At 72.2% G+C, this 56,486-nt stretch carries 47 protein-coding genes and 1 pseudogene (2 of these 48 running past the window's edge); 23 read left to right on the top strand and 25 right to left on the bottom strand.

What is annotated here, in order from left to right; genetic code table 11:
* A protein-coding gene (locus ABZ098_RS41430; protein ID WP_356599585.1) for an MFS transporter crosses the window boundary here: on the bottom strand, positions 1-475 show its 5' portion. Its footprint begins 734 nt before the window's first position; 475 of the gene's 1,209 nt are visible here — the first part of the coding sequence; its start codon is at positions 473-475; its stop codon lies beyond the left edge, outside the window.
* A gap of 120 nt (positions 476-595) precedes the next feature.
* Between ABZ098_RS41430 and ABZ098_RS41425 the strand changes: the two genes are divergently transcribed.
* Complete coding sequence (locus tag ABZ098_RS41425) at positions 596-1,915, top strand: aminotransferase class I/II-fold pyridoxal phosphate-dependent enzyme (protein WP_356599583.1); 1,320 nt, start codon at positions 596-598, stop codon at positions 1,913-1,915.
* Positions 1,916-1,924: 9 nt separating this feature from the next.
* Here ABZ098_RS41425 and ABZ098_RS41420 read toward each other — a convergent pair whose 3' ends face one another.
* Positions 1,925-3,892, bottom strand: a complete 1,968-nt coding sequence (locus ABZ098_RS41420) for an acetoacetate--CoA ligase (RefSeq protein WP_356599582.1) — start codon at positions 3,890-3,892, stop codon at positions 1,925-1,927.
* Positions 3,893-4,104: 212 nt separating this feature from the next.
* Between ABZ098_RS41420 and ABZ098_RS41415 the strand changes: the two genes are divergently transcribed.
* Positions 4,105-6,471: a TIM-barrel domain-containing protein gene (locus ABZ098_RS41415; RefSeq protein WP_356599580.1), complete on the top strand. Its 2,367-nt coding sequence runs from the start codon at positions 4,105-4,107 to the stop codon at positions 6,469-6,471.
* A 3-nt stretch (positions 6,472-6,474) separates the two neighbouring features.
* Here ABZ098_RS41415 and ABZ098_RS41410 read toward each other — a convergent pair whose 3' ends face one another.
* Positions 6,475-7,011: an NUDIX domain-containing protein gene (locus ABZ098_RS41410; RefSeq protein WP_356599578.1), complete on the bottom strand. Its 537-nt coding sequence runs from the start codon at positions 7,009-7,011 to the stop codon at positions 6,475-6,477.
* A gap of 135 nt (positions 7,012-7,146) precedes the next feature.
* Between ABZ098_RS41410 and ABZ098_RS41405 the strand changes: the two genes are divergently transcribed.
* The 4 genes from ABZ098_RS41405 (at position 7,147) to glpK (ending at position 11,517) form a co-directional block, all read left to right on the top strand.
* The gene (locus ABZ098_RS41405) at positions 7,147-7,572 is read left to right on the top strand and encodes a zinc ribbon domain-containing protein (protein WP_356599605.1); all 426 of its coding nucleotides are present in this window, start codon (positions 7,147-7,149) and stop codon (positions 7,570-7,572) included.
* Positions 7,569-8,759 carry a lipid-transfer protein gene (locus ABZ098_RS41400; RefSeq protein WP_356599576.1) on the top strand — a complete coding sequence of 397 codons (1,191 nt, stop codon included), beginning with the start codon at positions 7,569-7,571 and terminating at the stop codon, positions 8,757-8,759. The genes ABZ098_RS41405 and ABZ098_RS41400 overlap by 4 nt, the downstream gene beginning before the upstream one ends.
* A gap of 405 nt (positions 8,760-9,164) precedes the next feature.
* A complete protein-coding gene (locus ABZ098_RS41395) occupies positions 9,165-9,890 on the top strand; it encodes an MIP/aquaporin family protein (protein ID WP_356599574.1) in 726 nt (241 codons plus the stop codon).
* A 115-nt stretch (positions 9,891-10,005) separates the two neighbouring features.
* Entirely contained in the window at positions 10,006-11,517 is a 1,512-nt protein-coding gene (gene glpK / locus ABZ098_RS41390; protein ID WP_356599572.1) for a glycerol kinase GlpK, read from the top strand.
* 71 nt (positions 11,518-11,588) lie between these two features.
* Here glpK and ABZ098_RS41385 read toward each other — a convergent pair whose 3' ends face one another.
* The 4 genes from ABZ098_RS41385 to ABZ098_RS41370 all read right to left on the bottom strand — a co-directional run bounded on the left by ABZ098_RS41385 (position 11,589) and on the right by ABZ098_RS41370 (position 16,460).
* Entirely contained in the window at positions 11,589-12,194 is a 606-nt protein-coding gene (locus ABZ098_RS41385) for an ATP/GTP-binding protein (RefSeq protein ID WP_356599570.1), read from the bottom strand.
* Between the two features lie 439 nt (positions 12,195-12,633).
* Positions 12,634-13,029 carry a DUF742 domain-containing protein gene (locus ABZ098_RS41380; protein ID WP_356599568.1) on the bottom strand — a complete coding sequence of 132 codons (396 nt, stop codon included), beginning with the start codon at positions 13,027-13,029 and terminating at the stop codon, positions 12,634-12,636.
* Positions 13,030-13,038: 9 nt separating this feature from the next.
* Positions 13,039-13,461 (bottom strand): roadblock/LC7 domain-containing protein, encoded by a 423-nt coding sequence (locus ABZ098_RS41375; protein WP_123987845.1) that lies wholly within the window; start codon positions 13,459-13,461, stop codon positions 13,039-13,041.
* On the bottom strand, positions 13,458-16,460 hold the full coding sequence (locus ABZ098_RS41370; RefSeq protein ID WP_356599566.1) for a nitrate- and nitrite sensing domain-containing protein: 3,003 nt from the start codon (positions 16,458-16,460) through the stop codon (positions 13,458-13,460). Before ABZ098_RS41370 ends, ABZ098_RS41375 begins: the two co-directional genes overlap by 4 nt.
* Before the next feature lie 431 nt (positions 16,461-16,891).
* Here ABZ098_RS41370 and ABZ098_RS41365 point away from each other — a divergent pair, with 431 nt between their 5' ends.
* Entirely contained in the window at positions 16,892-17,431 is a 540-nt protein-coding gene (locus ABZ098_RS41365) for a hypothetical protein (RefSeq protein WP_356599603.1), read from the top strand.
* A gap of 133 nt (positions 17,432-17,564) precedes the next feature.
* Here the strand turns inward: ABZ098_RS41365 and ABZ098_RS41360 are convergent, their stop codons facing one another.
* The 4 genes from ABZ098_RS41360 to ABZ098_RS41345 all read right to left on the bottom strand — a co-directional run bounded on the left by ABZ098_RS41360 (position 17,565) and on the right by ABZ098_RS41345 (position 25,714).
* Entirely contained in the window at positions 17,565-22,289 is a 4,725-nt protein-coding gene (locus ABZ098_RS41360) for a hypothetical protein (protein ID WP_356599564.1), read from the bottom strand.
* Between the two features lie 37 nt (positions 22,290-22,326).
* Entirely contained in the window at positions 22,327-23,205 is an 879-nt protein-coding gene (locus ABZ098_RS41355; RefSeq protein WP_356599562.1) for a hypothetical protein, read from the bottom strand.
* Between the two features lie 151 nt (positions 23,206-23,356).
* Positions 23,357-24,886, bottom strand: a complete 1,530-nt coding sequence (locus ABZ098_RS41350; protein ID WP_356599560.1) for a hypothetical protein — start codon at positions 24,884-24,886, stop codon at positions 23,357-23,359.
* Between the two features lie 132 nt (positions 24,887-25,018).
* Complete coding sequence (locus tag ABZ098_RS41345; RefSeq protein ID WP_356599558.1) at positions 25,019-25,714, bottom strand: GntR family transcriptional regulator; 696 nt, start codon at positions 25,712-25,714, stop codon at positions 25,019-25,021.
* Between the two features lie 130 nt (positions 25,715-25,844).
* Between ABZ098_RS41345 and ABZ098_RS41340 the strand changes: the two genes are divergently transcribed.
* From ABZ098_RS41340 to ABZ098_RS41320, 5 genes are all read left to right on the top strand, one after another.
* Positions 25,845-27,140, top strand: a complete 1,296-nt coding sequence (locus ABZ098_RS41340; protein WP_356599556.1) for an MFS transporter — start codon at positions 25,845-25,847, stop codon at positions 27,138-27,140.
* On the top strand, positions 27,137-27,958 hold the full coding sequence (locus ABZ098_RS41335; protein ID WP_356599555.1) for a putative hydro-lyase: 822 nt from the start codon (positions 27,137-27,139) through the stop codon (positions 27,956-27,958). Before ABZ098_RS41340 ends, ABZ098_RS41335 begins: the two co-directional genes overlap by 4 nt.
* Before the next feature lie 71 nt (positions 27,959-28,029).
* Positions 28,030-28,788 carry a 5-oxoprolinase subunit PxpA gene (locus tag ABZ098_RS41330; protein ID WP_356599553.1) on the top strand — a complete coding sequence of 253 codons (759 nt, stop codon included), beginning with the start codon at positions 28,030-28,032 and terminating at the stop codon, positions 28,786-28,788.
* The gene (pxpB, locus tag ABZ098_RS41325) at positions 28,785-29,396 is read left to right on the top strand and encodes a 5-oxoprolinase subunit PxpB (RefSeq protein WP_356599551.1); all 612 of its coding nucleotides are present in this window, start codon (positions 28,785-28,787) and stop codon (positions 29,394-29,396) included. The genes ABZ098_RS41330 and pxpB overlap by 4 nt, the downstream gene beginning before the upstream one ends.
* Positions 29,393-30,262: a biotin-dependent carboxyltransferase family protein gene (locus ABZ098_RS41320; RefSeq protein WP_356599549.1), complete on the top strand. Its 870-nt coding sequence runs from the start codon at positions 29,393-29,395 to the stop codon at positions 30,260-30,262. The genes pxpB and ABZ098_RS41320 overlap by 4 nt, the downstream gene beginning before the upstream one ends.
* 92 nt (positions 30,263-30,354) lie before the next feature.
* On the opposite strand, the pseudogene ABZ098_RS41315 reads toward ABZ098_RS41320, so the two are convergent.
* The 5 genes and pseudogenes from ABZ098_RS41315 to ABZ098_RS41295 form a co-directional block, all read right to left on the bottom strand.
* A pseudogene (locus ABZ098_RS41315) lies at positions 30,355-30,911 on the bottom strand (hypothetical protein).
* 25 nt (positions 30,912-30,936) lie between these two features.
* A complete protein-coding gene (locus ABZ098_RS41310) occupies positions 30,937-32,100 on the bottom strand; it encodes a glycosyltransferase (protein ID WP_356599547.1) in 1,164 nt (387 codons plus the stop codon).
* Entirely contained in the window at positions 32,097-33,230 is a 1,134-nt protein-coding gene (locus ABZ098_RS41305; RefSeq protein WP_356599545.1) for a glycosyltransferase family 1 protein, read from the bottom strand. Before ABZ098_RS41305 ends, ABZ098_RS41310 begins: the two co-directional genes overlap by 4 nt.
* A gap of 188 nt (positions 33,231-33,418) precedes the next feature.
* Positions 33,419-34,837 carry a HEAT repeat domain-containing protein gene (locus tag ABZ098_RS41300; RefSeq protein WP_356599543.1) on the bottom strand — a complete coding sequence of 473 codons (1,419 nt, stop codon included), beginning with the start codon at positions 34,835-34,837 and terminating at the stop codon, positions 33,419-33,421.
* A 302-nt stretch (positions 34,838-35,139) separates the two neighbouring features.
* Positions 35,140-35,532 (bottom strand): ankyrin repeat domain-containing protein, encoded by a 393-nt coding sequence (locus tag ABZ098_RS41295; protein WP_356599541.1) that lies wholly within the window; start codon positions 35,530-35,532, stop codon positions 35,140-35,142.
* 217 nt (positions 35,533-35,749) lie between these two features.
* Here ABZ098_RS41295 and ABZ098_RS41290 point away from each other — a divergent pair, with 217 nt between their 5' ends.
* Together ABZ098_RS41290 and ABZ098_RS41285 are read left to right on the top strand one after the other, a co-directional pair.
* Positions 35,750-35,944, top strand: coding sequence for a hypothetical protein (locus ABZ098_RS41290; RefSeq protein ID WP_007380617.1), 195 nt, complete (start codon positions 35,750-35,752; stop codon positions 35,942-35,944).
* 40 nt (positions 35,945-35,984) lie between these two features.
* Positions 35,985-37,619: a hypothetical protein gene (locus ABZ098_RS41285; RefSeq protein ID WP_356599539.1), complete on the top strand. Its 1,635-nt coding sequence runs from the start codon at positions 35,985-35,987 to the stop codon at positions 37,617-37,619.
* A gap of 67 nt (positions 37,620-37,686) precedes the next feature.
* Here ABZ098_RS41285 and ABZ098_RS41280 read toward each other — a convergent pair whose 3' ends face one another.
* Positions 37,687-39,186 carry a PLP-dependent aminotransferase family protein gene (locus ABZ098_RS41280; protein WP_356599537.1) on the bottom strand — a complete coding sequence of 500 codons (1,500 nt, stop codon included), beginning with the start codon at positions 39,184-39,186 and terminating at the stop codon, positions 37,687-37,689.
* Positions 39,187-39,250: 64 nt separating this feature from the next.
* On the opposite strand from ABZ098_RS41280, the gene ABZ098_RS41275 reads away from it, so the two are divergent.
* The 4 genes from ABZ098_RS41275 (at position 39,251) to ABZ098_RS41260 (ending at position 42,767) form a co-directional block, all read left to right on the top strand.
* Positions 39,251-39,940 carry a hypothetical protein gene (locus ABZ098_RS41275; protein ID WP_356599535.1) on the top strand — a complete coding sequence of 230 codons (690 nt, stop codon included), beginning with the start codon at positions 39,251-39,253 and terminating at the stop codon, positions 39,938-39,940.
* Entirely contained in the window at positions 39,937-40,704 is a 768-nt protein-coding gene (locus ABZ098_RS41270) for a glycerophosphodiester phosphodiesterase (protein WP_356599533.1), read from the top strand. The genes ABZ098_RS41275 and ABZ098_RS41270 overlap by 4 nt, the downstream gene beginning before the upstream one ends.
* 64 nt (positions 40,705-40,768) lie before the next feature.
* The gene (locus tag ABZ098_RS41265) at positions 40,769-42,124 is read left to right on the top strand and encodes an MFS transporter (RefSeq protein ID WP_356599531.1); all 1,356 of its coding nucleotides are present in this window, start codon (positions 40,769-40,771) and stop codon (positions 42,122-42,124) included.
* Positions 42,125-42,392: 268 nt separating this feature from the next.
* Complete coding sequence (locus ABZ098_RS41260; protein ID WP_003977404.1) at positions 42,393-42,767, top strand: RNA polymerase-binding protein RbpA; 375 nt, start codon at positions 42,393-42,395, stop codon at positions 42,765-42,767.
* Between the two features lie 89 nt (positions 42,768-42,856).
* On the opposite strand, the gene fxsA is transcribed toward ABZ098_RS41260, so the two are convergent.
* From fxsA to ABZ098_RS41240, 4 genes are all read right to left on the bottom strand, one after another.
* Positions 42,857-43,423, bottom strand: a complete 567-nt coding sequence (fxsA, locus tag ABZ098_RS41255; protein ID WP_356599529.1) for an FxsA family membrane protein — start codon at positions 43,421-43,423, stop codon at positions 42,857-42,859.
* Between the two features lie 72 nt (positions 43,424-43,495).
* Positions 43,496-44,290 carry a polyprenol monophosphomannose synthase gene (locus ABZ098_RS41250; RefSeq protein ID WP_356599527.1) on the bottom strand — a complete coding sequence of 265 codons (795 nt, stop codon included), beginning with the start codon at positions 44,288-44,290 and terminating at the stop codon, positions 43,496-43,498.
* A gap of 549 nt (positions 44,291-44,839) precedes the next feature.
* Positions 44,840-46,435: an amidohydrolase gene (locus ABZ098_RS41245; RefSeq protein ID WP_356599525.1), complete on the bottom strand. Its 1,596-nt coding sequence runs from the start codon at positions 46,433-46,435 to the stop codon at positions 44,840-44,842.
* A 111-nt stretch (positions 46,436-46,546) separates the two neighbouring features.
* The gene (locus ABZ098_RS41240) at positions 46,547-46,987 is read right to left on the bottom strand and encodes an Lrp/AsnC family transcriptional regulator (RefSeq protein WP_006136660.1); all 441 of its coding nucleotides are present in this window, start codon (positions 46,985-46,987) and stop codon (positions 46,547-46,549) included.
* Positions 46,988-47,255: 268 nt separating this feature from the next.
* Between ABZ098_RS41240 and ABZ098_RS41235 the strand changes: the two genes are divergently transcribed.
* Together ABZ098_RS41235 and ABZ098_RS41230 are read left to right on the top strand one after the other, a co-directional pair.
* Positions 47,256-47,687, top strand: a complete 432-nt coding sequence (locus tag ABZ098_RS41235; protein ID WP_356599523.1) for a hypothetical protein — start codon at positions 47,256-47,258, stop codon at positions 47,685-47,687.
* A 408-nt stretch (positions 47,688-48,095) separates the two neighbouring features.
* Entirely contained in the window at positions 48,096-48,332 is a 237-nt protein-coding gene (locus tag ABZ098_RS41230) for a hypothetical protein (RefSeq protein WP_356599521.1), read from the top strand.
* Here the strand turns inward: ABZ098_RS41230 and ABZ098_RS41225 are convergent.
* A complete protein-coding gene (locus ABZ098_RS41225; RefSeq protein ID WP_356599519.1) occupies positions 48,295-49,467 on the bottom strand; it encodes an acyl-CoA dehydrogenase in 1,173 nt (390 codons plus the stop codon). The two genes, ABZ098_RS41230 and ABZ098_RS41225, sit on opposite strands and share 38 nt — an antisense overlap.
* A gap of 342 nt (positions 49,468-49,809) precedes the next feature.
* On the opposite strand from ABZ098_RS41225, the gene ABZ098_RS41220 reads away from it, so the two are divergent.
* The gene (locus tag ABZ098_RS41220; RefSeq protein WP_356599517.1) at positions 49,810-51,042 is read left to right on the top strand and encodes a glycoside hydrolase family 18 protein; all 1,233 of its coding nucleotides are present in this window, start codon (positions 49,810-49,812) and stop codon (positions 51,040-51,042) included.
* Between the two features lie 70 nt (positions 51,043-51,112).
* Here the strand turns inward: ABZ098_RS41220 and ABZ098_RS41215 are convergent, their stop codons facing one another.
* From ABZ098_RS41215 to ABZ098_RS41205, 3 genes are all read right to left on the bottom strand, one after another.
* The gene (locus ABZ098_RS41215) at positions 51,113-51,775 is read right to left on the bottom strand and encodes a TetR/AcrR family transcriptional regulator (RefSeq protein ID WP_356599515.1); all 663 of its coding nucleotides are present in this window, start codon (positions 51,773-51,775) and stop codon (positions 51,113-51,115) included.
* A gap of 66 nt (positions 51,776-51,841) precedes the next feature.
* The gene (locus ABZ098_RS41210; protein WP_107092806.1) at positions 51,842-51,982 is read right to left on the bottom strand and encodes an SCO1431 family membrane protein; all 141 of its coding nucleotides are present in this window, start codon (positions 51,980-51,982) and stop codon (positions 51,842-51,844) included.
* 140 nt (positions 51,983-52,122) lie between these two features.
* Positions 52,123-53,481 (bottom strand): peptidase C39 family protein, encoded by a 1,359-nt coding sequence (locus ABZ098_RS41205; RefSeq protein ID WP_356599513.1) that lies wholly within the window; start codon positions 53,479-53,481, stop codon positions 52,123-52,125.
* Positions 53,482-53,714: 233 nt separating this feature from the next.
* On the opposite strand from ABZ098_RS41205, the gene ABZ098_RS41200 reads away from it, so the two are divergent.
* Positions 53,715-54,335: a hypothetical protein gene (locus ABZ098_RS41200; protein WP_356599601.1), complete on the top strand. Its 621-nt coding sequence runs from the start codon at positions 53,715-53,717 to the stop codon at positions 54,333-54,335.
* Positions 54,336-54,768: 433 nt separating this feature from the next.
* Positions 54,769-56,486, top strand: the 5' portion of a protein-coding gene (locus ABZ098_RS41195; RefSeq protein ID WP_356599511.1) for an AAA family ATPase. The gene runs 148 nt beyond the window's last position; only the first 1,718 of its 1,866 coding nucleotides appear in the window; its start codon is at positions 54,769-54,771; its stop codon lies off the right edge, out of view.

Genomic DNA, 56,486 nt, shown 5'->3' with positions numbered 1-56,486 from the left:
CGCCTGCGAGGAGCCACTGGTAGGCGGTGGTGGTGCCGAGCGTCAGGGCCGCCGCGGCGGCGAGGCCTCCGAGCGCCCAGCCCGCGTTGGCGACGGTCCGGTGGAAGGCCTGGTAGCGGACGCGGTCGGGGCCGGCGACCCGGGTGGCGTAGAGCTTGGTGAGGATGCTCGCGGCGCGGTCGCCGAGACCGCCCACCGCCGAGAAGGCGATGAGCAGGGCGTAGTCGTGCGTGGTGAGCAGTGCGCAGGAGGCGACAGCGCGTACGAGCTGGACGATCAGCAGGACCCGGGTGATCGGGAACCGGTCGGCGAGCTTGCCTCCGACCGGTGCGCCGGCGATGCCGATGGCGCCGGCCGCAGCGGCGAGGGTGCCGACCTGGGCGAGGGAGAGCTCGGAGACGTAGGTGAAGTAGAGGACGGAGACGGACGCCCACAGTCCGCTGCCGATGCGGTCCACGAGCGCGATGGCGAGCATTCTGCGCCCGTCGCGGCCTCCGGGAACACTTTTCGACCATGCTGCCGTGCGCCGTATCGGATGCACTGCTCCCCCTTGCCTTCTTGCTTTTCATTTATGTACTGATACATACTTCGCAACGTGGCAACACAATATGGCATCAGTGGTACGACAGCCAAGGGGATTGCGGCGTCCGTCGAACGGGCCGTGGCCGAGGGGTCGTTGGCGCCGGGAGCCGCGCTGCCCCCGGTGCGGCGGCTCGCGGACGATCTCGGCGTGAGCCCGGGGACGGTCGCCACGGCGTACAAGGAGCTGCGGCAGCGGGGGATCGTGGCCACCCGGGGACGCGGCGGGACCGTCGTGGCACCGGCTCCCGCGGTGGCGTCGCGTCGGCCGCCCAAGGTGCCCGAGGGGCTGCGGGACTTGGCGGGCGGTCACCCCGATCCGCGGCTGCTCCCTGGTCTGGTGCCGCCCTCGCGGCTGTCCCCCGGCGCCCGTTCGCACCGATCGACGCCTCGGCTGGCGCGGCTCGAGGACGCCGTACGCGCGTGGCTGGGGCCCGACGGCGTGCCCGTGGAGCATGTGACCTTCGCGCACGGAGCGCTGGATCTGGTCGGGCGGCTGCTCTCCGTCGAGCTACGGCCCGGTGACGCCGTGGCGATGGAGGATCCCGGCTATCACCATCTGCTGGATCTGGTCACGGCGTTGGGGCTGCGCATGGTCCCGGTCGCCGTGGATGATCAAGGGGTGTCGCCGGAGGCGTTGCGTGAGGCGCTGCGGTCGGGCGCGCGGGCGCTCGTGTGCAGTCCACGGGCGCAGAATCCGTACGGAGGTCGCTTCTCGGCCAGGCGCCGGGACGCGCTGGTGGACGTGCTGCGGGATCACCCCGAGGTGCTGGTCGTGGAGAACGATCACGCTTCCGCCGTGGCCGACGCTCCGCTGCGGACGCTGTCCGGCGGTGGGCTGTCGCGCTGGGTGCATGTGCGGACGGTGAGCAAGTTCCTGGGGACGGACCTGCGGTGGGCGGCAGCCGCCTGTGATCCGGTCACCCTGGGCCGGCATGACGGGCGGCTGCTGCTGACGTCCGGCTGGGTCAGTCATCTGCTGCAGGAGACGGTGCACGGGCTGCTCGTCGACGAGAGCACGCGCGCGTTGGTCGCTCGTGCCCAGGAGACCTACGCGTCGCGCCGGGAGGCTCTGGTGCGGGAGCTCGGCGAGCGGGGCATCGAGGCGCACGGGGCGAGCGGGATGAACGTGTGGGTGCCCGTCCGGGACGAGTCGGCGGTGGTGAACGGGCTGCGGTCCTACGGCTGGTGGGTTGCCGCCGGGGCCCGGTTCCGGTTGTCGGCCGGTCCGGGTGTGCGGATCACGGCCGCCGAGCTGGAGTCGGCCGACGCGGCGCGGCTGGCCTCGGACTTCGCCGGTGTGCTCGGCGAGTCCGAGGCCACCTACGGTGGTTGACCGGCTCCGTCAGGCGCGTTTGCGGGCCAGGTCCTCGTAGAAGTGGAGCAGGTCGAGGTTGTCGATGGAGCCCGGGTTGACCGCCTTCTCCAGCGGGGTGCCCTGGAGCAGGCGCTTGACGGGGACCTCGATGCGCTTGCCGGTGAGGGTGTGCGGGATGCCGGGGACCTCGATGACCTCGTCGGGGATGTGGCGGGGTGAGAGGTTCTCGCGGATGGTCTGCTTGACGCGGTCGAGGAGTGCCTGGTCGAGGACGGCTCCCGGGGCCAGGTGCACGAAGAGGGGCATCCAGTAGCCGCCGTCGGGCTGCTCGATACCGATGACCAGGGACTCCTTGATCTCGGGGAGCCGCTCCACGGCCTCGTAGATGTCGGCCGAACCCATGCGGACGCCCTGGCGGTTGAGCGTCGAGTCGGACCGGCCGTGGATGACCACCGAGCCGCGCGAGGTGAGGGTGATCCAGTCGCCGTGCCGCCACACTCCGGGATAGGTGTCGAAGTAACTGCCGTGGTAGCGGCTTCCGTCGGGGTCGTTCCAGAAGTGGATCGGCATCGACGGCATGGGGTTGGTGACGACGAGCTCGCCGACCTCGTCGATCAGGGGCTTGCCGCTCGGGTCCCAGGACTGCAGGTCGGTGCCCAGGCACGGCGCCTGGAGCTCGCCGATGTAGACCGGCAGGGTCGGTACGGCGCCCGCGAAGCACGAGCACACGTCCGTGCCGCCGCTCACGGAGGCGATCCAGAGGTCCTCGCGGACCTCTTCGTGCAGCCAGCGGAAGCCGTCGGGGGGCAGCGGGGAGCCGGTGGTGGCCACGCACCGCACCGTGGAGAGGTCGAAGTCGCGTCCCGGGTGCACGTCGGCCTTGCGGCAGGCCATGACGTACGCCGCCGAGGTGCCGTAGAGGGTGGCGCCCGTGCGTTCGGCGACCCGCCACTGGGCGCCCGTGTCGGGGTAGCCGGGGCTGCCGTCGTACAGGACGACGGTCGTGCCCGTGAGGAGACCGGAGACGAGGAAGTTCCACATCATCCAGCCCGTGGAGGTGTACCAGAAGAAACGGTCCTCGGGGCCCAGGTCGCAGTGCAGGCCGAGCTGCTTGAGGTGCTCGACGAGGATGCCGCCCTGGGACTGGACGATCGCCTTGGGCAAGCCCGTCGTGCCCGAGGAGTACAGGACCCACAGGGGGTGGGAGAAGGGCACCTGCTCGAAGACCGGTTCCGTGTCCGCGCGCGTGAGGGCGTCCCACTCCAGGGCGCCCTCGGGGGCCTCGGTGCCGAGGAGCGGGATGTGGACGACGGCCCTCAGGGAGGGCAGTTCGCGGCGGAGTTCGGTGACCGTCTCGCGGCGGTCGTGCTCCTTGCCGCCGTAGCGGTAGCCGTCGACGGTGAACAGGACGACCGGTTCGACCTGCTGGAAGCGGTCCAGGACGCTGCGGGCGCCGAAGTCGGGGGCGCAGGACGTCCAGACGGCGCCCACCGCGGCCGTGGCGAGGAGGGCGACGACGGCCTGCGGGACGTTCGGGAGGTAGCCGCTGATGCGGTCTCCGGGCCGGACGCCGAGGGCGCGCAGCTCGGCGGCCAGGGAGCCCACCTGGCGGCGCAGCTCGGACCAGGTCACCGGGGTCGGTTCGTGGGTTTCGTCGACGTACAGGAGGGCGGGTTCGTCCGGGCGGGTTGCGGCCGCGCGCAGGGCGTGCTCGGCGTAGTTGAGGGTGGCGCCGGGGAACCACTCGGCGCCGGGCATCGAGCGGTCGCCGAGCACGCGCGCGTAGGGCGTCGAGAACCGTACGTCGAACCATTGGGTGACGGCTTCCCAGAACGGCTCCAGCGCGTCCACGGACCAGCGGTGGAGTGCCGCGTAGCCCCCGTCGGCCGGGGCGCCGTGGTGTTCGGCCGCCCATGCCTGGAACCTGGTGACCTGGGACCTGGCGATGCGCTGCGGATCTGGCTGCCAGAGCGGCTGGGGATTCTCGGTCGACATGGGGGCTCCCGGACTGTGCGCGTCGTGTGCGTCTCCCGCGCACGGGCAAGGGGTGTGCGCGTGACGCGGCTGACAGGGACGATGCCATGTGATCAACTTCTACGCCAGGGTGCGCCCCACATAGTCCGTGTCGTGAAGATGTGGCCCCGGCACGGGTGAACGGCAGTTGAACGGCACGCGCGGGTGGGGCAGTGAGTGGCAGGGTGAGCAGCATGAACGGTCGTGACCTGGTGCGTTCCATAAAGGCTGTGGGTTCGGCGGGGGCGCCCCAAGGGTTGCGTACCGTGCGCTCGGCGTGGCGCAGGAGGCGTACCGACGCGGTCGGGCTGCCGGTGCGGGGGGCCGAGCGGGCGCGGGTGCCGGGGCCGGTCCAGGACGTGGAGCCGGGCCCGGGCGGGGGTGTCGTCCGGTTCAGCCGCTCCGAGCTGCGGATCGTCGTCGCGGTGAGCGGGGCGGTCTTCTGGGGGTGGGACGGGGCCGGGCCGGAGCCGTCGTACGCGCTCGCGGGCCGCTGTCCGGAGCCGGATCCCCGGGCGGTGCTGGAGCCGGACAAGGACGGCGGCTGGCGGGTCGTGGCCGAGCGGGCGACGGTCGTGGTGTCACGGCACGGAGCGGTCGAGGTGCGTACGCCCGGCGGGGTGAGCCTGCGCCGGGATCTGCCGCCCCGCTGGTGGGAGCCGGTGGGAGGGGGCGAGGCGCGCTGGGTGCAGCGGTCGGAGGTGGCCGCCGACGCCCGGTTCTTCGGGCTGGGCGGACGGGCCTCGGGGCCTCGGCTGCGGGACGGGACGTACCGGCTGTGGAACACCGACCCGGGCCGGGCGTTCGGGCCGGGGGACGATCCGCTGTACGTCACGATGCCGGTGCAGCTGGTGGTGGCCGACGCCGCCACCCATCTCGTGTTCCACGACACCTCGTGGGACGGCACCGTGACCTTGCGGGAGGGCGAGGAGGGCGCCGGCTCCGGGCACGACCTGGCGGGGATGTCCGAGCTGCGGATGACCGGCGGCCCGCTGCGCTGTTGGGTGATGGTGGGCACTCCCGCGCGCGTGCTGCTCGCCTGGGCCTCGCTGACCGGGGCGCCCGCGCTGCCGCCGTCCTGGGCGCTCGGCCATCATCACGCCCGCTGGGGCTTCGGCAGTGAGCAGGAGGTGCGGCGGATCGTCGCCGGGTACCAGGAGCGCGGGCTGCCGCTCGACGCCGTCCACCTGGACATCGACCACTACGACGAACACCAGGTGTTCACGGTCGACCAGGAGCGTTTTCCCAAGCTGCCGCAACTGGCCGGGGAACTGCTGCGGGACGGCATCCGGCTGGTGTCGATAGTCAACCCGGCGGTCAAGGCCGCGCCCGGCAACGCCGTCCATGACAGCGGGACGGCCGAGGACGCCTTCGTGCGGGACGCGTCCGGTCAGGTCGTGGAGGGGGTCGTGTGGCCCGGCGAGGCGGTCTATCCGGACTTCACGCACGCGCGTGTGCGTGCCTGGTGGGGCCGTCTCTACCAGGAGCGGCTCGCGGCGGGGTTCAGCGGGTTCTGGCACGACATGAACGAGCCCACGTCCTTCAACGCGTTCGGTGAGTCCACCCTGCCGCGGTCGGCCAGACATTCCCTGGAGGGCCGCGGCGGCGACCACCGGGAGGCGCACAACGTCTACGCGCTGTGCATGGCCCAGGCGGGCCACGAGGGTCTGCGCGAGCTGGTGCCGGACGAGCGGCCCTTCCTGTTCTCGCGCTCCGGGTGGGTCGGCATGCAGCGGTACGGGGGCACCTGGTCCGGTGACGTGGCCACCGGCTGGCCGGGCCTGCGGGCTTCCCTCTCGCTCGTGATGGGGCTCGGGCTGTGCGGGGTGCCGTACTCGGGGCCCGACGTGGGCGGTTACGACGGGCACCCCTCGCCCGAGTTGTATCTGCGCTGGTTCCAGCTCGGCGCCTATCTGCCGTTGTTCCGTACCCACGCGAGTCCGCGGGCGGGGCGCCGGGAGCCGTGGGAGTTCGGAGCCGAGGTGCTGGAGCACGCGCGCGTGGCGCTCGTGGAACGCCGGCGGCTGCTGCCGTACTTCATGACGCTGGCGCAGTTGGCCCGGCGTACCGGAGCGCCTTATGTACGGCCCTTGTGGTGGTCCGCGCCCGAGGACCGCGCCCTGCGGGACTGCGAGGACGCCTTCCTGCTCGGTGACGGCCTGCTCGTGGCTCCGGTGCTCGATCCGGGCGGCGACCGGCGTGCGGTGCAGTTGCCGCGGGGGCGCTGGTACGACACGACCACGGAACAGGTGTACGAGGGACCGGGACAGGTTCTCGTCGACGCTCCCCTGTCGCGGATCCCGGTGCTGGCACGCGCGGGTGCCGTCATCCCGGTGCGTGGGGACGACGGCGGGACCGTACTGGAGGTGTGGGCGCCCGCCCGGGGACGGAGCGGGGGCGGACTGGTCGTCCAGGACGCGGGCGACGGTTGGGACGAACCGGAGATCGAACGGTACGTCGCCCGCTGGGAGGGGCGGAAGGTGGTCGTTCAGCGGGAGGGCGAGGACGGTCTGAGCGAACCGTCCCACCCCGTGCGGCTGCGCGGGCTGGGAGCCCGCTGAGGCTCAGAGGTAGCGGCCCTCGAACCAGGCCCGTACGGCCAGTGTGTGCAGCGGGAAGGCGAGCTCCTCCGGCCTGCGCAGCAGATGCCAGCCCTCCGTCTCGTCCGTGGCCGCGGACTGCGGGAGGCCGTCGGCGGGACGCTCCGGCAGCGCCCCGAACAGCAGCAGGTGGCCATCGGGCGAGCTCAGCGCGTCGACGAGTCGTACGTCGCGGCTCGCCGCGTCGATGCCGGTCTCTTCCTTGAGTTCGCGGACCAGGGCGTGCCGCCAGTCCTCGCGGTCGTCGATGTAGCCGCCGGGCAGCGCGATGCCTCCGCGCGCGGGAGCCACGGTCCGGGTGATGACGACCAGGGCGGTGCCCTGTGTGTCGTACACCGGCTGGAGTGCGACGGCGACCGGCAGGGGATTGCGGTACGCCACGGTGTTGCATACGGGACAGGTGCGGGGCCAGCCCGCGACACCCTCTCCGTAGGGCGCTCCGCAGCTCGAACAGTGCGAGCCGGGTGCGGAGTTGGGGGTGGAGTGCTGAGTTTCGGACACGCCGCGGACTGTATCCGATCATCAGGTGGTCCGGTTCCGTCGGGCCCTCTGCCTCTTTGCGGCCGCCCGTGCGACACTTCTGACGTTCCGTCAGATTCAGTCCGGGGAGGGGTCTTGCCGCGCACGCGTACGCCTGTGGTCGCCGGATGGTTCGCCGGTGACGGAGACGACTTCACCCTTCTCGGGACGCGCTGCTCCGCCTGCGCCACGGTGTTCTTCCCGCGCGAGGACGGCCATTGCCGCAACCCCGGATGCGCCGGTGGCGATCTGGCGGAGATCCCCCTTTCGCGGCGCGGTCGCGTCTGGTCGTACACGGACAGCCGCTACCGGCCGCCGTCACCGTATGTGACCGATCCGGAACTTCCGTGGGAGCCGTACACGTTGATCGCTGTGGAGCTGGCCGCCGAGCGGATCGTGGTGCTCGGACAGGCGGTTCCCGGGGTCACCGTCGCCGATCTGGTCGTGGGCGCGGAGGTGGAGGTCGTCCCCGGGGTGCTCCACGAGGACGGGGAGACGGTCTGGACGACGTGGCGGTGGCGGCCGACGGGGGTGACGGCATGACGGGAGAGGTGGCGGTGCTCGGCGCGGGCATGCACCCGTGGGGCAAGTGGGGGCGCGGTTTCGTCGAGTACGGCGTGGCGGCGGCTCGCGCGGCGCTGGCCGACGCCGGCCTGGAATGGCGGGAGATCGGGTCGATCGTCGGCGCGGACACCGTGCGGGGCGGTTATCCGGGTTACGTGGCGGGGGCGACCTTCGCCAAGGCGCTGGGCTGGCAGGGCGCCCGGGTCGCCAGCGTGTACGCGGCGTGCGCGTCCGGGGCGCAGGCGGTGGCCGCCGCGCGGGCGCAGATCCTGGCGGGCCTGGCCGACGTGGTGCTCGTGGTGGGTGCCGACGCCGCTCCCAAGGGGTTCTTCCGGCCCGCGGGCGGCGACCGGCCCGACGATCCGGACTGGCTGCGGTTCCGGGTCCTCGGCGCGACCAACCCGACGTACTTCGGGCTGTACGCGCGCCGGCGGATGGCCGTGCACGGGGACACGGTGGAGGACTTCGCGCAGGTCAAGGTGAAGAACTCGACCATGGGCGCGCTGAATCCGTACGCGCGCTACCGGAAGCGGGTCAGCGCGGAAGAGGTCGCGGCCTCCGCCGTGGTGGCCGATCCGCTGCGGCTGCTCGACGTCTGCGCCACCTCGGACGGCGGGGCGGCGCTGGTGCTCTCCAGCCTGGAGTTCGCACGCCGCAGGGGCGTGACCGAGCCCGTGCGGATCAGGGCGGTGTCGACGGTGACGCCGACGTATCCGAACACGGTGCTGGACCTGCCGGACATCGCGACGGACTCCGCGGCCGCCGTGGAGCCCGTCGACGGGACGTTTCGTGCCTCGATCGCGGCCGCGGCCTACGAGGAGGCGGGCGTCGGGCCGGAGGACTTCTCCCTCGCCGAGGTCTACGACCTGTCCACCGCCCTGGAGTTGCAGTGGTACGAGGACCTCGGTCTGTGCGGAGAGGGCGAGGGCGCGAAGTTGCTGCGCGAGGGGACGACGGCGCCGGGTGGGCGCATACCCGTCAACATGAGCGGCGGACTCGCCTCCTTCGGCGAGGCGGTGCCGGCCCAGGCGATCGCCCAGGTGTGTGAGCTCACCTGGCAGTTGCGGGGCGACGCGGGTGACCGGCAGGTCGAGCACGCGCGCGTGGGGATCACCGCGAACCAGGGGCTGTTCGGGCACGGGTCGTCGGTGATCGCCGTGCGGTGAGCGGAGGGGAAAGGGGTTCTCCGTACGGTCCGTACCAAAGCGGTCCGGACCCCACGCCCCCCAACCAAAGCGGTTCGGCCCTCGCGCCCCTCGACCGAAGCGCTTCGGGTGCTCGTCCCAACCGTTGTCGTCGGCGACCTTGACGCTCCCCGGGGCCCGGTGAACACTTCCGGTGTCGGTCGACATCGCCGTACATTCTCGGCGTTCCAGGCACCACGCCGCGCGGGCCCCCACGAGCCAAGGCCCATACCCCCACGGGCGATTCGGCTGCGACGGCACGCTCGTCGCGGACGCCGGGCGGGGCGCGGGATCCTCCCTGCCCTCGGCAGTTCGCCAAGGGAACCGCAACCCTGCACGGAGGAGGACCGGGGCGGGACCGTCCCGGGCCAGGGCCTAGGAGCCGCCATGAGCAACGGAGACGTATTCCTCGGCGAGGTCATCGGTACGGCGATTCTGATCCTCTTCGGCGCCGGCGTGGTCGCCGCCGTCGTACTCAACCACTCCAAGGCGAAGGACGCCGGCTGGGTCGTCATCGCGTTCGGCTGGGGCTTCGGCGTGCTGGCGGGCGCGTACACCGCCGCGCCGCTGTCGGGCGGGCACCTCAACCCCGCCGTCACCCTCGGGATCGCCGTCGACACCGGGGACTGGGACCAGGTGCCGGTCTACATCGCCGGACAGATGGTCGGTGCCATGCTCGGGGCCGTCCTGTGCTGGCTCGTCTACTACGCGCAGTTCCGGGCCAACGCCGAGGAGGAGCTCGCCCAGCCCACGCTCGGGATCTTCTCCACCGGGCCCGCGATCCGCAATCCCGTGGCGAACCTGGTCACGGAGATCATCGCGACCGTCGGCCTGGTCCTGCCGATCCTGGCCTTCGGGCTCACCAAGGGGCTCGGCGAGTCCGGGACCGCGGTCCTCGTCGTCGCCTTCCTGGTGGTCGGCATCGGTCTGTCCCTCGGCGGGCCCACCGGGTACGCCATCAACCCGGCCCGCGACCTGGGACCGCGCATCGTCCACGCCCTGCTGCCGATCCCCAACAAGGGCACCTCGGACTGGGGTTACGCGTGGATCCCGGTGGTGGGGCCCCTGATCGGCGGGGCACTGTCCGGGGTGATCTTCAACGCAGCCTTCTGAGACACCGGCTCTCTGACACACCGGCCCTCTGAGACAACGCCCCTCTGGGACAAGGGCCCTCTGAAACACCGGCCTTCTGAACACGCCTTGTGCAGGAACCGACGAAGGGGACGTCATGACGGACAAGTTCGTCGCCGCCATCGACCAGGGCACCACCTCCAGCCGCTGCATCATCTTCAACCAGGACGGCGCGATCGTGGCCGTCGACCAGCGCGAGCACCGCCAGATCTTCCCCAAGCCGGGCTGGGTGGAGCACGACGCCACCGAGATCTGGTCCAAGGTGCAGGCCGTGGTCGCCGGGGCGATCGCCAAGGCGGGGCTGCGCGCCGACCAGCTCAGCGCGCTCGGCATCACCAACCAGCGCGAGACGACGGTCCTGTGGGACCGCGCCACGGGCAAGCCCGTGCACAACGCGATCGTGTGGCAGGACACCCGCACCGCGGCCCTGACCCACCAGCTCGGTGGCTCGGACGGGCAGGACCGTTTCCGCGAGCAGACCGGGCTGCCGCTGGCCACCTACTTCTCGGGGCCGAAGGCGGCCTGGCTGCTGGACAACGTGCCGGGCCTTCGCGCGCGTGCCGAGAACGGCGAGATCGCGTTCGGCACCATCGACTCCTGGCTGATCTGGAACCTCACCGGCGGCACGGACGGCGGCCGGCACGTCACGGACGTGACCAACGCCGGCCGGACCATGCTGATGAACCTGGAGACGCTCCAGTGGGACCAGTCCATCCTGTCCGCGATGAACGTGCCCGAAGCCGTCCTGCCCGAGATCAGGTCGTCCGCCGAGGTCTACGGCACCGCGGTCGGCCAACTCGCGGGCGTGCCCGTGGCGTCGGCGCTGGGCGACCAGCAGGCCGCGGTGTTCGGGCAGGCCTGCTACGACGTGGGCACCGCGAAGAACACGTACGGCACGGGCTCCTTCCTGCTGCTCAACACGGGCAACCGGCCGGTCCCGTCGAAGAACGGGCTGCTCACGACCATGGGCTACAAGATCGGCGGTGAGGCGCCGGTCTACTGCCTGGAGGGCTCCATCGCGATCACGGGCGCGCTCGTCCAGTGGTTCCGCGACCAGCTCGGCATCATCCGTAACGCCGACGAGATCGAGCCCCTCGCGGCCAGTGTCGAGGACAACGGCGGCGCGTACATCGTGCCCGCCTTCTCCGGCCTGTTCGCGCCCTATTGGCGTTCGGACGCGCGGGGAGTCGTCACGGGCCTGACGCGATACGTCACCAAGGCGCACCTGGCCCGGGCCGTGCTGGAGGCGACGAGCTGGCAGACGCGCGAGGTCGTGGACGCCATGTACCAGGACTCCGGGGTGCGGATCACCACCCTGAAGGTGGACGGCGGCATGACCAAGAACAACCTGCTCATGCAGCACCAGGCGGATGTGCTGGACGTGCCTGTGGTCCGGCCGAAGGTCTCCGAGACCACGTGCCTCGGCGCCGCCTACGCGGCCGGACTCGCCACGGGCGTGTGGAACGACCTCGACGAGCTGAAGTCCCACTGGCAGAAGGACGTCGAGTGGACGCCGGACATGGAGGCGTCCGTGCGGGACCGCCAGTACCGCAACTGGCGCAAGGCGGTGGAGAAGAGCTTCGGCTGGGAGGAGGACGGCGAGAACTAGGCACGCGCGCGTAGTGCCGTCCAGCCGCGGCCCGTACCCCTGTCGGCGGGGGTACGGGTCGCTTCCCCGCCTCAGGTGGTGACGGTCTGCCGTCGGCGCGCCGAGTACGCCATCGCGTGCTGGACGACCCCTACGAGCACGTCCTTGACCGACTGCTTGTCCCGGGCGTCGCACAGCACGACCGGTACGTCCTCGTCGAGGTCGAGGGCCTGCCGTACGTCCTCCTCCGGGTAACGGATCGCGCCCTCGAAGCAGTTGACACCGACGAGGAACGGTATGGAGCGCCGCTCGAAGTAGTCGACGGCGGCGAAGCAGTCCTCCAGGCGACGCGTGTCGGCGAGCACGACGGCTCCGAGGGCGCCCTCGGAGAGCTCGTCCCACATGAACCAGAACCGTTCCTGTCCGGGTGTGCCGAACAGGTAGAGCACCAGGTCCTCACGGAGGGTGATGCGTCCGAAGTCCATGGCGACGGTGGTGGTCCGCTTGCCCTCGACACCGCTGATGTCGTCGACCGGGCGCCCTGCCTCGGTGAGCAGTTCCTCGGTGCGCAGCGGCCTGATCTCGCTGACCGCGCCCACGAACGTGGTCTTGCCCACGCCGAAGCCGCCGGCCACGAGGATCTTGAGCGTGACGGGCTCGACCGGGGGCTTGCCGCGCTCAGAACGCCCGAAGATCATTGGTCTCTTCTCCTGCTTGCTGGGGGTGTGGGGTCGCGGCGGTGCACGGCGCGTCGCGGCAGCCGCCGTGGCGACGAGGAGGATTGTGGGGGCCGTCCGGACGTCGCGCGACGATGTCCGTGGAGGCGCCGCCTCGGTCGACCCGGAACTGCCGGCCAGTCGTCACGTCCGTCTCTCCGATCGCACTGCTCGGGAACCGTGTCCGCGGGCCGGTGGTCGGCCGTCCGCGGAGGGTCGTCGACGATCAGTCAGATCATATGGCAGCGGTCTTCCGGCACCCGCCACGGACCGGCAGGACCGCCCGGCGTGGGCACGCGATCCGGCCTCGGTGCTCCCCGAGGTCAGGCAGGCGCGAGGGCCGGACCGGCCGCCCCCGGATGCCGAGCGCGAGCGCCTCGCGACACCGGCAGAGCGGCCCCCGGCCGGCCGGGACCGCCGGTCACAGGGCCCGGAGGCCGTTGATCACGTCACGCAGGATGCTCTCGTCCGGAAGCTCGGCGGGCGGCACCGGCCGGTTCACATGGACCCATTCCGAGGCGACGAGGTCGCCCACCAAGACCCGTACGACCCCGATGGGCAGGTCGAGTTCGGAGGACAGCTCGGCGACCGACTGCGGGCTGTCCCGGCACATGTCGACGATGTCCACGTGCTCGGGGGACAGCGAGTGGTCCCCTTCCGGATCGTCCGAGTGCGGTTCGGCCACGACGACCGCGATCAGGTCGAGACGGTGCTGACCGGCACTCGTGGTGCGGCCACGCGTCATGGCGTACGGACGGACCACCGGTCCGGCCTCGTCGTCGAACCAGTGGCTTCTTCCCTGACCGTCTGTGCTCATGCCATCTCACTACCCGCCCTGAGGCAGATCGGTGCGCGGCGCGGCACCGAGATGCGCACCGACCCGCTTGACCAGGAGCGTCATCTCGTACGCGACGAGACCCACGTCCGAGTCCGCGTCCGAGAGGACGGCGAGGCAGCTTCCGTCACCCGCGGCCGTCACGAACAGGAACGCGTCGTCCAGTTCCACGACCGTCTGCCGGACGTTGCCCGCCTCGAAGTGCCGGCCCACGCCCTTGGCCAGGCTGTGGAACCCGGACGCCACGGCGGCGAGATGCTCACTGTCCTCACGGGTCAGGTCCTGGGACACGCCGGTCGGGAGGCCGTCGCTGGAGAGCACCAGGGCCTTGCGGATGCTCGCGACACGCTCCACCAGGTCGTCGAGGAGCCAGTTGAGCTCGCCGGACTTGTCGGTCGCCTTCGGTGCGGTCATCGACCGTCCCCCTTAGTCGTTCGTTGTGGTGCTGTGCCGCCGGACGTGTTGTCGCCCTCGGCGTTCTCCTCACGGCCGCGCTGCCAGCCCCGTTGGAGCGAGGCCATTCGGCTGCGTACCTCGTCGGCGTCCCGCTCGGCGGGCTCCGCCTGGTTCTGGGGGCGCCGCTCCGGGGCCTGCTTGAGCTGCGGGGCCAGGTTGGCCTGGCGCACGCGGCGGGGCAGCGGAGCGGAGCCGGAGGCGGCGTCCTGGGTCCCGCGGGCGCCGAGGGGCGGCCTGCCCGAGCCGGATGCTCCGGGGGCGCCACCGCCGGACTCGCCCCGACCGGGCCGTACGGCACCGCCGGGAGCGGGGTCGTTCACGGTGTCCGCGGTCGGGACCGCGGCGCCGCGTGCGGACGTGCCCGAAGCGGGGCCGCCGGTGGCGGTGGTGGCCGGGTCGTCCGCGGCCGGGCCGCTCGACGCGATCTCGGCACGGCGGGTGCGCCGGGGCAGGGCGGGAGCCTCGGGGACCGAGCCGAGTTCACGGCTCGAGAACGCCGAGGACGCCGGTTTCTCCGTCAGTTCGTCGAGGCGGTCGGTCACGCCGGTGCCCCGGCGGAGGGCCGCGGCACGGCGTCGGCTCGGCAGCGTCGGAGGTTCGGAGCGGGCTGGCCCCGCCGAGAGGGTGGCCTGCCGGGACGCGCCCGGGCCGGCCGCCGGTGTCCGGTCCGTCCCCTCGCGTCCCGTCCGCTCGTCGGTGACCGGGCGTCCGTGGGAGCTGACCAGCTTGGGGGTGCGGCGGCGGGACAGCGACACCGGGGCGCCCGGAGCGTCGTCGTCGATGTCCGCCCTGCCGGTTCCGGGGCCTTCGTCGTCGACCTGGGCCAGGGAGCGGCGCGGTCGGAACAGTCCGCCGCGCTCGCTGTCCTCGGATTCCAGCACGCCCGGGAGGTCGTTCAGGGTGTCCAGGTCGACGGGGGCTTCCAGTTCGACCGGGCCGTCCAGGATCGCGGGCGGCAACTGGGCCGGTCCCCGGGTGAGCGAGACCCGCTGGGCCTCCTCCAGTTCGGCCTCCTTCGAGGGCCGGGGGCGGTCGAGGCGGAAGCCGATGCCGTTGGTGTCGGGGACGTCGTCGGTCAGCAGCGCGTCGGGGATGAAGACGACCGCCGTCGTGCCGCCGTACGGCGAGGGCTGCAGCGAGACCCTGACGTTCTGCCGCTGGGCGAGCCGGCTGACCACGAAGAGCCCCAGCCGGTCGGTGTCGGACAGCTCGAACTCCGGTGTCTCGGCGAGCCGGAGGTTGGCGTCCAGCAGCGCGTCGGCGGCCATGCCGAGTCCGCGGTCGTGGATCTCCAGGGTGAACCCGTTGGCGACGCGCTCGCCCAAAACCTGGACGGCGGTGTGCGGCGGGGAGAACACCGTGGCGTTCTCCAGGAGTTCGGCCACGAGATGCGTGAGGTCGGCGACGGCGGGGCCGGTCACGGCCACCCTGGGCAGCCTGCGGACCTCGATGCGCTCGTAGTCCTCGACCTCGGCGACGGCGGCGCGGACGACGTCCATGAGCTGGACGGGTTTGCGCCACTGCCGGGAGGGGGCCGCGCCGGAGAGGATCACCAGGCCCTCGGCGTGCCGGCGCATACGGGTCGTCAGGTGGTCGAGGCGGAACAGGTCGGCGAGCTCGTCGGTGTCCTCGGTGCGGCGCTCCATGGTGTCGAGCAGGGTGAGCTGCTTGTGCAGCAGGACCTGGCTGCGCCGGGCGAGGTTGACGAAGACCTCGGAGACCCCGGCGCGCAACTCGGCCTGCTTGACGGCGGCTTCGACGGCGGCGCGCTGGAGGGTGTTGAGGGCCTGGCCGACCTCGCCCATCTCGTTCTTGTCGTACTCCAGGCGGGGGACCTCGGTCTCGATGTCGACCTGTTCGCCCACGGAGAGGCGGCGCATCACGCTGGGCAGCCGTACGCCGGAGGCCTCATGGGCCTCCAGGCGCAGTTGCCTCAGGTCGCGGATGAGGCCGCGGCCGACGCGCACGGACAGCACGAGCGAGAAGAGCAGGGCGATCAGGCCTAGGACGCCGACGGCGGCCGCCTTGATGATGACGCCCATCGCGTCCGGCCGGACGCGGTCCTGGAGGCGGTCGCCCGCCTGGTCGTCGAGCTTGGCGAGTTCGTCGAGCACGTTGCCCGCGGCGGCGTCCCAGCTCTTGGCGCTGACGCCGCCGTCCGTGCCGGGCTCAGCGCGGGACACCGACTGCTCGGCGGAGCGCAGCGGAGCGGTGCCGGCGTTCTTCCAGAAACGCTCGTAGCGCTCGCGCTCCGCGGCCGGCAGCACTCCCAGGCTGACGTCGTACATGAGGTTCCGCTGGGCGACCAGGTCGGAGACATCACGGATCTCGTCGCGGGTGAGCTTGCCCACCACGAGGGCGGAACCGAGGAGGGCGTCCTCGCGGGAGAGCAGTTCGCGGGCCCGGGTGATGTTGACCAACGCCCGCGACTGCTTGTCCAGTTCGACGTTGTCGATGCCGTCGAGGGTGGCGAGGAGGGCGTAGGCGGGGTCGACCAGGCGGTTGTACTGCTCAAGGGCCTCAAGCCGGGAGACGGTGCCGTCCTCGACGCCGCGGCGCAGCGAGTCGATGCCGTCGAACGCGTCCAGTACGGCGGTGAGGCGCTCGTCGTCGTCCTGGTCCATACCGTCGCGGACGTCGGGATCGCGGGCGTTGCGGCGGAACTTGGCGATGGCCTCGTCCGAGGCGTCCCTCGTGCCGCGCAGCGCGGACAGGGCGTCCGAAGCGCGCGGATCGGCCAGGTAGACGAGCGTCTGACGGCGTTCCTGCTGGAGCACGCGCACGGTGTCCTCGATGGGATACCCGAGCTTCTCCGTGACGGTGGACACCTGGAAGAGCTGGGCGACCTCACGTCCCGTCAGCACCGTGGCGAAGCCCCACACCGCGATCAGGGACACCAGCGGCACGAGAAGCAGCGCCACGATCTTCCGGCGGATCGACTTCCCGCGAAAGCGCATGGCCTCCCCCAGCTCGACCCCCGCCGGCCGGGGGTACACATGTACGTCAACAAACGGCGCGAGCCTACTACCGACGCACCCGTAACTCGAAGTTGCGTCCGGGACCAGAACATGCGCCGCGGTACCGGGACATGGGGAGGTGTCCTGCCATTGCGGGAGATTGCCTCCTGCGACCAGGTGGGTCGTGTCGGACCGGAACCGATCGGTCAGGGTGGGCGGTTGGCTGGATTTTTTCGTTTCTTTGACGTCGCCGGGGAATCTTGAAGGGGGCTTGTTCGTCCTTCTCTTCGGGAAATGGCGGTGGATTCGGCCACAGGAGCCGCATCTGCAACTGGGCGGCGTAAAGCAGCGCAAGCCGGGCAGCCACCCTTGAGGCCCGGTCCACGGACACCGGGACGAGGGATCTGCCGGCGGTGGGGAGTGACACGGTGATGGGCACGGCGGAGCGGCAGGAGGCGCCGGGAAGCGGCGCGGAGACAGCGAGCCCGGCGGCGCCGCGGCGCCCCGAGGCGCGGGCGCCCGACATACCGGCGCGGTCCGACGTGCCGAGCGGACGCGCCGCGGCCCGGGAGGAGGCCTACCGGCCATTGTGGGTCGAGGAACCCGCGCGCAGGCGTCGCCTTCCGGACCCGGTGCGGACCTCCGCGGTCCGGGCGGTGCTCATCATCGCGGTGACCCTGCTTCAGGCGATGGTGGCCTTCCTGTGCACCATGGCCGGGTCCTGGCTGGCGTTCCCGATGGTGTTGAGCAGTGTCGCCAGCACCGTGGTGGCCACCTGGGGCGCCCTGGACGTCTGGGTGACCCGTCAGGTGTGGAACCAGCGCCACGGCGTGGTGTCGACCCCGAGCAGCACGGCACGTGCGCTGCGCCGCGAGCGCCGCAAGGCCCGGCGGCAGGCCCGGGTCACGGAGCGGACCCAGGAGCGGATACGGCGTCAGGGCGGCAGCGCGGGACAGCTGTCGCACCCCTGAGGCCTTGACGGCGTACGGCGAGCGCGACCGCCTCCGACGGCTCCACTGTGCGGAGTGCGGGCGGCTGCCGAGCCCCCGCGGCTGATCGCGCCCGCGCGGTGGAGCCGAGCACCGGCTGCGGCCCCGCGCACCCCTACGGAGTCACGGGCGCCGGCGCCGGACGCTTGAACATCCGGGTCGCCGTGATCTCGCTGTGGCCCGCCTCGTCCGCCTGCGACTGCTGCGGCAGACCCGGGCGCAGGTGCTCCTCCACGCTGATGTACTTCAGGCCGGCCCTGAGGTCCGCGTCATTGCGCAGCCGGATGACCAGGGGGAACTCGGCGAGTGCAGTCGTGTCGAACAAGCCCGTGGTGTACAGGAGTTGGACACCCAGCGCGTCTGACACGGCCCGCTGGAGCTCCAGCAGATACGTCGCGTTGGCCCGGCCGATCGGGTTGTCCAGGAACAGCGTGCCGGCGTTCCGGTGCTTGTCCCGGCCCCGGTCGTTGGACCGCAGGGCCGCCATCGTGCAGTACAGCGCGATGGCCGCCGTCAGCAACTGGCCGCCGGAGAACACGTCGCCCATCTGACCGACCGGCACCCGCTCGGCGCGCAGCACGGCGTCCGGCTTGAGGATCTCCACGGCCACCCCTCTGGGCTGGAGCGCCGCCCCGACTCCCCGCAGCAGCAAGGACATTCCGTCGCGCCGCAGGTCGGAGTTCTTCTTCACCGCGGCCCTGGTCGCCTCGTCGATGACCTCGCCGAGCCGCTCGGTCAGCGTCGCCTGGTCGGGTTCCTCGAAGCGGATCCGCAGGAACTCCTGACCGGACCACTCGCCGAGCCCCTCGGGCAGCCGGGACAGCCGCTGGGCGGACCTGAGCGTGGCGAGAGCGGACTCCACGAGCCCCCGCAGCCGGTCCACGATCGAGTCCCGGTTCCGCTCCAACTGCGCCAACTCGTCGGTCAGCACCCGCAGTCGGGGCGCGAAGGCGTCCGCCCACTTCTGCGCGTGCTCGGGCAGCGCCGACGCGGGCAGCTCACGGATCTGCTGCCGGGCGGGGGTGCGGACCTGCTCGTAGCGCGTGGAGTTGGCGTGCCGGACGAGCACGTCGCTGGCCTCGCGCACGGCGGCCTCGGCGGCGGAGAGGTCGGCGGCGCAGCCACGCAGCGACCGTCGGGCCTCCGCGGCGGCCTGCCGGGCCTCCTCGGGGCTGCCCGGGTACGGCTCCTGCTCGTCCTGCTCGTCCTCCATGGCGTGCTCGCGCAGCAGGTCGCGCAGCATCGCGGCGATCTCGTCGAAGCCTCCGGCCGCGTCCTCGGCGGCCCGGTGGGAGTCGAGCAGCTCGGCGTGCGCCTCCCGGGCCTGGGCCAACGCCTCGGTGCGGGAGGCGAGTTCGGCGGTGGCCGTGCGCAGCAGCGCCTGCGCGTGCTCGGCGTCACGCGGCTCCAGCTCCTGTGACAGCTCGGTGTGCGCCTCGCCGTCCTCGGGCGCGTGCCGCTCGGCCTCGCCGCGCAACCGCCCGAGCTGCTCGCTCGCGGTCGACATACGGGTTTCCAGGAGCTGCACCAGTTCCTCCGCGCGGGCGGCGGCGGCCTGCCGGGAGGGCCCGTCGGATCCGTCGGGCGACTGGAGCAGCTGCTCCGCGCGCGTGCGGACCTTGTTGCTCAGCCGGTCCAGTTCGGCGAGGGCCGCGCTCTCGTCGCTCTCCGCCCGAGCCTGCTCGGCCCGCAGGTCGGCGCCGACACCCACCTTCTCGTACAACTGGGAGGCCGCCCGGTAGGCCTCGCGGAGGGCGGGCAGGGACGCCTTGGAGGCATCCGTCTCACTGTCCGGTACGTCGTCGGGGGCGCCGGCGATCTCGGCGCGCTCGGCGCGCAGCGCACGCGCGGTGCGGCGGGCGTCGTCGGCGGCCCGCTGGGCCCCGCGCCGGTCCTCGTCGGCGGCCCGGGCGCGGTCCAGACAGGTCTGGGCGCGGGCTTCCGACTCAGTGGCCTCGTCGGCCAGTTCGCGCAGCTTGGCCTGCCAGCCGGCCCGCTCGCGCAGCCGGTAGGCCAGGCCCGCGAGGGCGTCGGCGGCGCGTCGGGTCTTCTGGGCGGCCTCCTGGCGTTCGTCGCGGATCTGCGCGGCCTCGGCGGCCGCCTCGTCGGCCTCCGCCCGCACGGTGCGTGCCTCGGCCAGCTCGGCCTCCGCCTCCTCGGCGAACACGCGCGTGTCCCGGGCGGCCTGCGCCAGCTCGACGAGCCGTCCGGCGGGACAGCCGGTGCGCCAGGAGGCGAGCCGGGCGGCCAGTTCACGGTCCTTGCCGAGACGGGCCGCGAGCGACCGGATCTCCTCGTCCCGCTCGCCGGCCCGCGCGCGCAGCGCCTGGCGCTCCTCGTCGGCGGCGTGTTCGTCGTGCATGGCCGGGTTCGGCGGTACGAGGAAGACGTCTCCGCTCTGGGAGTCGGTCGCCGGAGTCGGCGCCAGCAGTGCGGCGGCCGTGCCGACGGCCACGGCGGAGCGCGGGAGCAGGGCCGCGTCGTTGAGGGCCTCGCGGGCACGCGCGTGGGTGTCGGGGTCGGTGATGATCACGCCGTCGACCAGTTCCGGCCGGGCGGCCAGCACGCGCGCGTGGTCGGCGGGGTCGACGGCCTGGGCGAGGTAACGCCAGCCGGGCAGGGCCGGGATGCCGTTCTCGCCGAGGAACTCGACCGTGGCCAGCACGTCCGGACCGGGCGGCAGAAGGCCGCCGTCACCGAGCGCGCCGAGGATCCGGGAGTCGTCGGCGGCGGCCGTCCGCAGTTCGAACAGCTGGCGTTCGGCCGAGGAGACGGAGTCGTCGAGCAGTTCGCGCAGCTCGTCGGCGAACCGGTCGAGGTCCTCGGGGGTGAGACCGGCGTCGGTGACGACACCCGCGGAGTCGGGGTACGGGTCGGCGCTCGCGTGCCCGGCGGCGCCACCCCTTCTCGCGTCGTCGTGCCCGGCCGTGCCACCCCTTCTCGTGCCCTCGGTTCCCGCGCGCTGCCCCGGCACTCCCCCGGAGGCTCCGGAGACCCCGGTCAGGCTCAGCAGCTCCGCCAGCCGTTCCTCCCCGGCCAGCCCCTCGGCCAGGCGCCGCTCGGCGTCGTAGGACCGGGCGGCCGCCGTGGCCGCGTCCTCCGCGCGGGCGGCCGTGAGCTCGGCGCGGGATTCGGCGGCGGCCGCCTCGCGCGCGTGCTCGGCGGCGCGGTGGGAGGCCTCGCGGGCGGTGTCCCAGGCGGCGACCGCCGTCTTCTCGGCGTCGCTCGCGGCTAGGGCCGCGCGGGCGGGGTCGGCGTCGGGGGCGCTGTCGTCGAGCCAGCCCGCGCGCACGGCCTCGGCGGTCTCCTGCTCGACCTCGCTCAGCCGCTGGCGCAGATGGCCGATCTCGCTGCGGGCGCGCTGCGCCTCGGTGGCGGCCGACGTGGAGTCCCGGTAGGCGGACTCGCCGACTTCCTGGAGGGCGGCGGACCGCTCCTCCTCCTCGTTGGCGAGTGTCTCGGCGCGCTCGGCGGCCGCGTGCAGGGCCCGTACGAGATCGACGGCGGCCTTGGCGCGGGCGGCGAGCGCGGGAGCCGCGTCCCGCTCGGCCTCCTGGATGGCGGCGGCCACGCGCGCGACCCGGTCGGCGGCGGCGCGGTGGCGCAGTACGGCCTCGGCGGCCTGCCAGGCGGAGTGCAGGGTGCGCGCCTCGGCGAGTTCGCGCTTCTGGGCCGCGGCCGACTTCTCGGCGGCGGCGAGCGCCAGGGAGGCGTGCCGGTAGGCGAGTTCGGCGGCGATGAGCGCGCTGCGCTCCCGGCCCGCCTCGGCGTGCGTGACGGCGTACGCGGCCGCGGTGACCCGCTGGGCCAGGTCCGCCGCCCGTACCCGCTCCTGGACGCCCCGCGCGGACAGTCGCCGGGCCAGCGTCCGGGTACGGCGTTCGGCACCCGTGTGGATGTCACGCGCGCGTGAGCGTGCCTCGGCGGCCTCGACGATCCGGCCCAGCAGGTCCACGGACCCCGCGGTGAAGTCCCGTTCGGCGATGAGTTCGGCGCGTCGTCCGAGCTTGTTGCCGAACCCGCTGACCAGGTCGGCGAGTCCGTCGGTGTCGCGGGTGTCGGTCACGGCCCGCAGCAGCAGGTCGGTGAAGTCGGAGTCCTTCTTCACCGCGAACAGGCCGGCGGCCTCGCCCTCGTCGGCGTTCATCTCCCGCTGGTAGCGGAAGAGTTCGGGGTCCAGGCCGAGGTCGCCGAGGTGCTCGATCCACCGGTCGTGGATCTCCTCCCAGTGCACCTCCAGGTGCGGGTACGCCTTGCCCGCCTCGGTGAGGGCGTCCCGGAAGCCCTTCATGGTGCGGCGACGGCCCTGCGCGGCCGACTGGCCCTCGGCGGGCGGCCGTACGGCGGTGGACTCCGCGACGGGCAGGTTGTCGAGGCTGAGGCCCGGTCCGGGCCGGAAGGAGTACCAGGCCTCGGCGAACTTCCGCGGGTCGTTGGAGACCTGGCGCCCCCGCCACTCGCTGACCTTGCCGACGACGACGCACTCGCCGGTGAGAGTGTGCTGCCACTCCAGAGCCACGTGCCCGCAGTCGTCCGCCAGCAGGAACTTGCGCAGCACACCGGAGCTGGCACCGCCGAGGGTGTTGCGGTGGCCGGGCAGCATCACCGAGAAGATCAGCTTGAGCAGGACGGACTTGCCGCCGCCGTTCTCCAGGAAGAGCACCCCGGCGGGCGCGGGCCGGCGCGGCGGACCGACGGGCTCCTCCTCGAAGAACTCCGCCTGGGTGGGCGCGGGGTCGGGCACCTCCGCGCCGACTCCGCGCAGGTCCAGCACGGTGTCGGCGTAGCGCGCACCGGCGGGGCCGATGGAGTAGAGGCGGACCCGGGACAGCTCGTACATGGCGGACTCTCGTAAGTCTTCGGCAGGTCAGGGAAGTTCAGGAGTGGAACGGCAGCCCGGCATCGGCCGCCAGCTCCAGGTCGTCGCCGTCCTCGGGCGGCAGCAGCGTCGGTGTGCCGTCGGTGACCGGGACGACTCCCAGCTCCAGCAGTTCGGCCATGGCGGCGCTTCCGGCCATGTCCCGCACCTGGAGCTGGTAACGAGCCGTGGTCCGGTAGGTGCCGCCGTTGTCGTCCCCGGTGCGCTGGAGGAAGCCGGAGTCGGTGAGGAAGGCGGCGGCCTTGCCGACGATGCCGGTCGTGGACCCGGCGAGCCGGCGCGCGTCCTTGGTCGCACCGGCCGCGCTGCGTCTGGCCCAGATCCGCCAGGCCGCCTCCAGGCCGGGCGCGTCGGTGGCCGGGTCGGTGTTCTCGCCGACCTCCTCGGCCCGCTCCTCAAGGCGCCGGCAGGCCTGCCGTACGAAGGCGTCGACGCCGTTGACCGAGACGCGCCCGATGTAGCCGTCGTCGGCGAGGTCCTCGGGGCGCGGGAACGCCATGGCGGCGACGGCGAGATGGGCGAGGCCGTGCAGGAACCGGTCGCCGCCGTCGGCTGACGTACGACGCGCGTAGTCCCCCATCCGCACGGCGAACACCGAGTCCTCGGCGGCGGTGACGGCCATCCCCGCGCGCGGGGACACCTCCAGGACGACCAGTCCGAGTCCGGCGGCGACGGCGTCGGCGAGTCGCGCGAACGGCGGGTCCTCCCGGTAGCGCCGCAGCAGCTCGGCGTACTCCTGGTCCCGCGCGGGCTGCAGTTTGGGCTGCAGCCCGAAGGCGACGAGCCGAGCGGCGTCGGCGGCGTCGGCGGGGGTGACGGCGGCGGGCGCCGACGGGGTCGGGACCTCCGTCTCGCTCCACTCGACATGCTCACTCACGGCTGGGGCTCCTTGTCACGCTCTGGCTCACTCATGCTGCTTCCGGACGGGCTGACGTCGCCGATGGCGCTTCCTGACGGGCTGATCTCGCCGATGGCCCTTCCTGACGGGCTGACCTCGCCCATGCCGCCCCCTGACCGGCCCACCCCGCTCATGCCGCCTCCGTCCGGTCCGCCGCCATTCCCGCGGCGTCCAGCAGGGCGGTGCCGACGATGAGGTCGGCGCCGCCGAAGTCCGGATCGTCCAGTTCCGTCCCGTCGTCCACGGCGAAGAGGAGCTTCTCCTCGCCCTGACGGTAGGCGGTGCCGACGGCGGGGCTGGCCGCGTGGATCGCCAACAGGGCGACCAGGTAGGCGAGATCGAACCCGCCGGTCCTGCGGGCCTCCGCGAGCAGTCCCGACAGCCGTCGCGGCGCGTCCGCCGGCAGGTCCAGCAGCTCCTTCGCGGCGGCGAGCTGTTCCTCGCTGAACCGGCTGTCGTCGGGCGTGGCGATGAGGTCCGGTTCGGGCATCTCCGCGCCCAGGTGCTCCCGCTCCATCGGCGGGGTCAGCAGTATGTCCACGAGGTCGCCCACGCGGACCGACACCGGGGTGCGCAGGCCGGTCCCGCGCGCGAAGAACGCGTCGGTGACCCGGGTGGCCTGCTCCAACGGCAGGGGGAGCACCGGCGCGACGAGGTGGCCGTACAGGTCTATCCCCGACGTCGTCATGGGGGTGGCGAAGGCCTGCCGGTCCTGCTCGGCGCGGAACAGCGGGCCCGCCTCGAGGAGCCGGGACTGGAGCTGGGTGTGGCGCCGGATGCAGTCCTTGACGATGTCGACGAGCTCGGCGGCCCGGCGCTTCTGCTCGGGGTCCTCGGACTCGTCCCGCGCCTTGCGGATGTTGGTCAGGATCGCGTTCTCGTGGCGGTACCGGTCGGCGACGTGGTCGAGGGCCTCGGCGATCATGTCGGGCACGGAGTTGAGCCAGTCGACGGCCCGGACGTTGCGACGGGTGGCGTCCAGTGCCCTGCGCAGGGTCTCGGAGTACTGCACGGTCCGGTAGCGGGCCTGCTCCGCGGCGAGTTGGGCGTCGGCGAGGCGGCCGCGGCTGATCAGTACCTCCAGCTTGACCTCGGCGGCGATCTGGGCGCTGGTGACATCGGTGTCGAGGGCACCGACCAGGACGTTGACCGCCTCGTCCGTCGTCCGGAGATAGACCGAGCCGCCGGGTCCCGGCACCTCCTCGATCAGCTTGAAGTCGTAGTCGCGCCGGACATAGGTCCCGTCCGGTGCGAAAGTGCCGTAGACCGCACGGAATCCCCGGTCGACGCTGCCGACGTTGATCAGGTTCTCCAGGACCCAGCGGGCCACGCGCTCGTGCTCGGCGACGGGGCGCTGCGGGGCCTGGGCGGCGATGCGCGGGATGAGGCGTGCGACGACCTGGTCGTGGTCGGCGCCGGTGTCGAAGTCCATGTTCAGCGTGACCAGGTCGATGGCGGCCAGGGCCACCTCCGCCATGCCGTACACCGAGTACTCGCCCGCGAGGTTGGCCTTGCGGGCGTCGAGGTCGTGCAGCGGCGCGGTGCAGGCGAGCGCGCGCAGCCGACGCGCCAGTCCCTCGTCGGCGGCCGGGCCCGGTGCGGGGCGCGGCCCCGCGCTGAACTGGGGCGGAACGCTGTCCGTCGTCGCAGGCGAAGTCACGGTGCACAGACTAGGTGCTAGGTCTGACAACTCCCCAAACGGCGCGGATCGCCTCCGGCGGTTGGACGGGTGACCACCGGTTGTTCGTCGACTGCGGGCCGGTGGGGGCTGGTCGCGCAGTTCCTCGCGCCCCTACATGTCCTCGCCCACTCTTCGTCTGTACACCTCGACCACTCGCCCCAAAGAGTCCGAGAGGTACACGGCGAGCAGCCGTTCCGCCTCGTCCCTGTCGCCCGCCTGGAGCGCGCTGAGGATCTGCTGGTTGCGGGCCAGGTAGGGCTCGTGGAGGGCCTTGGGGTCGTCCACCACGTGGAAGGCGAGCCGGAGTTCGGCGAAGACGCTGCGCATCAGTTCGTCGGTGCGGTCGCTGCCCGCGAGGGCGACGAGTTCGCGGTGGAAGTGGATATTGGCCGTGCCCAGCGCTTTCCAGTCACCTTCGCGCACCGCCCGCTGCCCCTCCACGACCGCCTCGGCCAGCGCGTCCAGGGCGTACGGCGGTTCGCCCAGCCCGCGGACGACGGCGCACTCCACGAGCGCGCGGGTGCGGTAGATGTCCTCCACGTCCTCGACCGCCAGGACCCGCACGAACACGCCGCGGTTCAGCTCGTGGACGAGCAGGCGCTCGTGCGTGAGCAGCCGGAACGCCTCGCGCAGGGTGTTGCGGGAGACCCCCAGCGCCCCTCCGATGCTGTCCTCCGACAGCCGTGTCCCCGGCGGGAAGTAGCCCTCGGCGATGCGGCTCCTGAGGATGTCCGAGACCCGCTCGGCCGTGCTGGTGCGGCCCAGGAGGGCGCGGTCGTCGGCCAGTCCGCTCAACTGCTCTGCCATGCCCGGAATTCAACCGCAGACACGAGAACGAAACAACAGGGGTATTGAAGGATCGTTGAACGATCCTCTACGTTGCTCATCACCGCACGGTTCCGCTCCGCGACCTCCGTCCTCCTCCTGCGAGGTGCTCATGAGCACGACCCCGCCCCCTCAGACCCTGACCGACCAGCCCTCAGCGACCGAGAACCCCGCCGAAGACGGGGCGTTGGGCTGGTTCCGCGCCCTCGGTCCGCGCGGCCGGCGTGCCTTCGCCGGTGCGTTCGGCGGCTACGCCCTCGACTCCTACGACTACTTCACGCTCCCGCTGAGCATGGTTGCGCTGGCCGCCTACTTCGGCCTGGACAGCGGCCAGACCGGCCTCTTCACCACCGTCACCCTGCTGGCCTCCGGTATCGGCGGAGCCCTGGCGGGGGTGCTGGCCGACCGGGTCGGCCGGGTCAGGGCGCTGATGATCACGGTGGTCACCTACGCGATCTTCACCGTGGCCTGCGGCTTCGCCCCGAACTTCGAGTCGCTGCTGGTCTTCCGCGCCCTCCAGGGCCTCGGCTTCGGCGGCGAGTGGGCGGTCGGCGCGATCCTGGTCGCCGAGTACGCGAGCGCCAAGCATCGGGGGCGCACCCTCGGCGCGATCCAGAGTTCGTGGGCCGTGGGCTGGGCGCTGGCGGCGATCATGTACACGCTGGTCTTCTCGGTCTTCGACGACGGCACGGCCTGGCGCGTGATGTTCTGGACCGGAGCGCTGCCCGCGCTGCTCGTGGTCTGGATGCGACGCCGGGTCCAGGACGCCCCGGAGGCGATCGCTGCGCGCGAGAAGAGCTCCGGCAAGGGCTCCTTCGCGGCGATCTTCAAACCGGACCTGCTGCGTACGACGATCTTCGCGGGGTTGCTGTCCACCGGCGTCCAGGGCGGCTACTACACGCTCGCCACGTGGGTGCCGACGTATCTCAAGAGCGACCGCGGACTGTCGGTCGTCGGCACCGGCGGCTACCTCACGTTCCTGATCTCCGGGGCCTTCCTCGGCTATCTGACCGGCGGCTACCTCACCGACAGGCTGGGCCGGCGACGCAACATCTGGCTCTTCGCCCTGCTGTCGGCCGTCTGCATCGTGGCCTACGGCAACATCCCCAGCGGAGCCGACACCTGGCTGCTGGTCCTCGGGTTCCCGCTCGGGTTCTGCATGTCGGCGATCTTCAGCGGTTTCGGGTCCTATCTGAGCGAGCTGTACCCGACGGCGGTGCGCGGCTCGGGACAGGGCTTCACGTACAACGCGGGCCGCGCGGTCGGCGCGGTCTTCCCGACCACCGTCGGCTTCCTGGCCGACAGCTGGGGCGTGGGCGGGGCACTCGTCTTCGGAGCCATCGGCTACGGCATCGCCGCACTGGCCCTGCTCGGGCTGCCGGAGACCCGTGGGAAGGAACTCGCGTGAACCGCACGGAAGACCGCCCCCTGACCCTCGTCGACGAGCACGCGCACGCGTGGAGCCCGGCACAGGCACGCGCACGGTTCCGCGCGGGCCTGACCGGCCCCACCGCCGGGGTCGCGGCCGGCCACACCCAGGTCAACCTGATCTCGGTGCCCGCCGACTGGGCGTACGACATGCTGTTGTTCTGCCAGCGCAACCCCAAGCCCTGCCCGGTCCTCGACGTCACGGACGCCGGCGACCCGACCACCGTCCTGGCCGAGGGTGCCGATCTGCGCACGGATCTCCCGCGCTACCGGGTGTGGGAGGACGGCCGGCTGGTGGACGAGCCGACGGACGTGCGCGCACACTGGCGTGAGGACCTCGTTTCGTTCCTGATCGGGTGCAGTTTCACCTTCGAGTGGGCACTTTCGGAGGCGGGCGTCCCGATCCGGCACATCGAGCAGGGCCGGAACGTTCCGATGTACGTGACCAGTCGACAGTGCCGTCCCGCGGGGCGGCTGCACGGACCCATGGTGGTGTCCATGCGCCCGGTGCCACCGCAGCACCTGGCGGCCGCCCTGAGGGAGAGCAGTCTGCTCCCGGCCGTGCACGGCAGCCCCGTGCACTGCGGCGATCCCTCCGGACTCGGCATCGACGACCTCGGCCGCCCCGACTTCGGAGATCCGGTGGACGCCGAGCCGGACGACATCCCGGTGTTCTGGGCCTGCGGTGTGACCCCGCAGGCCGCGGTGATGGCCTCGCGCCCGCCGTTCGCCCTCACCCACGCACCGGGGCAGATGTTCCTGACGGACGCCAGGGACGAGCAGTACAGAGTGGCGTGAGACCCGCTCGAACCCCTGGAGAACAGCACACTGAGACCCTTGGGAACCCTGAAAGGAAACCTGAGTCCTCCATGACCTCGATCGACCTGAACGCCGACCTCGGCGAGGGCTTCGGCCGCTGGCAGCTCACCGACGACGAGCGCCTGCTGTCCGTCGTCACCAGCGCCAACGTGGCCTGCGGGTTCCACGCCGGGGACGCGCCCACCATGCGGCGGGTCTGCGAGCTGGCGGCCGCGCGCGGGGTCCGGATCGGCGCCCAGGTCTCCTACCGGGACCTGGCGGGGTTCGGGCGGCGCGCGATGGACGTGCCGTCCGCCGAGCTGACGGCCGAGGTGGCCTACCAGATCGGCGCCCTGGAGGTCTTCGCCCGGGCGGCGGGCACGCGCGTGTCCTACGTCAAGCCGCACGGCGCGCTCTACAACCGGGTCGTGCACGACGAGGAGCAGGCCGCCGCGGTCGTCGACGGCGTGCTCCTCGCCGACGCCACGCTGCCCGTGCTGGGCCTGCCCGGCTCGCGTCTGCTGAGGGTCGCCGGGAAGGCGGGCCTGGAGGCCGTGCCGGAGGCCTTCGCGGACCGCGCCTACACCGAGGAGGGCACGCTCGTGCCACGCGACCGGGAGGGGGCGCTGGTCACGGATCCCGAGGCGGTCGTGGAACGCTCGCTCGGCCTGGCCCGGGACCGGGCGGTCACCGCCCTGTCCGGCGCCCGTGTCGAGGTCGAGGCCCGCTCCCTGTGCCTGCACGGCGACACCCCGGGCGCGGTGGAACTGGCCCGACGGGTCAGAGAGCGCCTGGAGTCCTCGGGCGTCCGGGTGGAGGCCTTCGCATGAGGGCGCTGCCCGTCGGGGACGGCGCCCTGCTCGTGGAGGTGTCCTCGGGCGAGGAGGCCCAGGCGCTGCACGCGGAGCTGGTGCGCCGCCGCGCGGAGGGCTCGCTGTCGGTCCGCGAGATCGTCCCCGCGGCCCGCACGGTCCTCCTCGACGGCCTGGCCGACCCCGCCCGCCTGGCTGCCGAGCTCACCGCCGCCGAGGTACCGCCCGCTCCCCCACGCACGCGTGAGGCGATCGAACTCCCGGTGCGTTACGACGGCCCGGACCTGGTCGACGTGGCCGCGCTCTGGGGCGTCTCCCCCGAGGAGGTGGCCCGCGTCCACTCCGGCACCGAGTTCACGGTCGCCTTCTGCGGGTTCGCGCCCGGCTTCGGCTACCTCACCGGCCTGCCCGCCCGCTACGACGTGCCGCGCCGGGCTACCCCGCGCACGGCCGTCCCGGCGGGCTCGGTGGGGCTCGCGGGCCCGTACACCGGCGTCTACCCGCGCTCCTCCCCGGGCGGCTGGCAGCTCATCGGGACCACGGACGCCGTGCTGTGGGACCACACGCGCGTACCGGCCGCACTGCTGTCGCCGGGCACCAGGGTGCGCTTCGTGAGGGCGACATGACGGACCGCGCCCTCTCCGTCGTCCGGGCCGGGGCACTGACCACCGTCCAGGACCGGGGCCGACCGGGCCACGCGCACCTCGGCGTCCCCCGCTCGGGCGCCCTGGACGCTCCGGCGGCCGACCTCGCCAACCGTCTGGTCGGCAACCGCCCCGAGGCAGCCGTCCTGGAGACCACGCTCAACGGCTGCGCGGTACGTCCCCGTTCGACGGTCACCGTGGCCGTGACAGGGGCCCCCTGTCCCGTGACGGTCGACGGGCGACCGGCAGCGTGGAGCGCACCGGTACACGTACCGGCAGGGGCACTCCTGAACATCGGGACGGCCCGGACAGGCGTACGCAGCTATGTGGCCGTCTCCGGCGGGATCACCGTGGAGCCGGTCCTGGGCAGCCGCTCCACGGACCTCCTGTCGGGCCTGGGCCCGCCTCCCCTCACGGACGGCGCGGTACTCCCCCTGGGCGCGCCGACACCGCTCCACACGCGTGTGGACGCGGCACCGCAGCCGGCACCTCCCGCTGAGCTCGTCCTCCGCGTCACACTGGGCCCACGAGCCGACTGGTTCACCCCGGAAGCGGTCCGGGCCTTCACCTCCCGCACCTTCCAGGTGTCCTCGGCGAGCAACCGCATCGGGCTGCGCACCGAGGGGCCGGCCCTGGAGCGGGCCCGGCCGGGTGAACTCCCCAGCGAGGGCATGGTCCTGGGCGCGGTCCAGGTCCCGCCGAACGGCAGGCCGGTGGTCTTCCTCGCCGACCACCCGACCACCGGCGGCTACCCGGTGATCGGCGTGGTCCGCGAGACGGACCTCCCGGCGGCGGCCCAGGCCGTGCCGGGAACCCCGGTGCGCTTCGTGGCGGTGCGACGCCGCTGACCCACCCAGGCTCGCAGGGGGCGCGGGGAACTGCCCGACCAGCCCCACGCGCCCGCGCCCGCCCCGCACCCGCACCCGCACCCGACACGGGCTCAAGCCGCCTCGGCCCGCCGCCCCTGCACGGACAACGCGCTCAACGCCACGGACACCGCACGCACAGCCCGCAGATCGAGCCGCCCGCTCGTCCCCCGCGCGCGGTGCCGCATCTCGTCCATGGCCAACGTCACCAACCGCGGCAACAGATCCGTGCACCGCCGCGCCACCCACCCGGCCCCCGCCGTGGCCGACCACCACAGACTCGCCGACCTGGTGGGCACCAGAGACTCCGGCCGAGCGCGCGACTCCGGTCGCGATCCCCCGTTCCCCGAGCAACTCGTGGAACCGCACCGCCAGTTGCAGCGCCGACGCGCCGGGCAGCCCGGGCATCGTGCCCGGGCCGGGCAGCCACACCGTGAACAGGACGGCGCCCTGCCCGGTGAGGGCCGCGCGGCCACGGCATGGATGCCGAACGGGCAGCGCAGGGCGTCAATCTGCCGCTCCAGCACGTCCCACGTCTGCGCCCCACTCAACGCGAGCTTGTGGAACTCCACGGACTCGGCGAGCCCTCGGACAGTGAGTCACCGAGGGCGACGAAGCGCACGGTCGCCATCCACGCCCCCCTGACGCACCCCTGCTCAGGACACGCCCCCCGGCACGGAACGCCGTACGAAGGTCTCCGCGTCGTGTGCCGCGAGGAACGCCCGGACGGCCGCGTCCCACCCGAAGCGCTCCGCACGCGCGCGTGCGATCTCGCGCCGCTCGTTCTCGGGGTGTTCCAGCAGCATGTCCACGGCGTCCGCGAAGGCCTCTCCCCGGTCGGCGGCGACCGCCCCGGCCGATCCGATGACCTCCGGCAGCGCGGAGGAGGCGCTCACCACCACCGGCGTGCCGCACGCCATGGCCTCCAGCGCGGCCAGCCCGAAGGTCTCGGCCGGTCCGGGGGCCAGGCAGACGTCGGCGGAGGCCTGGAGCGCGCCGAGCAGCCCGCGGTCGCAGACGTGTCCGAGGAACGTGACCGGGAGCCGCCGTTCCCGGGCCCGCTGTTCCAGGCGCGGCCGCAGCGGCCCGTCCCCCGCCACCACGAGCACCGCCCGACGGCCTCGGCGCACCAGGGACTCCAGGGCGTCCAGGGCCGTGCCGGGCCGCTTCTCGACGGACAGCCGGGTGCAGGTCACGAGGAGCGTCTCGTCCACGCGCGCGTACCGGGCCCGCAGCCCCGCGTCACGCAGTGCCGGGCGCCGCTCGACCAGGTCGACGCCCAGGGGGGCGCGTACGACGTTGCGGGCGCCGATCCGCACGAACTCCCGCTCGGCGAACTCGGTGGTGCACACCACGCGCGCGTACGTGTGCGCCGTACGCACGTTGAGGGCGTCGGCGGCACGCCGGGCGGCGCCTTCCGGCAGGCCCCAGGTGCGCAGGACACCGTCGGCGGTCTCGTGGGAGACCATCACGGCGGGGACGCGGGCGCGCCTGGCCCACGCGCCGGTCCACCTGAGGGTCGTACGGTCGGAGACCTCCAGGCGGTCGGGGGCGAGTTCCTCCAGGAGCCGGGCCACGCGCCGCTTGTCGGTGAGGACGCGGTAACCGCCGGTGCCGGGCAGCAGCGGGCCGGGCAGCGTGATGATCCGTCCCTGCTCGGTCCTGCGGTCGCTCGCGCGGTCGCCGGGCACGATCAGCACGGACTCGTGACCCGCCGCCTCGTACCCCTTGCCGAGCTCGCGCAGGGCGGTGCGCAGGCCGCCCGAGGCGGGGGCGACGAAGTTGGCGAGACGGACGATCCGCAAAGGCTGTCCGCTCATGCCGCCACCGCCGTCCTCCGGCCGCTGAGCACGGCGGCGTAGTGGCCGATCAGCCGGTCGCCGACGGCCGCCCAGGTGCGCCCCTCGACCATGGCCCGCGCGGCGACGCCGAACGAGGCGCGCATCCCGGGGTCGGCCGCCAGGGACCACACAGCGTCCCGTACGGCGGCCGGGTCGCGCGGTGGGACGAGGAACCCGGTGCGCCCGTGGGCGACCAGGTCCAGCGGGCCGCCGGCGGCCGGCGCGACGACGGGCACGCCGCTCGCCATGGCCTCCTGCACGGTCTGGCAGAAGGTCTCGAAGGGGCCGGTGTGCGCGAAGACGTCGAAGGAGGCGAAGATCCGGGCCAGTTCGTCACCCGTGCGACGGCCCAGGAAGACCGCGCCGGGCAGCGCCTGCTCGAGATGGGGCAGGCTCGGCCCGTCCCCGACCACCACGACCTTGACGCCCTCCAGGCGGCAGGCGTCGGCCAGCAGCTCGATGTGCTTCTCGGGTGCGAGGCGCCCGACGTAGCCGACGATCATCTCCCCGTCCGGGGCGAGTCGGCGGCGCAGTTCCTCGTCGCGCAGGTCGGGGCGGAAGCGGACGGTGTCGACGCCGCGCGGCCACAGCTCGACCCGGGGCACGCCGTGCGCCTCCAGATCGCGCAGGGACGCGCTGGAGGGGGCGAGGGTGAGGTCGGCGGCAGTGTGGACGGAGCGGATACGGCGCCAGGCGGCGGCCTCTCCCGCGTGCACATAGGTGCGGGCGTATCCGGCGAGGTCGGTCTGGTAGACGGCCACGGCGGGGATGCCGAGCCGGGCGGCGGCGGCCATGCCGCGGACGCCGAGGACGAAGGGGCTGGCCAGGTGGACGACGTCGGCACGGTGCTCGGCGATCGCCGCGGCCACGCGCCTGCTGGGGAGGGCGACGCGGACCTGGGGATAGCCCGGAAGGGGGAGGGAGGGGACACGGACGACGGGGCACGGCGCGAGGGCGTCCACGCCGGGCCCGGGGCCGGACGCGGTGGCCGGCGCGACGACGAGCGGAAGGTGACCGCGATCTACGAGGTGCCGGGCGGTCTGGAGCGCGCAGTGGGCCACGCCGTTCACATCGGGGGGAAAGGATTCGGTCACTATGACGACACGCATACGGGTGTTGTCGCCGCAGCTGGACGTGCCCGCGTCAACGTGGATCTTTGCGAACGATGAACGTCCCATGAGCGTTGCGCTGCGCACCCGAGCAGGTCAGGCCACGTCCATGCGTACCTGACCCGCGGGTCGTCCCGCGTTCACCCGGCGGGTGTGAAGGGCCCCGGAAGTTCACACCAGAGGGTGTCTCACATGGCCGCGGTGTCCGGTCCGATACGGCTGCGGACGGCCGTCTGGACCTCGGCCTCCTCGGCCGGGTCGGCGGCCAGCCGGCGCAGTCGCTCCACGACCCGGGCGTCACCGGTCTCGGCGTGCCTGGCGGCGATCTCGCGGGTGGTCTCCTCGCAGTCCCAGAGGCACTCGACGGCGAGGCCGGTGGCGAAGGAGGGGTCGGTGGCGGCGAGCGCGCGGGCGGCGCGGCCGCGGAGGTGGGAGGACGCGGTCTCCCGGTAGATGTGGCGCAGCACGGGCGCGGCGCAGGCGATGCCGAGCCGTCCGGTGCCGTCGACGAGGGTCCACAGGGTCGGTGCGTCGGGGCCCTCGCCCCGTACGGCCTCCCGGAGGGCGGCGAGCACGAGGTCGCGGTCCTGGGCTCCGCCCAGGCAGGCGAGCATCCGTCCGGCGGCGGCGCCCAGCGCGTCGGGCCGTCGGGCCCAGCCGCGCGCGCGGTCGACGGCGGCGATACTGCGCATGCGTTCGAACGAGTCGAGCGCGGCCTCCACCACGGTCGGTGATCCCGTGACGACGGCCAGCTCGATCAGGTCGAAGGCGGCGGGATCATTGCTGTCGGCGAGATAGCGCAGCGCGGTGGCCCGAGCCCCGTCGGTGCCGTCCTCGGCGGCCGCGAGGATGTCGGAGCGGTCCTCGGGGCCCGCGACAGCGGCGAGACAGCGGGCGGCGGGCACGTGCAGCGCGGCTCCCCGTTCGACGCCCTGCTGGGCCCACTCGAAGACGGCCTGCACGCTCCACCCCGGGCGGGGCCCGGCTGGGCGCATCTGGCGTTGCCAGCGGTCGAAACAGCCGGCCTCCTGGGCGGCACGCACACGAGTGGAGACGGATTCACGGGCATCGTCGGCCCACAGCCGCCATGGCCTCGGCTCGAAGGCGTCACGGACGGCGGCGGCCAGTTCGGCCTCGCCCTCGGGATCGGTCCCGAAGCGGGCGAGCACGGGCGCGGCGAGGGCACGCAGACCGGCGTCGTCGTCCCGCAGCGCCAGTTCGTCGAGCGCCCAGGCCCAGTTGGAGCCCGAGGCGGCGTACCTGCGCAGCAGTTCGAGCGCGTCGCGCCTGCCGTAGGAGGCGAGGTGGCCGAGGACGGCGAGGGCGAGGCCCGTGCGTGACTCCTCGGTGTCGAAGACGTCGTCCACCTCGAAGAGGTGCGCCTCGATCTCGTCCAGCTCACCGTTGAGGTCGAGGAAGAGACGGGCGTAGTACAGCGAGCGGTTCTCCACCTGCCAGTCGTGGCGGGGATCGCGCAGCACGCAGTGGTTGAGGGCCGCGAGCGCCTCGGCGCGCGGGGCGGTGAGCGCGTGCAGTGTGCCGTCGCCGCGGCCCCGCTGGAGCAGGCCGAGCAGCGTACCGCTGGGCGCTATGACCGGATCGAACATGGGAAACAGCCTCACATCAAGCGTCGACGCAACCGGGGACGTGCATTACCTGGCCGCGTGACAACACGTCGGGGCGCCCGCCGTTTCCTGCTTGCTGTAAGCCATCTTCCTCTGCCTCTCGTCGGTGGCCCATGCGGACCCGCATTCACGGTCCGCGCGGTGCGGCATCACCTGCCCAACCATCACGTCCGTGAACCACGACGTCATGATGACTCGGCACTTCCATCTGCCGCGACCGAAATTTCGGCGGCCCTGTACCGCCTCCCCCGTTGTCTGTGTTTTCGCTGGTCAGAACATGTGTGTCAATGTGCGGCGAACAGTTCGAGCAGTTCTGTCCGCCCGAACATGCGGGCCGTGTCGAGGGCCGAGGGGGTGCCCTCGGCCGGATCGGCGCCGCCTTCCAGCAGGGCCTCGATGACATCCGCGGAGCCCTTGAAGACGGCCCCGGCGAGGGGGGTCTGCCCCCGGTCGTTGACCCCGCCGGCCGCCGCCCCGCGGCCGACGAGCGCGCGCACCGCGTCCGCGTGACCGTGGTAGGCGGCGAGCATCACGAGCGAGTCCCCGCGGTCGTTGGTGAGGCCCGCCGGAACACCCGCGTCGACGTACGCCACAAGCGCCTCGGTCTGCCCCTGCCGGGCCAGGTCGAAGATCTTGGTCGCCAGCTCCACGACCTCCGGGTCGGGGGCTTCACTCATCGGCCGGACCGCCTTCCATACAACCGTTCAGGTGAATCGCAAGGGTACTGGCTGGCGCGCCAGATGACCCGAAGTGCCGGAGGTAAAGATCACCACAGCTCCGCCAACTCGGTGAAATCGCAAAATATTCATCCATTTGCACCTTTTGTCGTATGGATACATGCTGTGATGCTGGAAGTACTCATGGTGACTGTCCCCACGAACCAGGAGCACCGCAATGATCCTCTCCATCTCGGGTGTCGTACTGCTCGGCATCGTCGTCTTCATCTTCTTCCGCAAGGACGGGCTCAAGGCCTCACACGCCCTGATCTCGGCGCTGTTCGGCTTCTACCTGGCCAGCACGGCCATCGCCCCGAGCATCAAGGCCGGCGGCGAGAGCCTGGCGAGCCTTCTGGGCGGCATCAAGTTCTGACGCCGCCCCTCCCGTCCGTACGCACCTCCAGGAGACAGCAGTGGCCCGCCGCCCCCTCCCCCGCATCCTGAGCACAGGCAGCGCCCAGATCGCCCGGAGCCGGGAGCTGGCCCGGACGGCGGCCGACAGCGCCACCGACGTCCTCCACCCGCTGATCACGATGACCCGTGGTCTGCGCCGGCTGGCCTCGGCCGGGCGGCGCAGGTGGGCCGACACCCCCAAGGACAAGCGCGGACCGCTGCTTTTCCTGGTGGCGTCGGTGGTCCTGGTCGTGGCGCTCGTTCCGTACGGTCCGCTGCTCGCCGTCATCAGCCTGATGACGGCGGCAGCCTGGCAGGGCCGGGACCGCAAGCCGCCGGAGCCGGACGGACCCGACGAGTCGCAGACACAGCGCCTCCAGTCGCTGTACGAAGCGCTCGTCCCGTACTTCTCGGCGGCCGAGGACCCGGCCCCGCTGTACACCCACGGCGGCGAGTGGGAGAAGGCGTTCCCCGCGTACGACTTCGACGCCACCGGCCGCATCACCCATCTACTGGTCCGCTACCCGGCGTACTTCACCGACGGCGAGGCCGAGTCCCGGGCCCGCATCGAGCAGTTGCTGCACGCCAAGTCGGGCCGCGGCCGCGAGTACCACTTCGCCTGGGACGAGGAGGGCAACGAGCTCACGGTCACCGTGCTCGCCCCGCTGCCCACCGACATCGCCGCCCAGCGTTTCGTCACCGCCCCGGGCGAGACGGTCCTCGGCTTCACCGACCCCACCCAGGTCCAGCGCACCCTGCCGCTCGGCCACGGCGACGGCCGGCGTGACGTCCCGCCGGTCGTCTGGCGCACCGGCATCCGCTCCACCGAGCCGCACCTGCTGGTCATGGGCCAGCCGGGCAGCGGCACCTCGACCCTGCTGCGTTCCATCGCACTCCAAGCCCTTCAGTACGGCGATGTCGTCATCGTCGAGGGCGGCGGCACCGGCGAGTACGCGTGCCTGACCGGCCGGGACGGGGTCCTCGCGGTCGAGTGCGGGCTGGCGGGGACGCTGGCGAGCCTGGAGTGGGTGGCGACCGAGACGGAGCGCCGTCTGATCGCGGCCAACCGCGCCCGGCAGGCCGGCCATCCGCCACCCGAGGACACCAAGCGCCCGCTGTGGATCCTCCTCGACCGCCCCAGCGCCTTCACCCACCTGGCGGCCGCGGACGGCCGCAAGGACCCGCAGTCCCTGCTCCAGGTCCCCCTGCGGCACGGGCGCGCGGCGAACGTCACGGTGGTGGTGGCCGACCAGTTCGACAGCGCGGAGGCACTGAGCGATCCGGTACGACAGCACACACGCGCGCGTGTCGTGCTGGGACCCGCGACGCCGGAGCAGTTGGAGACCTTCCTGGGGGCGCCGCCGCACACGACCCCGGTGACCGAGGTTCCGCCGGGCCGCGGGTACGCCCGTCTGGGGACGGGGCCGGTGCACCGCCTTCAGGTGCCGGCGACCCCCGACCCGTACGACGACGCGACGAGCGAGGCGGACCGGCAGGCCGTGCTGGCACTGCTGCCGGAGCGGACGACTCCGGCCGACGGCGAGACGGTCCCCACGGAGGCGGAGCCGGAAGCCGAGCCGGAAGCGGCCCCGTCGGAAACAGTGCCGGTCCTGACGAAAGCTGAGCCGGAAGCGGTGGCCGCGGAAGCACCGTGACCCTCGGCGGTGGCGGGCGCGTGGGGGCTGACACCGCGGTTCCCCACGCCGCTTCCACCCGCTCCGTTCACGCGACGAACGTGCGCGGCGCCTCCCCGCCCGCGGACCCCCCGCTCTCCACGACCCGCGCCGCCGCGGCCAGTCGCGCGGCGGCCTCCTCGGCCACCGCTCCCCCGACGGTGAACGGCAGCCGCACATACCCCTCGAAGGCGCCGTCGACCCCGAACCGCGGTCCCGACGGCACCCGCACCCCCACGCGCTCACCGACCTCCGCGAGGCGAGACCCGGACAGGCCCCCGGCCCGCACCCAGAGCGTCAGACCGCCCTGCGGCACCTCGAACTCCCAGGACGGCAGTTCCTTGCGCATCGCCGCCACCAGCGCATCCCGGTTCTCCCGGGCCTGAGTGCGCCGCAGTTCGACCGCCTGTTCCCAGCCCCCGGTGCTGAACAGCCAGTTCACGGCCAACTGCTCCAGGACCGGCGTCCCGAGGTCGGCGTAGGCGCGGGCGGCGACCAGGCTGCGGATCACGTCCGGTGCCCCCCGGACCCACCCGATCCGCATCCCCGCCCAGAACGCCTTGCTGGCGGAACCGACGGTGACCACGGTGGAGCCGGCCGGATCGAAGGCGCACACCGGCCGCGGCATCGAGACGTCCTCGTCGAGCCACAGCTCGGTCATCGTCTCGTCCGCCACCAGCACGGTCCCCGCGGACCGCGCCGCCTCCACCAACTGCCGCCGCTGGTCCTCACCGGCCAGCGCGCCGGTCGGATTGTGGAAGTCGGCGACGACATAGGCGATCCGCGGCGCCGCGTCCCGCAGCACCTGGCGCCAGCGGTCGATGTCCCAGCCGGTCAGACCCTCCGCCATCGCGACGGGCACCAGCCGGGCGCCCGCCTCCCGCATGAGCTGAAGGATGTTCGCGTAGGACGGGGACTCCACCGCGATGCGCTCGCCCCGGCCACCGAACAGATGGCAGATCGCGTCGATCGCGCCCATCGCGCCGGTCGTGACCATGATCTGCTCGGGCATGGTCGGGATGCCCCGCGCGGTGTACCGCTCGGCGATCATCGCGCGCAGGGCCGGAAGCCCCGCCGGATAGTCACCGTGCGTGTGGGCGTACGGCGGCAGCTCCTCCAGGGCACCCTGCACCGCACGTGTCAGCCACGGCTCGGGCGCGGGCAGGGCCGCGCAGCCCAGGTCGATCATCGAACCGAGGGCCTCGGGCGGGAGGGGTTCAAGACCGCGCGCGGGCAGCGGGTTCCCGGCCGGTACGGCCGTCCAGCTTCCGGCACCGCGCCGGGACTCCAGGAATCCCTCGGCCCGCAGCGCCTCGTAGGCCGCCGCGACGGTCGTACGGCTGACGGACAGGGAGAGGGCCAGCTCACGTTCCGCGGGGAGGCGGGCGGCCACCGGGACCCGGCCCTCCAGGACCAGCAGGCGGATGCCGTCGGCGAGCGCGCGGTAGGCCGGCGGGCGGCGGGTGCCGGGGCCGGCGGGGCGGTCCTGCTGGGAGTTGAGCAGCCGGGCGAGCTGCGCCGCACCCACCGCCGAGGTCCACTGCGCCACTGAAATCAGTCCACCTTCCCCGAATTGGCCATGGATGATGTGTCATCCCAAGCCACAGGGTGTCATGCGTCAGGCCACTACCACCACAGGGGGACCCACCTTGTCCACGCAGCGCCGTCTGGGACGACGGTTGACCCAGTTGTACGTCGGACTCGCGCTGTACGGGGCCAGCTCCGCCCTGCTCGTCGAGGCGGGCCTGGGCCTGGAACCCTGGGGCGTGCTGCACCAGGGGCTCGCCGAGCTGTCGGGCCTGTCGATCGGGGTCGTGTCGATCGTCGTGGGCGCGGTGGTGCTGCTCCTGTGGATCCCGTTGCGCCAGCGGCCGGGGCTCGGCACGGTCTCCAACGTCTTCGTGGTCGGCATCGCCATGGACGCCACCCTCTCCGCGGTCCCCGATGTGCACGGTCTCGCCGTACGCGTCCCGCTCCTGCTGGCCGGCATCGTGCTCAACGGTGTGGCCACCGGCCTCTACATCGCCGCCAGCTTCGGCCCGGGCCCCAGGGACGGTCTGATGACCGGACTGCACCGGCGGACCGGGCGCTCGATCCGGCTGATGCGGACCGCGATCGAAGTGGCCGTCGTGGCCACGGGGTTCGCGTTCGGAGGCACCGTCGGCGCCGGGACCGTCCTCTACGCGGTGTCCATCGGCCCGCTCGCCCAGGCCTTCCTGCGCGTGTTCGCCGTTCCCCGGGCATCCGACGGCAGCACGGTCGTTGCCGGCGGGCAACCGCGGGGAGCGATACTGCGTCCGTGACCCCGCCGATACGCCACCCCTACCTCGACCATCCCGGTCCCATCCCCTTCGCCCACCGGGGCGGGGCGGCGGACGGCCTGGAGAACACCGCGTTCCAGTTCCGGCGGGCGGTCGAGGCGGGCTACCGGTACCTGGAGACCGACGTCCACGCCACCGCGGACGGCAAGCTGGTCGCTTTCCACGACGCGACCCTGGACCGGGTGACCGACGGGGCGGGCCGGATAGCGGACCTGCCCTGGGCGGAGGTACGGCACGCGCGTGTGGCGGGCAGGGAACCGGTGCCGCTGTTCGAGGAGCTCCTGGAGACCTTCCCCGAGGCGCGCTGGAACGTCGACGTCAAGGACGAGCCCGGTCTGCGGCCGCTCCTGGACCTCGTCGAGCGCACCGGCGTCTGGGACCGCATCTGTGTCGGCTCCTTCTCCGAGGCGCGGGTGATGCGCGCCCAGCGGCTGGCCGGACCACGCCTGGCGACGTCGTACGGCACCCGGGGCGTCCTCAACCTGCGGCTGCGGTCATGGGGAGTCCCGGCGGCGCTGCGCCGCTCGGCCGTCGCCGCCCAGGTGCCCGAGGCCCAGTCGGGCATCCAGGTGGTCGACCACCGCTTCGTACGCGCCGCCCACGCGCGCGGGCTCCAGGTGCACGTGTGGACCGTCAACGAACCCGCTCGCATGCACCGGCTCCTGGACCTGGGAGTCGATGGCATCATGACCGATCACATCGACACACTGCGCAAGGTCATGGAGGACCGGGGCGTCTGGGTCTGACCCATGTCCGGCCCGCCCGTCCCCGGCCCGCGCACGGCACCTTCACGGGGAAGCGAGGGCACGGATGGGCACCGACACCGTGCGGGCGGACGCGGCGGACGAGGCCGCCGACCGGCGGCGTGAGCAACGCGGCTGGTACTTCTACGACTGGGCCTGCTCCGTCTACTCGACGAGCGTGCTCACCGTGTTCCTGGGCCCCTATCTGACGTCGATCGCGAAGCACGCGGCGGACGCCGACGGATATGTCCACCCCCTGGGCGTCCCGGTGCGGGCAGGCTCCTTCTTCGCGTACTCGGTGTCCCTGTCGGTGATCGTGGCCGTGCTGGTGATGCCCCTGGTGGGCGCCGCCGCCGACCGCAGCGGCCGTAAGAAGCCGCTCCTGGCGGCCGCCGCCTACACGGGGGCCGCCGCGACCACCGCCATGTTCTTCCTCGGCGGCGACCGCTATCTCCTCGGCGGTGTCCTGCTGGTCGTCGCGAACGCGGCGCAGTCCGTGGGCACGATGCTCTACAACTCCTACCTCCCTCAGATCGCCCCGCCCGAGGAGCGCGACGCCGTCTCCTCCAGGGGCTGGGCCTTCGGGTACGCGGCGGGCGCCCTGGTGCTGGTGGTGAACCTCGTTCTCTACATGGGCCACGACTCCTTCGGTCTCTCCGAGAGCGCCGCCGTCCGTGTCTGTCTGGCCTCGGCCGGGCTGTGGTGGGGCGCCTTCGCGCTGATCCCGCTCCGTCGGCTGCGCGACCGCCGCTCGTCCGCGCGGGAGGCCAAGGAGCCCACGGCACCCGGCATGCGGCAGCTCGCGGCCACCGTCCGCGACATGCGCCGCCACCCGCTCACGCTCGCCTTCCTGCTGGCGTACCTGATCTACAACGACGGGATCCAGACCGTGATCTCCCAGGCGTCGGTCTACGGCTCCGAGGAACTGGGTCTCGGGCAGTCGACGCTCATCGCGGCCGTGCTCCTGGTCCAGGTGCTCGCGGTGGCGGGAGCGCTGGCACTCGGCCGGCTCGCCCGGACCCACGGGGCCAAGCGCACGATCCTCGGCTCGCTGGTCGCCTGGGCGGTGATCCTGGCAGCCGGGTTCCTCCTGCCCGCCGGCGCGCCCGTGTGGTTCTTCGTCCTGGCTTCCGGCATCGGGCTCGTCCTCGGCGGCAGCCAGGCCCTGTCCCGCTCCCTGTTCTCGCATCTCGTCCCGCCCGGCAAGGAGGCCGAGTACTTCTCGGCGTACGAGATGAGCGACCGGGGCATGAGCTGGCTGGGCCCGCTGCTGTTCGGGCTCACCTACCAGCTGACCGGAAGTTATCGTGACGCGATCATCTCGCTGGTGGCGTTCTTCGTCATCGGATTCGCCCTGCTCGCACGGGTTCCGGTGCGGCGGGCGATCAGCGACGCGGGCAATCCCGTACCCGAAAGGATTTAGCGTTCAACACCAAAGCGCTGTAGTGTACGCGTTTGGCCTGCCAGGCGTACCGTTACTGCGCGTCAAAGATGCCGAAACGCTGGGTGACATCTGCTTGCAGATGTGACAAACCGGGCGCTGGTGGGTACAACAAGGGGCGGCTACGACGGCGACGCATTTGCCCGGGACGGGACCCGGAACGGGAATCTTTACCGCCGACCGGACGTTGACCGGATGACGACGACAGCGACACCTGTCCTGTGGGCGACAAGCCCGGGAGGCACGATTCATGAGTGAGCGAGCTCTTCGCGGCACGCGCCTCGTGGTGACCAGCTACGAGACGGACCGCGGCATCGACCTGGCCCCGCGCCAGGCCGTGGAGTACGCATGCGAGAAGGGGCACCGCTTCGAGATGCCCTTCTCGGTCGAGGCGGAGATCCCGCCGGAGTGGGAGTGCAAGGTCTGTGGGGCCCAGGCACTCCTCGTGGACGGCGACGGCCCTGAGGAAAAGAAGGCCAAGCCCGCGCGTACGCATTGGGACATGCTGATGGAGCGACGCACCCGAGAGGAACTCGAAGAGGTCCTCGAGGAGCGTCTGGCGGTTCTGCGTTCCGGCGCGATGAACATCGCTGTTCATCCCCGGGACAGCCGCAAGTCGGCCTGAGCGGGAACACAGCGCATACAAGTAACCGCGGGCGCGGTACGTGATCCACGTACCGCGCCCGCGGTTTGTGCTGTGCCGCGCGGGTCGGCTCAGCGGGTGAGCGGAGGGCGCGGTCCCTGCGGGGCGTCGCCGCCCGGCTCCTCCCGCACGATCACCTCGCCCTGGACCACCTTGCCGTCCGGGCGTTGCATACGGGCCCGCTGGAACGCGTCGCCCAGGGTGCCGGGGGCGGCGGCGCGGATCCTGCGGTCGAAGGTGCGCTCGGCGTAGCGGCCGACCGCCTTCTGGACCGGCGGGATCAGCAGGAGCAGGCCCACCACGTCGGAGAGCAGGCCGGGGATCATCAGGAGCAGGCCGCCCAGCATCATCAGGCCGTTGCCACCGCTGCCGGAGCTCGACGGGGCGCCGCCGCGCTGGAGCGCCTCGTTCAGGTTCTGGAAGGCGCGGCGGCCGGCCCGCTTGATGACCACCGAGCCGAGCACGAAGCCGGCGACCAGCAGCAGGAACACCGCGAATCCGCTCGCCGCGCCCGCGACCACGGTCAGCAGCCAGATCTCCAGCACCAGCCAGGCGGCGAGGCCCAGCGGCAGGAAGGTGCGCAGCCGGGAGCGGCGGGGCCGGGCGGGGTACGTGGGGGTCGGAGTGCCTGTCGTCATGCTTCCAGTGTGCCTGGGCGCGGCTCAGCACGGCGTAAGGGGACGATCAACCACGCCTGTGAGGCCGTAGGGCTAGGGCTGCGGGCGCTTTCCCCGCGCGGTGATCCTGCCGACCCGCTCCCCCACACCCCAGGTGGTGACCCGCCACAAGGCCTCCACGAGGATGTCGCGGCTCATCTTGGAGTCGCCGAGTTCGCGCTCGACGAAGGTGATCGGCACCTCGACGACGTGGTAGCCGGACTTGACCGCGCGGCGGGCGAGGTCGACCTGGAAGCAGTAGCCCTGGGAGGCGACGTCATCGAGGCCGAGGCCTTCGAGGGTCTCGCGGCGGAAGGCGCGGTAGCCGCCCGTGATGTCACGGAGGGGCAGGTCGAGGGCGACGCGCGAGTAGAGGCTGCCGCCGCGGGAGATGAACTCGCGGGACTTGGGCCAGTTCACGACCCGGCCGCCGGGCACCCAGCGGGAGCCGAGGACCAGGTCGGCGCTCTTGAGGGCGGTCAGCAGCCGGGGCAGTTCCTCGGGCTGGTGGGAGCCGTCGGCGTCCATCTCGACCAGGACGCCGTAACCGTGCTCCAGGCCCCAGTGGAAGCCCGCGAGATAGGCGGCGCCGAGGCCCTCCTTGCCCTTGCGGTGCAGGACCTGGACGTGGTCGTCCTCCACGGCCAGTTCGTCGGCGAGCTTGCCGGTGCCGTCGGGGCTGTTGTCGTCGGCCACGAGGACGTGCGCCTCCGGGACGGCCTTCCGCACCCGGCCGACGATGGCCTTGATGTTCTCCGCCTCGTTGTAGGTCGGAATGATCACCAACGTCGTGCCGAGCGGACCGAACCGCCTCTCCTGGCCCGTGTGGGTCCCGTCGCCGTCGTTCACCGCTGCCCCTTCGAGTCAATGCGCAGGCGTCCACCATAGTGCGCACGGCCTGCGATGACGTGACAAGGCGTTCGTATGCTGGTGTCGTTTCCTCAAGAGCGGGGTAAGAGTACATATTTCGGCCGACGGGGCGAATTTCCGCTCTTCTGCGGATGGGGGCCCGGCGCCCTTCGGGCCGACCTGGGGCCCGCTGGCTGCGGGTCGACCGAAAGCCGTTGTCTACTGAGCTCCCGGGCCCCACCCGGGTCACACCTCCCCGGCCGGACGGAACGTTCCCTCGCCGTGGCGCGAGCGCTGAGCCTGGCTCCCAGTGGCGGTGCTCCGGTGCGGCACACCGTCCCTGACCCAGCGGCGCTGCGGCGACTGGGCGGCGGTTCCCCGGTCGGGCGTCCGGTGGTGGACCCGGCCGAACCTACCGGCCCCCTGCCGTCGGCTGTCAACAGTCGTTCGACCTGCGCCTCTTCCGCCAACGCCCTGGTCAGGGCGGAGGATGCGCAGGTCGCGCGACAGCGGGGCGGCGGGCGATCACCGCCGCGCCACCCCCGTAGATCACTCGCCCGGCCGTACGAAGACGGTCCGTCCGCCGACCACGGTGCGCAGGCAGACGGGCAGGTCACGGCCGGGTGTCAGATCGGGCAGGCCGGGGGTGCCGGAGCGGGGGTCGGTGGACCAGCGGGCGACCCGGTCGTCGGGGGCCTGCACGACCAGTTCGCCGGTGCGCCAGACCGCGTAGTCGGCGGGGGCGCCGGGCACCAGGACGCCCGCGTCGTCCCGGCCGATCGCCCGCCAGCCGCCGCGGGTGTGCGCGGTGAAGGCGGCGCGCACGGAGACGCGGTGCTCGGGGGTGCGGTGGAAGGCGGCCGCGCGGACCGTGCCCCACGGGTCGAGGGGGGTCACGGGGCTGTCGGAGCCGAAGGCTAGCGGGACCCCGGCCCGCAGGAGGGCCGCGAAGGGGTTCAGACGGCTCGCCCGCTCCCGACCCAGACGACGGGCGTACATGCCGTCCTCGCCGCCCCACAGGGCGTCGAAGGCGGGCTGGACGGACGCGGTCAGACCGAGCTCGGCGAAGGCGGCGAGAGCCTCGGGGGTGAGCATCTCCACGTGCTCGACGCGGTGCCGGGCGGCCCGGACACGGGCGAGGCCGAGCTTGTCCGCCACGGCGCGGACGCCTTCGACCACCGCGGTCACCGCCGCGTCGCCGATCGCGTGGAAGCCCGCCTGGAGGCCCGCCTCGGTGCAGGCCATGACGTGCGCGGCCACGGCGGCGGCGTCCAGGTAGGCGAGCCCGGTGTGGTCGGCGTCGGCGTACGGCTCGTGCAGGCACGCGGTGTGGGAGCCGAGGGCGCCGTCGACGAAGAGGTCTCCGGCGGCGCCGAGCGCGCCGAGCTCACGCGCCTTGGCAACGCCTTCGTCGGCCCGCTCGGCCCAGTACCCGACCACCCTCGGGCCGTGCTCCTCGCTCGCGAGCCGCAGCAACCCCGTGAAATCCTCCTCGGAGGAGATCTCGGGACCTGCGCATTCGTGAACGCTGCCGATGCCCAGGGAGGCGGCGTGCGCGAGGGCGGCGCGCTGGGCCTCGACGCGCTGGGCGGGCGTGACGGAGCCGAGTGCCGTGGCGCGGACGGCGTGGTGGGCGTCGGCGGTGAGGGGGCCGTCCACGGGACCCAGGGACGCCATGTCGAGGAGCGCCGTCGTCACGACCGCCGAGTGGACGTCGATACGGCTGAGGTAGAGCGGTCGACCGCCGGTCGCCTCGTCGAGTTCCGCACGAGTGGGCGGGCGGCCGCCGGGCCAGCGGGAGGCGTCCCAGCCGTGGCCGAGCAGCACCCGGTCGTTCGGGCGGGCGGCCGCGAAGTCCCGTACGAGGCGCAGGGCCGCGTCCAGGGAGGTGGCGTCGGAGAGGTCGAGACCGGTGAGGGCGAGGCCGGTGGCGGTCGTGTGCACATGTGCGTCCGTGAACGCGGGGGTGACCAGAGCTCCGTCCAGGTCCACGACCTCGTCGACACCGTCCGCGAAGGCGTCGGCGGCGCCCTCCGAGCCGACCCAGGCGACTTGGCCCCGCTCCACGACCATCGCCGTGGCGAACGGGTCGGCGGGGCTGTGTACCTCGCCTCGACGGAGGAGGACGGTCTTCGGTTCACTCATGGGGACAGTTTCGCAGGGGGCCTCACGCCGCAGGGGTGCGGGTCGATCGCCGGGGCCGGTGCGTTGCGGCTGGTCGCGCGGCTCCCCGCGCCCTTGAGGAGCCCCGTGAGATCAGATGCGCGGCGGCCTGGCCTCGTACGGAGTGGACAGCACGACCGTCGTGCGGGTCGAGACCCCCGCCAGCGACCTCACGCGAGCCAGCAGCTCCTCCAGTTCGTGCGGCGTCGCCACCCGGACCTTCAGGATGTAGTTCTCGTCGCCCGCCACGCTGTGGCACGCCTCGATCTCGGGAACGCCGGCCAGGCGGTCCGCGATGTCGTCGGGGGCGCTGGGGTCGAACGGTTTCACCGAGATGAAGGCGGTCATGGGCAGGCCCACCGCCTCGGGGTCGACCACCGCGGCGTACCCGCGGATGACACCACGCTGCTCCAGCCGTCGCACCCGCTGGTGCACGGCCGAGGTGGACAGGCCCGTGGCCTTGCCCAGGTCCGTGTAACTCATCCGCCCGTCCTTGACGAGCAGCTGCACGATTTGTCGGTCCAGCTCCTCCATGGCGCAAGAACCTACAGTGCGCCTGATCTCCTCGGATACCTGAGCGGCCCAGGTCATGCCCGGTTCGTGATGTGACCGGGGGGCACCTGTGCGCCTCCTGGGGGAGAAAACGACCGCCACGGGCATCTGCGAGGGGCATGTGACGAAGGCCACACCCCTGTGAAGGCCTCCGTGATGTTCTCGTGATTACCGCCATGACGGGACGGGAAGTGCTTGCTGTGGTCGAGGCCGCAGCGCCTTCACGGCCCAGCCCGAGGGGGAGAACCCAATGCAGAGTCTTCAGCGTCCTGGTCGTACCGCGCCCAAGCGCCTGGCGGTTGTCGAGTCCGAGCCGGAGGGCGTCGAACCGGACGCTCTCGACGACGAGTTCGACACCTACGACACCTTCGAGATGTACCGGGTGATCTGCCCGGACTGCGCCCAGCCCATCGCCCTGCTGGCGGACGAGGAGGTGCTGCCGGAGCACGCGCTGTGCGCCTCGCCGTGGAATCCGTTCGGCCTCACCGTCTGCGCCGGTACGGGCCGCAAGGCCTCCGAGGCCCGGTCGGCGGACGAGTCGGCCGAGCCCCAGGAGCAGGACACCGCCCTGCTGTTGACGCTCCCTCAGGGACTCGACTGGCGGACCCAGCCGTTCTCGCACGTCGGTGGCCCCGGGTCGCGCCCCATGCGCGTACCGGTGATGCGCCGTCAGGCCGCCTGAGCGGTCTCGCTCGATCCCAGTAGCTGCCCTGCACCATGGCTCGCAGGCTGCCGTGGTGCAGATCAGTACGTCCGGGTCCCGCGAGGCGGAGCCCAAGACGAGATGCGGCGGCTGGACGAACGGCGGTGCCCCGCAGGACCGTTGAGGGCGAGCTGCCCGAAGTCGTGGACGGTGAACCACTGTTGCAGCGGACCGAGGCAGCCTCAGGCGCTGGTGCAGCGGATGTGTCCGCCAACCACCCAGTCTGCGTAGGTGAGTTGGGGCGTGACGTGACGGCACAGCGCGTCTACCGCACCGGGCACCTCCAGGAACTCCGCTCCAACCCAGAGACGTTCCGCTGGACGGCCGTGAACTCACGCTCGATTGCGGGCACCGTGACCCGGCCGCCGGCTTCCGCGTTGTCCCGGTATGACCCGTACGTATGCACCGGTCGCAGAATCGGTTCCGCCGAACCCGTCACCCTTCCGTCCGGCGCCGCCGCCACCCCAGGACCCGCCCATCTACCGGGACCTGATGCGCACCTGGGCGAGCGGCGGGCGCACTCTGCCGGGGCGCCACGACCCGGAGTGGGTGCGGCTCGCGGCGCCGCAGGTCAGGCCCGGTCAGTTCAGCGCGTCTCCGGACCCGCTAGGTGACGGGCGATGACCATGCGCTGGATCTGATTGGTGCCCTCGACGATCTGCAGGACCTTGGCCTCGCGCATGTACCGCTCGGCCGGGAAGTCCGCGGTGTAGCCGTAGCCGCCGAGGACCTGGACGGCGTCGGTGGTGACCTTCATCGCGGTGTCGGTGCAGTGCAGCTTGGCCATGGCCGCCTGTTTGGCGAAGGGCCGTCCGGCGTCGCGCAGCCGCGCCGCCGCGAGGTACAGCGCCCGGCCCGCCTCGATCTGGGTCGCCATGTCGGCGAGCATGAAGCGCAGCCCCTGGAAGTCGGCGATCGGCCGCCCGAACTGCTGTCGCCCGGTCGCGTAGTCGACCGCCTCGTCGAGGGCCGCCTGGGCCACTCCGATCGCGCAGGCCGCGATACCGAGCCGTCCGGAGTCGAGCGCGGACAGGGCGATGGCGAATCCCTGTCCCTCCTCGCCGATGCGCCGCCCGTCCGGGACGCGCACCCCGTCGAAGTGGACCTGGGCGGTGGGCGAGCCCTTCATGCCCATCTTCTTCTCCGGCGCAGCGGCGCTCACGCCGTCCGCGTCGGCCGGCACCAGGAACGCGGTGATCCCGCGCGGTCCCTCCTCACCGGTGCGCGCCATGACGGTGTAGAAGTCGGCGACCCCGCCGTGGGTGATCCACGCCTTGGTGCCGGTGATCACCCACTCGTCGCCGTCCCGGATCGCTCTGGTGCGCAACGAGGCGGCGTCCGAACCGGACGAGGGCTCGGAGAGGCAGTAGGCGCCGAGCAGTCCCCCGCCGAGCATCGCGGGCAGGTGCTCGACCCGCTGTTCCTTGGTGCCGTAGGTGGCGAGGGCGTACGAGGCGAGGGTGTGCACGCTTACGCCGAGGCCGACGGTGAGGCGGGCGGCGGCCAGCTCCTCGAGGACCTGGAGGTAGACCTCGTACGGCTGGTCGGCGCCGCCGTGTTCGGAGTCGTAGGGCAGACCGAGCAGTCCGGTCCGGGAGAGCAGGGTGAAGACCTCGCGCGGGAAGTGCCCTGCGTCCTCCTCCTCGGCCGCCTTGGGGGCGATCTCACGCTGCGCGATGTCGCGGACGAGCGAGATCAGGTCCCGGGCCTCCTCCGTGGGCAGTTGCCGGTCCACCGGCTGCGGGGCGCGGTCGGGCATGGCGACGCTCTCCTCCCTGTAGGGCGCTGGCGGGCGCACGCCGTGGGGTGGGGCGGCTCCGCAGGTCTCACTGGGCGCCGGTCGCTGCTCGCGGCTCCCGGGTCACGGAAGCTGCTGACCAGCGGCTGCGCCCTGTGAGTATGCCCGAAAGGAGACACCCGGTCACTGGTTAACGACCGCTTACTTCAAGATATCCCAGGGCACCGACAACCGTCCTCGAATCGGCCCGAGATTGGTCCGAACCATTGACGAGGTGGTCTAGTCCTCCTACTGTTCCGGCAGCGCTTCATCGCGTTCATGCCAATCGGCTGGCGTTTCCCTCTCCCCCACGAGGAGACACCGATGCACTTTCCCCACCGCGCCCGCTTCCGGGCGCTTATCTCCGCCGCGTGCTGCGCGGTCCTCGGCGCGGGCCTGCTGGCGGGCGCGAGCAGCGCGACCGCGACACCCGAGGCCCCACGCGTGAAGGCAGCTGGCTCCAAGGTCGTCGGCTACTTCACCGAATGGGGCACCTACGACCGCAAGTACTACGTCAAGAACATCGAGACCTCGGGCTCGGCGGCGAAGCTGACCCACATTAACTACGCCTTCGGCAACGTCACCGGCGGCAAGTGCGCGATGGGCGACGCCTACGCGGCGACCGACCGGACCTACACGGCGGCCGAGTCCGTGGACGGCGTGGCGGACACCTGGGACCAGCCGCTGCGGGGCAACTTCAACCAGCTGCGCGAGCTGAAGAAGAAGCATCCGGGCCTGAAGGTCATCTGGTCGTTCGGCGGCTGGACCTGGTCGAGCGGCTTCGGCGAGGCCGCCCGCAACCCCGCCGCGTTCGCCCAGTCCTGCTACGACCTGGTCGAGAACTCCAAGTGGGCCGACGTCTTCGACGGCATCGACATCGACTGGGAGTACCCGAACGCCTGCGGCAACACCTGTGACACCAGCGGCCGGGAAGCCTTCAAGAACCTGATGGCGGCGCTGCGTTCGAAGTTCGGGAGCGGTTCGCTGGTCACCGCCGCGATCACCGCGGACGCCACGGCCGGCGGCAAGATCGACGCGGCGAACTACGCGGGCGCGGCCCAGTACGTCGACTGGTACAACCCGATGACGTACGACTACTTCGGCGCCTGGGACGCGGCGGGGCCGACGGCTCCGCACTCGCCGCTGAACTCCTACTCCGGTATTCCCAGGGCGGGTTACTACACCTCGGCCACCATCGCCAAGCTCAAGGGCCTCGGCATCCCTGCCTCGAAGCTGCTGCTCGGCATCGGCTTCTACGGCCGCGGCTGGACCGGCGTGACCCAGTCGGCGCCCGGCGGCACCGCGACAGGTCCGGCGGCGGGCACGTACGAGCAGGGCATCGACGACTACAAGGTGCTCAAGTCCAAGTGCCCGGCGACGGGGACCGTGGGCGGCACGGCGTACGCCAAGTGCGGGAACAACTGGTGGAGTTACGACACCCCGGCGACCATCGCCACGAAGATGACGTACAAGAACCAGCAGGGCCTGGGTGGCACCTTCTTCTGGGAGCTGAGCGGGGACACCTCGGGCGGCGAGCTGATCAAGGCGATCAACTGACCCAAGGAGAGCAGCGGTTGGGGCGGGGAACCACGAGTCTCCGCCCCGACCGCCCCGACCGGTCCGCCCGTCAGCCGTCGCGGCGGGCCGGTTCCGGGGCCGGGTAGGCGGGGTCCAGCTCCTCGATGGCGCGCATCGAGGCGCCGAGCGTCTTCACCAGCAGGTCGCGCATGGTGTCGCGGGAGAGCTGGGGTGGGCGGTCGATCCAGTCGAGGGTGGCGCCCTCGACGCTGCACACCCAGGCGAGCAGGCCCATGCGGGCCAGCGGGGAGATGTCGGTACGGCCGTACGCCCCCTCCGCGATGGTCGCGACGATCGCCTCCCGCACCCCGTCCCGGATGGCGTGCACCTCGGCGTCGAAACCGACACCGCCGCTGACGACGGTGCGGTAGGCCGCCTGGTTGTGTTCGGCGTAGCGCAGATAGCTGTCCAGGGTGCGCTGGACGCGGTCCACCTGCCCCATCTCCAGACCGCTCGCCGCGTAGGTGACCAGGTCGGCGACGGAGTCCTGGATGATCGCGAGGTAGTAGCCCCGCTTGGACTGGAAGTAGTAGTAGATCAGCCCCTTGGCGACATGCGCCTGCTTGGCGATGTCGTCCATGGAGAGCGCGTCGTAGGACGTGTCCGCGAACAACTTCCGCCCGATGGCGATGAGTTCGGCGCGGCGCGCAACCGAGCGCTCGGTGCCGCGAGCCCGCGGCCGGGCGGCTTCACGCTGATCGCTGATATTCACGTTTGGACCCTGATCTCGGGCTGGCGGCGGGACATCCGCAGTATGTCAGGTCACCTATGGGTCAGGTCACAGGAGACCGAGCTGCGTGACGAGCATCGCGATCACCGCGACGAGGGTCCAGCCCGCGACATGTTCGAGGATCTTCGGACCGTGGTCCTCGGGGCCGCCGGTACGGGCGCGGGCGGCGGTGGCAGAGTGTGCGGTCATGGCGTCTCGCTGATCTCGATGTACTGGTCGGACTCCCCCGCCGATCCGTCCACCTTGCCACTTCTGGTGGCTTTTGCGGCCGAGACCTTGCTCACAGCGCGGGGCCCCCGAACGGATGCCGGGGGCCGCGCGAGGACGGTTCAGCGCACGCCCACCGCCGCGAGCGCCTTGCGCTGGCGCGGGGTCGGACAGGCGGGGAAGTACAGGTAGCAGACGCCTCCGGTGCCGGAGACGACCTTGCCACTGGCGTTGTAGCGCTTGGTGCGCAGCCAGATGTTCTCCCACTCGCGCCGCTTGTAGACGCGCCGCACCGCCTCGTCGCTCGGCGAGGCCGGGTCGTTGGCGATCACATCGCCCTCGGCGGTGAAGCCGATCACCGTCATGAGGTGCCCGGAGGTGCCGTAACCGGCGCCCGTGAGCTCCTCCTTGAGGAACGACTGGGACGTTATGGCCGGGATGCCGGCCGCGATCAGGGTCTCCAGGTCGGTGAGCGAGCCGAGCCGGGTCACCACGCCCTGGAGGTCCTTGAAGGTGGCCGCGTAGGCCGCGTTGAACGGCCAGTTGCCGCAGCCCGCGTACTGGTAGTCGTAGGTGTACCGGGCCGCGTGGCAGACCTGCGGGTCGGCGTACGACGGGTCGACCCAGGCCAGTTGCTCCTTGGTGAGCCGGCCACCCCAGTACTCGATGATCATCTGCGAGGAGGTGGGGCTGCACCAGGCCTCGCCGCCGTTGTCGTACTCCGGGTACTGGCCGACGTGGATCTCCTGCGAGTAGCGCGGGACGATCAGCTCCTTGGCGAGACCGGGCGCGGAGGCCGGGACGGTGAAGCGGTCCGGGACGTCCGAGCCCATCGCGCCGAGCCGCCAGACGGTCGGCGTGTTCTTCGCGCCGGGCTTGCGGTACAGGGTCAGCCGCAGTCGGTACGAGGCCAGGCGCAGCCCGGTCGAGGGGTCGTCGATCGCGAAGGTGTCCGTCCAGACCGTGCTCTTGTCGTCGGTCTGGTCGTCGACCGAGGTCCGCTTGATGTCCCCGTCACCGGCGGCCCAGCGGCCCATGACGTACCAGGGGGTGGCCGTGCCGTCGGAGTACGTCCCCTGAAGTTCGATCTGGATCCAGGTGCCGGCCGGGGTGTGCGCGTTCCAGGAGGCGATCACCTCCGTCGAGGGCACCGTGAGCGCGTGGACCGGGGAGGTCCAGGTCGCGTACTCCCAGGTGGCGGTGGTCCCGGTGTGCGGGTCGGTGTACTCGGTGGTGCCCGCGGGGGCGCCGATCACGACGCCGGGGCGGTTGCCGGCGACGGCACGGGTGCCGTGGGCGGTGCCGGCGCGCCAGTCGCTGTAGGTGATCCAGGCGTGGTTGTCGACGGGGCGGCCGGCGGTCTCGTCGGGTTCCGCGACGGCCATGTTGCCGGCGGCTGCGGACCCCGTGCTGCCTGCCACCGCGGCGGCGACCGCGACGGCCAGAACGGTTCTGCGGGACGGCTGTTCGGCTCTGCTCATGAGCGGGAGGACCCCCAGGTGTCCGATTCGGGTCGGGCCAATGCACGGTTGTGCGCCAACTATGGAGGAGGCGGCATGCTCCTGCCAGCACTTCCGCCCATGCCACGCCCATGAATATTGGTCTCGTCCACTGGCATGACCTGGGAGGCCGCGGTTCCGGCGGCGGGCACGGGCCCCTCACTAGACTGGACGGGCCCGACCGCCCGTCCGTATGAGCGCCTCCAGGAACCGTCATCCATTTCCTCGCCTCCCGGCTCCGCCGGCTCCCCCCGTCCTGCGGCCCGGTCCGTCTGATCGGTGTCGACGGGCACGCCGGTTCCGGAAAGTCCACGTTCTGCGGGCAGTTGGCCGACGCCCTCGGTGGCGCGCCGGTGCTGCACCTCGACGACATCGCCAGCCACGACGAACTGTTCGACTGGACCGGGCGGCTGCTGAGCGAGGTGATCACCCCGCTCGGCCGCGGCGAGAGCGCGCACTACGCCGTCTACGACTGGCACGCCCGGCGCTTCGGGCCGTCCCGCGCCCTGCCGCCCGCACCGGTGATCCTCCTGGAGGGGGTGGGCGCCGGCCGGCGCGCGCTGCGGCCGCACCTGGCGCGGCTGCTGTGGATGGAACTGCCCCGCGAGGAGTCCTGGGCGCGCGGCCGCTCCCGGGACGGGTCGGAACTGGGCGAGTTCTGGGACCGATGGGTCGTGGCGGAACAGCGGCATTTCGCCGAAGACCCTTCCCGGCCCTTCGCCGACCTCCTGGTACGGCAGTGTCAGAAGGGATACGAGATCGCCAAAGGGCCCGCCGGGACCATTGGACCGGACCACGGTGTCACGCACGGTGACGGCCCAGCGGCGATGTGTTGAACCTGTGAAGACCCACCGGTAGGAACTTGCCTCAGTCGCCCAACTCCGCTTGACCGAGGGGCCGTACAGGTCTTACGTTCTGAATGTGCGGCCGTTCGAAGCCGCCCGCAGTCGCGAAGCCCCCGGTTGTTCCCCCGTGATCGGGGGCTTCGTTCTGCCCTCACACGGATTTCCGGACGCTGTGAGGCGCGATTCGCTCACCCTCGGTCACCACCCGCGGTGCGCCTCATCTGCTCCCACCTCGCCAAACGGCCCGTGCGGCACCCTACGGCGGGCGACACCTCCGCAGGTACGATGCCCTCGGTGCGACCTACGGACGACTGCTCTGCGCACCGTTGCAACTCCGGTCCGCGGCACAGCGGTTGGACGAAGGCGGCCACCGGGCGTGGGCCCGGTCGGTGAAACCACGGGGGCACGGTTTGTGGGGGACGTGATGGATTTCGGCACGCAGGGCCCCGAGGCCCCGGCCGACCTCGCCTGGCTGCGAGGTGTGGACGCCTACACGATGGGCGCCTATCCGCAGGCCGAGGAGGAGTTCCGGGCCGCGGTGCACATCGACCCCGGGATGGCCGACGGCTGGCTCGGACTGCACGCGCTGCGCGTCGACACGACGACCGCGCTGCTCAGGATGTTCCGGCACCGCGAGCGCTTCGGCGAACAGCGCGCCCGCCACCGACGCACCCTCAACTCCTGGTACTGGCTGGGCTGGTGGGTACAACCGGTCCTGGAGAGCCCGCGCGACCTGCTGCTCGCGCACGCCTCGCACTGGCTGGACGGACGCCACGTCCCCGAGCTGGACCGGGCCCTCGCGGGACTGCCCCCGGTGGACACCGACCACCAGGTCCGCTTCCTGCACGCCTGCCGCGCCTATCTGGTCAAGGACTGGGAACAGCTGGTCCGGCACACCGACCCGCTGATCGACGACCCGATGCTCGGCATCGAGGCCGGCCTGTTCGGCGGTATGGCCCGGGTCCGCCTGGAGATGTACGGACAGGCCGAGCCCCTGCTCTCGGCGGCCCTGATGCGCTGCCGCAGCGAACAGCCCCAGCGCAAGGAGCTGCGGTACTGGCTGGCCCGGGCGCACGAGGGCACGGGCAGGTCCGCCGCCGCGCTCCCCCTCTACCGGGCCGTGCACCGCGTCGACCCCGCCTTCATGGACACCTCGGCCCGGCTCGCGGCGATCGCCGAGGGCGACGGGTACGACGATCCGGCCGACCTCGCGGCGATCACGCTCACCGGGTTCGGCCAGGACGTGCTGGAGGGCCCCGACGGGATCGACCCGCTCTTCGGCGTCGAGGGGCGGGAGCTGAAGCTCTCCGACCCGGAGCCGCCGCCCACCGGTCCGCTGCCCTCGATGACCGCCCCGGCCGGACGCGAGAGGTCGGGCGCTCCCGCGGGACCGCTGCCCGCGGGGCCCACCGATCCCGTCCTACTGGAGGAGGCGCTCACCGAACTGGAGCGCATGGTGGGACTGGAGCCGGTGAAACGCCAGGTCAAGGCGCTCTCCGCCCAGTTGAACATGGCCCGCCTGCGCGCCGGCCAGGGTCTGCCCGTCCAGCCGCCCAAACGTCACTTCGTCTTCTCCGGCCCCTCCGGCACCGGCAAGACCACGGTCGCCCGCATCCTGGGCCGCGTCTTCTACGCCCTCGGACTGCTCGGCGGCGACCATCTCGTCGAGGCCCAGCGGGCCGACCTGGTCGGGGAGTACCTCGGCCAGACGGCGGTCAAGGCGAACGAACTGATCGACTCGGCGCTGGGCGGGGTCCTGTTCGTCGACGAGGCCTACTCGCTCTCCAACTCCGGTTACGGCAAGGGAGACGCGTACGGCGACGAGGCGCTCCAGGTCCTGCTGAAGCGCGCCGAGGACAACCGGGACCACCTGGTCGTGATCCTGGCCGGATACCCGGAGGGCATGGACCGCCTGCTGGCCGCGAACCCCGGTCTGTCGTCCCGCTTCACGACCCGCGTGGACTTCCCGTCCTACCGGCCCCTCGAACTCACCTCCATCGGCGAGGTGTTGGCGGCGGAGAACGGGGACGTCTGGGACGAGGAGGCCCTGGACGAGCTGCGCTCCATCGCCGGGCACGTGGTGGACCAGGGGTGGATCGACGAACTGGGCAACGGGCGGTTCCTGCGCACGCTCTACGAGAA

This window comes from Streptomyces sp. NPDC006335 (genome assembly GCF_040612795.1).
Taxonomy (GTDB): Bacteria; Actinomycetota; Actinomycetes; order Streptomycetales; family Streptomycetaceae; genus Streptomyces.
This window is presented reverse-complemented; position numbering and strand designations above follow the sequence as displayed.

Bases quoted from the DNA above. Each gene is read 5' to 3' on its own strand.
- ABZ098_RS41420 (WP_356599582.1), bottom strand. From the start codon at position 3,892: ATGTCGACCGAGAATCCCCAGCCGCTCTGGCAGCCAGATCCGCAGCGC.
- ABZ098_RS41415 (WP_356599580.1), top strand. From the start codon at position 4,105: ATGAACGGTCGTGACCTGGTGCGTTCCATAAAGGCTGTGGGTTCGGCG.
- ABZ098_RS41400 (WP_356599576.1), top strand. From the start codon at position 7,569: ATGACGGGAGAGGTGGCGGTGCTCGGCGCGGGCATGCACCCGTGGGGC.
- ABZ098_RS41395 (WP_356599574.1), top strand. From the start codon at position 9,165: ATGAGCAACGGAGACGTATTCCTCGGCGAGGTCATCGGTACGGCGATT.
- glpK (WP_356599572.1), top strand. From the start codon at position 10,006: ATGACGGACAAGTTCGTCGCCGCCATCGACCAGGGCACCACCTCCAGC.
- ABZ098_RS41385 (WP_356599570.1), bottom strand. From the start codon at position 12,194: ATGATCTTCGGGCGTTCTGAGCGCGGCAAGCCCCCGGTCGAGCCCGTC.
- ABZ098_RS41380 (WP_356599568.1), bottom strand. From the start codon at position 13,029: ATGAGCACAGACGGTCAGGGAAGAAGCCACTGGTTCGACGACGAGGCC.
- ABZ098_RS41375 (WP_123987845.1), bottom strand. From the start codon at position 13,461: ATGACCGCACCGAAGGCGACCGACAAGTCCGGCGAGCTCAACTGGCTC.
- ABZ098_RS41370 (WP_356599566.1), bottom strand. From the start codon at position 16,460: ATGCGCTTTCGCGGGAAGTCGATCCGCCGGAAGATCGTGGCGCTGCTT.
- ABZ098_RS41365 (WP_356599603.1), top strand. From the start codon at position 16,892: ATGGGCACGGCGGAGCGGCAGGAGGCGCCGGGAAGCGGCGCGGAGACA.
- ABZ098_RS41360 (WP_356599564.1), bottom strand. From the start codon at position 22,289: ATGTACGAGCTGTCCCGGGTCCGCCTCTACTCCATCGGCCCCGCCGGT.
- ABZ098_RS41345 (WP_356599558.1), bottom strand. From the start codon at position 25,714: ATGGCAGAGCAGTTGAGCGGACTGGCCGACGACCGCGCCCTCCTGGGC.
- ABZ098_RS41340 (WP_356599556.1), top strand. From the start codon at position 25,845: ATGAGCACGACCCCGCCCCCTCAGACCCTGACCGACCAGCCCTCAGCG.
- ABZ098_RS41330 (WP_356599553.1), top strand. From the start codon at position 28,030: ATGACCTCGATCGACCTGAACGCCGACCTCGGCGAGGGCTTCGGCCGC.
- pxpB (WP_356599551.1), top strand. From the start codon at position 28,785: ATGAGGGCGCTGCCCGTCGGGGACGGCGCCCTGCTCGTGGAGGTGTCC.
- ABZ098_RS41320 (WP_356599549.1), top strand. From the start codon at position 29,393: ATGACGGACCGCGCCCTCTCCGTCGTCCGGGCCGGGGCACTGACCACC.
- ABZ098_RS41310 (WP_356599547.1), bottom strand. From the start codon at position 32,100: ATGAGCGGACAGCCTTTGCGGATCGTCCGTCTCGCCAACTTCGTCGCC.
- ABZ098_RS41305 (WP_356599545.1), bottom strand. From the start codon at position 33,230: ATGCGTGTCGTCATAGTGACCGAATCCTTTCCCCCCGATGTGAACGGC.
- ABZ098_RS41300 (WP_356599543.1), bottom strand. From the start codon at position 34,837: ATGTTCGATCCGGTCATAGCGCCCAGCGGTACGCTGCTCGGCCTGCTC.
- ABZ098_RS41295 (WP_356599541.1), bottom strand. From the start codon at position 35,532: ATGAGTGAAGCCCCCGACCCGGAGGTCGTGGAGCTGGCGACCAAGATC.
- ABZ098_RS41290 (WP_007380617.1), top strand. From the start codon at position 35,750: ATGATCCTCTCCATCTCGGGTGTCGTACTGCTCGGCATCGTCGTCTTC.
- ABZ098_RS41275 (WP_356599535.1), top strand. From the start codon at position 39,251: ATGCGTCAGGCCACTACCACCACAGGGGGACCCACCTTGTCCACGCAG.
- ABZ098_RS41265 (WP_356599531.1), top strand. From the start codon at position 40,769: ATGGGCACCGACACCGTGCGGGCGGACGCGGCGGACGAGGCCGCCGAC.
- ABZ098_RS41260 (WP_003977404.1), top strand. From the start codon at position 42,393: ATGAGTGAGCGAGCTCTTCGCGGCACGCGCCTCGTGGTGACCAGCTAC.
- fxsA (WP_356599529.1), bottom strand. From the start codon at position 43,423: ATGACGACAGGCACTCCGACCCCCACGTACCCCGCCCGGCCCCGCCGC.
- ABZ098_RS41245 (WP_356599525.1), bottom strand. From the start codon at position 46,435: ATGAGTGAACCGAAGACCGTCCTCCTCCGTCGAGGCGAGGTACACAGC.
- ABZ098_RS41240 (WP_006136660.1), bottom strand. From the start codon at position 46,987: ATGGAGGAGCTGGACCGACAAATCGTGCAGCTGCTCGTCAAGGACGGG.
- ABZ098_RS41235 (WP_356599523.1), top strand. From the start codon at position 47,256: ATGCAGAGTCTTCAGCGTCCTGGTCGTACCGCGCCCAAGCGCCTGGCG.
- ABZ098_RS41230 (WP_356599521.1), top strand. From the start codon at position 48,096: ATGACCCGTACGTATGCACCGGTCGCAGAATCGGTTCCGCCGAACCCG.
- ABZ098_RS41225 (WP_356599519.1), bottom strand. From the start codon at position 49,467: ATGCCCGACCGCGCCCCGCAGCCGGTGGACCGGCAACTGCCCACGGAG.
- ABZ098_RS41220 (WP_356599517.1), top strand. From the start codon at position 49,810: ATGCACTTTCCCCACCGCGCCCGCTTCCGGGCGCTTATCTCCGCCGCG.
- ABZ098_RS41210 (WP_107092806.1), bottom strand. From the start codon at position 51,982: ATGACCGCACACTCTGCCACCGCCGCCCGCGCCCGTACCGGCGGCCCC.
- ABZ098_RS41205 (WP_356599513.1), bottom strand. From the start codon at position 53,481: ATGAGCAGAGCCGAACAGCCGTCCCGCAGAACCGTTCTGGCCGTCGCG.